This is a genomic window from Rhizobium sp. BK529, assembly GCF_014194105.1.
Classification (GTDB): Bacteria; Pseudomonadota; Alphaproteobacteria; order Rhizobiales; family Rhizobiaceae; genus Rhizobium.
In genome coordinates, this window is the sequence record NZ_JACIAU010000001.1 from 2682585 (window position 1) to 2740255 (window position 57671).

Here is a 57671-nt window from a genome sequence, read left to right on the forward strand (position 1 = left end):
GATCGTTGCGCCGGGCTTCACGAGTTCCGAGAGGGTTCCGTCGAACGGCCACAGTACAACGTCATCCAGGTTCGGGATGATGATCTCGCGCCATCCGGTGATCGCGGCCTTGCCCACCTGGTTGCCCCCCAGCGTCCAGAACAGCATGCAAGCGTCGCCACGGTCTGCCGTTGAGCGCTCGCAGCGGCGAAGGAGATCGGAGCCGCTTTCGATGTTCAAAGCGTCGAACAGGTGCTGACGCTGGGTGCCGCCCGGCCTCATCGGATAGAATGGCCGATGGATGGAGATCTCGTCGCGGTGCTCCGCCACATCGAACCATCGTTCATATTGCCCAGATCCAAAATTACGCAATGCGGAGCGGAAATCAGCAAGGCCGGAGGCTCTGCCATAGGCCTCCGGCAGGCCGATGGGAAAGTCAAAGCCCATGAGGAGGGCTCCGTCTGTTTCGCCGCGGCGCCGCAGCCGTGGGATTAGGTCGGCCGTATCGCCGACGGGTTCGGGCGCGGAGATGATCCAGCCAGTCCCTCGGCATACAGCAACGCACATCCACCGCTTCTTCCGGTCGATACTCCAATCGCAATGTGCGACAACAGCGACAGACATTTTCAGGTCTCCTCCACTGGCGAAGGTCTAGGAGCTGGAGGCCAGGATGTCCATGACGGCATCGCCATCGAGTGCCTGGGCGTCGAACAGCGCGCGGACCAGCCGGTCGAAGGCGGCCCGGTTTTCGAGGATGACTTCCGTCGCCCGCGCCTGCGCGAACTCCAGACGCCTGTGGACCCGCTTTGCCAGGTCATCGTCCCGGCTTAGAATGGCAGTCGGATTCCGATGATGGAGATAGAGCAGCGGGTATCTGGCACCGAAGCCCAGCGCCTGCTCCATGTCGATCGCAATCCGCGTCGCGCGGGCAAGATCGCTGTGCTCGGCGCCGCCGGAGCCGGCGGAAGCTGTCTTCAGAACGATCAGCTCTGCCGCGCGGCCTGCCATCAGCAGCGCCAGGAGCCGCTCGTACCATTCGACTGTATCCGGTCCGCCATTGCCGAAGGTAATCGTATTTTGTCCGCCGTCCCTGGCATCAATGGTCAGCCCCAGGACCGCGCCGAGGCGCAGAGCATGGTGGACCACGGCATGGCCGGATTCATGGATGGCCAGGCGCCAGCGGACATCGTAGGACAGCGTCGGGCGATGGCCGCGGATGCCGGCCTCGAGATCGGCATAAGTCATTGGCCGTTTTTCCCGGCGGGCCTTCAGCCTCGCCTCGCGGACGCCACGTTCGACATCAGCGCCGGTCAACCCCATGGCCCGTGTCGCCAGACGTCGCAGCACCTGTTCGGCCGTCATCCCGTTTCTGCCGCTCTCTCCGCTCATAACGGCGCTCCTTCCCGTCCTGCATCCGCTGCGATGACGTCGAGGTCGGACCCGAGATGATGGGCTAGGATGCCGGAAAGCGCCGGGATGTCGGGTTTGGGGATTTCGATACGGGTCTCGAGCCGCCCGGACCGCCGGATCGCCTCGTCGATCTCATTTGGCCGATTCGTCGCGCCGACGACGATGACGCCCTCGCTCTTGAGTGCGCCGTCGAGCAGTTCCAGCAGCTTGTTGACGCAGGCATTCCAGTAGTCGGCATAGTCCCTGGAGGCACTCACCCGCATGCCGATGCCGTCGATCTCGTCGATGAACAGAATGCAGGGCGCCTGCGCCCGCGCCTCGGCGAACGTGTCTGCCATCCGGCCAAGCACGTCGTGCAGGTATTCACCCTGCAGCCAGGTCGACACGGACGTGACCACCAGAGGGATTTGCAAGCTGTTGCACAAGGCGCGTGCGAAGGTCGTCTTGCCCGTTCCGGGCGGACCGGAGAGCAAGAGCTTCGTGCTCATCTCGGACCAGTCGAGGTCGCCGCTTCGGTAATCGGCGAGATCGGCCTTCAGTCCCAGTGCCCAGTCCTTCGCGGCGCCGTAGCCGGACAGGGTCTCGACGAACAGCGGCGGCTTCCCGTCCTTACCGCCTTCCGGCGGCTGCGGCTGCACGACCTCAGCACCTGTCGGCTTTTGCTTCGACCTGCCCTTGCCGCCGGAGCCAGACCCGGACGAGGAGCTGCCGGAGGACCTGCTGTCCTTGGTATCATTGCGACGCCCGGAAGAGCTTTGAGAGATGATCCTGCGGGTGGAAGAACTGCCGCCGCCCTGCCCGTCACCCTCCGCTTCGTTGCGGTTGCGGGCGGCAAGCCCGGCGAGAGCCTCGATGCTGGTGTGGATCGGGCGCCCCGGCCGGATGGCAATAGCGAGATCGTCCAGTGTCAGCGCCGCGGCATCGATCTCACGCACAAGGATGGCATGAGCGGAAGCCGCTTCACGACCATAGACTGCCTCCAGCAGTTCGGAGATCAGCGTGGCGTCGATGCCACCGCCGGTCAGCCGCACGTCACAGGTCAGATCAATCTGATCGGGAATCTCCTGGTTCGTCTCCGAGACGGCGAGGACCGGCGAGCCATGCGCCAGGGCCCGAAGCAGTTGCCGTCGCATGGTCGGCCGGTTGAGGCGCAGGTCATCACCGACGAGAACATGAAGGAAGACGCGCTTCGCCTCCCCCTCGCCCCACGCCCACATGTCTTCAACGAAAGTGAAGTCGGCGGCCATACCGACATAAGGGCCAAAGGGAACGAGCGATGCCTTCTCGAGGAGCGCAAGCAGCGCTCTTTCGAAGCCTTCGACCTGAACACGCATCGAGAAGACCGGCGCCGGCTGACGCAGGAGGTTGACTAGATCACGAAGCGCGACGCCTGACTCATGCATGGCGGCAGCGAGCAGAAGCACCGCGGCCATCGCCTTCACACTCGGCGCCTCCCCCGCTTCCCCGACGACGCGAATGGCATAGCCCGCCGACGCGCTGCTATCCTGCAGGCCTGAGCCGAAGCGCCGGAGGTGGCCCGGCAGGACCGGCATAGGCGGCGACAGGTCGGGACTTCCCGTCTTCTGCTGGTTCGGCTCGATCAGGAACGAGGCAAGATGGTCGCGGACCCATTGCCGGTCGCGTGCCGCATCTCCCGAGAGGTGCGCGGGATCAAAGGCGGGCGTGTAGCGGCCGACGAGATATCCATCGACATGGACGACCTTCATCGTGAGTAGACCGTTACGCATGGCGAGACGCCGGACCTCCCGGCGTGTCTTGTGCCGCAGTTGCCGGACGAGGAAGGAAGACAGGCGATCCATCAGAGCACCTCCCCGGCGATCATGCCGGAATTGATTTCAGCTGTGGCGGGGTAATCCGACGAACGATGGCGCGTCAGACCGGCGGTCCGCGAACGCGATCCCGCTCTCCTGCCCCTGATCCAGTTGCGGACCGTTCGGCAGGCCGGATCGCCGCGGTCGGCCAGCGTATCGAGCCGTGTCATGACGGGCGCCGGAACGGACGGGCTGCCCTCACTGCCCTGCCGCACACAGGCAAGGGCAAGGCCAATGACGATGGCCGCGTCGCATCGGAAGCCGAGCGATGAAGAGTGGTGATATTCAGACATGCGATGTCTCCTCGCCAGGCCGCAAGGCGGCCGGAGCTCATAACAGGGAGATTGAGGAAGGCAGACTGCCATGCCAGAGCGAAAGCCTTAGCCTGCGCGCGAGCCGAGCAGTCGCCGGTCAGGCGTCGAGCAGCCGTCGCGCAAAACCGACGCGGATGCGCTGCGGTAGCCAGGACGTCTCGTCGTCCTCGTCCGCGCCCGGTCCATTCGCCTCATCGTCGGAGGCGTCGAAACCGTCACTCTCGAAGCTTTCCCCGTCCGGCTCGCAACGAGGGATCACACGCCGTCCGCCACGCAATGCGCCGAAGGGTGCTGACAGAGGAGAGGAAGCACACGCACTGCCAGCAACCGGCGTGAGGATACCGAGCGCCCGTAGCGCCTCGGACTCGAGAAGCTGCTGAACGCGGCGCCCGAAGCGCTGGCGAAGTTCGGCCATGCAGGCGGCCGCACCATCGATCTCGAGCAGGTCGTCGATCTCCGATAGCGCCCAGACGCCCACGGCATGGTCGCTCGGCCGGCTGGCCCCATCGACAATGGCAACGCCGACCGTGTCGACCATCAGCCGCTTCTGCGTCTTATAGAGCCAGTCAGGCAGAACCATGGCCGAGGCCATCATCTTCAGCTTCAGCTCCTCGAGCCGGCTTGTATCCCCATAGGATGCCAGCGACCGCTTGAGGTCGAGGATGAAGGCTGAATGCTTGGCCCGGTTTACGATGATCAGGTCCGGCGTGTAGCTGCCCTTCGCGGGTGCCTCGCAGTCGAGCCGGATCTCTTCCAGGTGCCGCCAGTCATTGCCGGCCACGGCTTCGATTGCCGCCTTCACGAGCGGCAGCTTGATCGACTGCATCAGCACGACCAGATCGGGATTGGCCTTGGAAAGACGTTCAATCGCCTGCTCCAAAAGTTTCCCTTCCCGGAAGGACACCGCACGGACCAGCGAGGCCACGTTGACGTAGTGCCCAAGGATCTCGTCCTCGACCGGCTCGCCTTCGGCGATCGCTGCGACCGCCTTTTCGATCAGCAGATCGAAATCGGCCTCGACCTCCGGATAACGGACGATGCGCGGGTAACGGCGCAATACAGGCGGTTCCGGCCGCATGGCACGCTGAGCCGCGAAGTGACGGCGCGCCATCGCACCGTCGATCGCATGTCCGCTGGAGGATGCCGCCACAGCGGCACGCAGAACTTCCCCGATGGGGGAAGAAGAGTGTAGGTTGGTCATAGCCCGATTCCTTTCCAAGAAGGCTGAGGGTCAGGCCCTTGGTAGCGTTGGCGCGCTGCCTTGGGCCGCTTGCTCCGGTCACGCCGGAGCCGCTCATACCTGGCAGGACCCCGAGCGGATCTCAAGGATCCTTTCCGCAAAAATGAGAACGGATCCTGAACAAGGTTAACGGCGGGCTCATGCTTGAATTCTGTCCCACGCCTGATGGTAAACGGCCGGTAAAGTGGCTTGAGATACTTCCGCAGGACCGACGCCGGCCGAAGGTTGGAATCAAGAAAGGGGCCCGAAAGCCCCTTCCTTGTGTTCAGTCCGCCGACGCCTCGGCCGGTTTCGGCTTAAGCCAAGCCGGCTTCCTCAGCCCCGACCGTACCTCGTTGGGAACCATCGAGATGACATTGGAGGCGTCATCTGCCGCCGCTGGTACCGGACGCGCCAGAAACGTTGGCGGCTGGTAATTCGCTATGGCGACATCCTCGTCATCGACCGGATCTAGGCTCGAAGCCTCGATCCGCACGACGCCACCGAGCGCCTCAATGCCGCTGCGCATCACCGCATCTGCCGAGTTTGGAGCAACTGGGCCTTTAAGCGGCCACTCGGGTTGCTTCGTCCGGGACGTTGCCCAGTCGAGCAACGGCAGCACCTCTTGGCGCAGCCAAACCTCGAGTTCCTTGGCCTCAGGCCATGCCTCTCGCTTGCCAAGATGGTCCAGTGTCAGGAAGACCTTGTACCAGTGACTTGCGGTCGGAATCTCGCTCTCTGAGAGCTTGCGGACGTCGACGTCACCGGGCGCATCCAGAAGCAGAACATTGCCCAAACTGCGTTTTGCCGAGCGAGCCGCAGGTTCGAGCTTCGGGATGAGCGCCGTTTTCTGCAGACGCTTGCCCTTGCTCTTCAAAGCACTTGCCACTTCTGCAGCAAGAGTTGCAGCATTTTCGACGAAGGCGGCAATGCCGGTCTTTGTCTTGAGATCGATCATCGCCCGCAGACCAGACAGTCCACCGATGTCGGCGAGTTCGTCACCGACTACCGCTCCTGAAGCCTTCTCAGAGCTGTCAGCAAGCAAGGCTTTCACCTCGCTGACGCGAATGCCGCCATGTTCCTCGGCATGCGCCAATGCAGCCTCGACCTTCTCCTCTGGCGCGGACGCGAGATGGAAAAGGACTGTCGGACTGACGGCAAGCTCGACCACTCGCTCCCGGTAAGGCGCGAGGTTACGAGCGACAGCCCGGTAGTTACGGGCGGTTTTCGAGGAGATGTCGCATCGCTGCGAGACCCATTTCTCGAAAGTACCCGGCTCAACAAGCTCGGACGCCTGCTCCAGCAAGACGCCCAGCTCGAAGGCCTGGTCCGTGGACCGACGCCCCAAGGCCTGGATGCCAGCGGCTGCCGCTTCCAAAGCCTTCATGCTCTGCACGCCGATGTCGAGCGCGTCGTAGTCAAAGCGGGCGGACGCCCGTTTTGTTGTCTTCTTGGTCATGTCAAAGATCCTTGCAGGTTGCAAAAGCATCAACTGCATTTGCGCAATTGATGCATGTATTATCGCCCACCCTTCAATACATGGCAATGTATATCACAAGTTGCCTCTTGAGATATACTCACATTACTAAAGATGAAATGCGGCAGAATTACATATTATTACTACAAAAAGAACGCTTAATAATTATTTTTCATGTAAATCGCTCAAGTATTGAAAATGCATCCAATGGTTGCGAACGTCGTCACACCCCCTATTTGCGAGAGGCTGCCAACCTGGTATCACGAGGTCAGATCCATCGAGTCTCAAACTATGTCAAAGGCAGTTCTGACCACGAAGGTGGATCCCACCTATGACGATCTTCCGGAGCAGCGGTACCATTTCCCGCGCACCTATCTGCGCCAGGTCGAGGCGGCGCGAGGTGACTGGATCGTCTACTACGAGCCGCGGCGGCCGAGCGGCGACCTGATGAAGACGGGCGGCAGACAGGCCTATTTCGCAACGGCCCGGATCACCGACATTATCGAGGACCCGTCCAAGCCCGATCACTTCTATGCGCTGGTCGAGAACTTCCTACCCTTCGATCACACCGTCCCCTTCAAGGAGGCGAACCACTATTATGAGAGAGGGCTGCGCAAAGACGACGGCACCACCAACAAGGGGGCTTTCGGTCGCGCTGTCCGAAACATTTCAGACGCCGAGTATGACCTGATCCTCGCCGCCGGCTTCGCGCACGTCCTTGGAAATCGTGACCGAGAGCGGCCGGCGCCGGACCCGGTCGAGCAGGCGCACATCGGATTTGGCGACAATCCGCAAATGTCTTTCGAGATCGAGGTCGTCGATCGCCGAATCATCTCCCAGGTACTGCAGCGTCCTTTCCGGGACCGAGCGTTCTCAGTGGCCATCAAATCGGCCTACCAGGACACCTGCGCCGTTACCGGCCTGAAGCTGATTAATGGCGGTGGGCGCTCAGAGGTCCAGGCCGCGCACATCCGCCCGGTAGCCCATGGTGGGCCGGACAGCGTCCGCAACGGCCTCGCCCTCTCCGGAACGGTGCACTGGATGTTTGACCGCGGCCTGATCTCCGTCGATGACGATTACAGCCTGCTGATCGCGGGTGGCGGCGTTCCCGACACCATCACGCGGCTCATCAATCCGGAGCGGCGCCTGCTTGTGCCGTTCCGCGCGGACGAGCGGCCGCACTCGCAGTTTCTGCAATACCACCGCGAGAAGGTCTTTAAGGGCTGAGGCTGCGGAAATTATTTCCGGCCGGCATGCGGGCGATCACTCCTCGCCGAAGAAATCCTCGTCCAGCCGCTTAAACTCGACGGTGCGGTAACTGCGGACGCCGACGCCGTGTTCAATCATCAGATCGGCCAATTCCTGCCCATCGATGAGGATAACCCCCTGGGCCAGATGCCTGACGGTATCGCGCGCCGGCTGGCTGAAGGTGGAGGTGGTGACGAAAACGCCTTTAGTGGCGCCAAGGCCGACAAGGCTCCCGACGAAGCCGTTCACATCTGGACGACCGACGGCGTTGCCGGGGCATAGTGCTTGGCTACGGTTCGAGGCCGAGGCGATCCTCATTGACGATGCAAGGCGCCCCGGCGAGCAGGTTCTCGGCAAAGACCGGCACAAAGTAAATTATCCGGCATCGACTTCGGCAAGTGCTGCGCACGCCAATAGGAGTGGCAGCGGGTTGCCGGGGCGGGATCACGAGGTGCAAAAGCAGCCGACTTTGACAGTTGTGCCCTAAAATCAAAGCTCTTGCCGCAACGACCTCTCTAGGCGAACGTGTATCCATTGGTTACACTCTCGCCATGACCAAAAAAGATGTTGGGCTGCGCATCAGGTTGGATCGGGATCTGCGGGATGAATTCGTCGCGGCGTGCCATGGCCATGATCGTCCAGCGGCACAAGTGCTTCGAGAGTTCATGCGCGAGTACGTCCGCGAAAGCATTGCGTGCTCCGCTATAAGAAAGCTTCAACGTGACGCGAGAGGAAACGAAGAATGACGTCGGCTAGCTCGCCCAGATATAGGGCAGCCAACGGCCCGACTGATGGGAATAGGTTCGCATGAGCAATGTCAACGTCAGGCGGCTGGTCGAGAATATCCGATCCGGCACGAACATCTATACGCCGCTAGTAGAGCTAGTGGTAAACGCCATTCAGGCCATCGACCAAAAGGGCGTCAAGAATGGCCTGATCCAGATCGAAGTCCTGCGAAGCGGACAGGCGGATATCATTGACCGCCTTGAGGATATCGACGGGTTCATCGTCAAGGACAACGGCGTTGGCTTCACCAAGAGCAACCGTGATTCATTCGACACTCTCTATACTGAGCAGAAGATCGCCGATGGCGGTAAAGGTTTTGGCCGGTTCACTTGCCTCAAATATTTCAACCATGTGAAGGTGGCGAGCACCTTCGCCGTCGGCGATGCGTTCCACGATCGAACCTTCAGGATGGGCCTAGACAAAGACATCATCGTTGACGAGAAAACGTCCGCTTCGGAAAAGCGGGAGACGGGTACAGCCGTCGAGATTTCCGGCATCAAGTCGGTCAAGTTCCCGGACAAGCGCCTTGATACCGTTAGCCGCGTTATCGTCGAGCGGCTGTTACCATATTTCGTAGACAAGGATCGGGCGTGTCCGCGTATTGTGATCCGGGAAGCGAAGGAGCCTTCCGGTGGTGTCTCTCTCAACGATTATCTGGGCAAGGAGAACAGCCAGATTGTCGAGATGCGGGTTGAACAGGGCGAGTTTACACTCACAGCCAAAGAAGAGGCCAAGGGCTTCCAGGTCCGCGTCTTCAAATTCTATGCGCCGAGGTCGGCCAAGAGCAAAGTCAGTCTCGTCGCACATCGGCGCGAAGTGACCGACAACCCGCTTCAGGCCTATATACCTGAATTCGCCGAGGAGTTTTATGAGGACGGTCCTGACAGGGATCTGTCCAAGGGGCGCAATTTCGTCGTCAAATCGTATGTTTTCGGCGACTACCTTAATGACAACGTGTCGCTCGAAAGAGGCGAATTCCGTTTCCAAACCGACGACGACCTCCTGAGCGGCATATCCCAAAGCGAGATCGAGCAGAAGGCGGCCGAAATCGCGCAGTCGGCGGTGGGTTCGGAAATTACCGAGCGGAAGAGGCGCAAGCAGGCGCGCATCGCCGACTATGTGTCGGCCGATGCTCCCTGGCACCGGACGCTCGCGAATGAGGTCGATTTCGACGCCCTGCCGATGCGGCCGTCCAACCAGGATATCGAGCTTCATCTTCAAAAGAAGAAATTCGAAAAGGAAATCCAGACGCGATCACAGGTGGCCGCGCTGCTGAAATCGGAAAACCCCGATGAGCTGGCAGAAAAAATCACTCAGCTTATGGACAGCATTTCCGACACCAGCAAGAATGATCTCATCCACTACGTTTCCATGAGAAAGTGCGTTCTCGACCTCTTTTCCAAGTCGCTGGAAATCGATGCCGATGGAAAGCACAAATCGGAAGGCGACGTGCACGACATCATCATGCGGCGTAAGAAAGACTCTGAAGGCCTTGATTACGAATCGCACAATCTCTGGATATTGGACGAACGGCTAAATTTTTCCTCCTACGTCTCATCCGATAAACCGCTGAACAAGCCAAACGGAGATCGGACAGATATTACGATCTATAACCGGCGTGTAGCATTTCGCGGTGAGAACGAGGCGAGCAATCCCATCACTATCTTCGAGTTCAAGAAACCCCAACGAGACAATTTCGCCGATCCTTCATCCAAGGAAGACCCGGTTCAGCAGATCGTCCGCTACGTCAATCAGATCAGAGAAGGCAAGTTCAAGACGCCCACTGGCCGGGATATTAGCGTCAATGGCACGACGCCATTTTATGGATATGTTGTATGCGACCTAACGGCCAAGGTTAGAAAGTGGCTTGAATTAGAGAAAGAGTTTACGCCCATGCCTGACGGACTCGGGTGGTTTCGATGGTTCGGCAATAATAGTCTTTACATGGAGGTCCTAAGCTGGACGAAGCTACTTCGAGACGCGGAAATGCGAAACAAAATATTTTTCAATAAACTCGGAATAGACTGAATAAGTATGAAGATAAAACTCAAGGGTCTTATGGGGGCGGCAGATGCCAAGGGAATTCGGGCCATATGACCCTAGCTACTGCCATAACCGATTATCAGGCGAAGTTCATAGCCTTTGATCTCGTGCGTCGCCGTCCGCCCGACAGCAGCGAACGGCTGGCCGTGGCCGTCGCCGGTGCGCAGGTCGACATGAACCCGCATCAAGTTGACGCGGCCTTGTTCGCGTTTGCCTCACCCCTGTCCAAGGGGGCCCTCCTTGCTGATGAGGTGGGGCTGGGAAAGACTATTGAGGCGGGTCTAGTGATCTCGCAGCGCTGGGCTGAGAACCGTCGGCGTATCCTGATCATTGCGCCTTCTAACCTGCGCAAACAGTGGCATCAGGAGCTGGGGGAAAAGTTCTTCATCCCCTGCACGATCCTGGAGGCAAAGTCTTACAACGCGGATATCAAAGCGGGCGAAGTACGCCCGTTTGACCGTACCGACAGCGTCGTGATCTGCTCATACCAGTTCGCCCGCAACAAAGCTGCTGACGTTCAGGCCACGCGGTGGGATCTCGTGATCGTCGATGAGGCGCACCGCCTACGCAATGTCTACAAGCCGTCCAACGTCATCGCCAACACGCTCAAGCGTGCGCTGGCCGATCGGCATAAGCTGTTGCTGACCGCGACCCCGCTGCAAAACTCACTACTAGAGCTGTTTGGCCTAGTCAGCTTCATCGACGAGCACAGCTTTGGTGACATCAAGAGCTTTCGTGAGCAGTTTTCCAACCTGTCGCAGGAACGCACCTTCGAGGTTCTGCGAGACCGGCTGAAGCCCATTTGCCATCGCACCTTGCGGCGGCAAGTCACGGCCTACGTACCCTACACGGCGCGTCACGCGATCCTAGAGAAATTCAGTCCCGATGAGGCTGAAGACAGGCTCTACGATCTCGTGACCGAGTACCTCCAGCGCGAAAACCTGCAGGCCTTGCCAGCAAGCCAACGTGCGCTGATGACATTGGTGCTGCGCAAGCTGCTGGCATCATCGACGTTTGCCATCGCCGGTGCCTTGACCTCTATTGCTGATCGTCTCCAGACCCGCCTCGACCAGAGTCGACCAACCGACGAGCTTCTGGACGACCTGGACGCCGACTATGAGGCGCTTGATGAGACCGCAGAGGAGTGGGAGGACGGCGATGATGCCGCACCGCTGACAGAAGCGGATCGCAAGGCGCTGACTACGGAAATCGCCGAGCTAAAGGCGTTCGCCGCGCTTGCAGCTTCGATCGAGCAGAACGCCAAGGGGCGCGCGCTCCTCAAGGCATTGGAGGTTGGCTTTGCCAAGGCGCGCGAACTCGGAGCGGCTGAAAAAGCGATCATTTTTACCGAGTCCAAGCGCACACAGTCCTATTTACTGCGCCTTCTGGGCGACAGTCCATATGCCGACGGGATCGTGCTGTTTAACGGCACCAATACCGATCCGGAATCAAAAGCGATCTATGACACTTGGCTGGAACGGCACAAAGGTTCTGACCGTGTCACTGGGTCGCGTACGGCGGACATGCGATCGGCATTGGTCGATTATTTCCGGGGACCGGGCCGTATCATGATCGCGACCGAAGCCGGCGCCGAAGGTATCAACCTACAATTCTGTTCAATGATCGTGAATTACGACCTGCCGTGGAATCCGCAGCGCGTGGAACAGCGGATCGGCCGCTGTCACCGCTATGGTCAGAAGCATGATGTGGTCGTGATCAACTTCCTCAATGAGAAGAACCAGGCCGACCAACGCGTCTATGAACTGCTGGCGGAGAAGTTCCAGCTGTTCGAAGGCGTGTTCGGCGCCAGCGACGAAGTGCTTGGCGCCATCGAGTCCGGCGTCGATTTCGAAAAGCGGATTGCCGGGATCTACCAGCAATGCCGACAGCCCAACGATATCAAGGCCGCATTCGATCAGCTACAGCAGGATCTGAGCCTCGAGATCAACGAGGCCATGACCTCGGCCCGCCGCAAGCTACTGGAGAACTTCGACGACGAAGTCCGGGAAAAGCTCAAGCTGCGCAACGCAGATACGAATGTGCATCTCGGTCATTTCGAGCGCCAGTTGATGCGCCTTGCCCAGCACGAGCTGGACGGTTCGGCCGAGTTCATAGACAGTTCGTCCTTCCGGCTGAGCGGAGTTCCCGCCTGGGCGGGCCGCGTGCCGACTGGCCTTTATGAGTTGCCGCGCCGCAGCGGCGAGGCCCATTTCTTCCGTGTCACGCATCCGCTGGGCGAAGCGATTGTTCACCGCGCGCGTGCCCGCGACCTGCCAGTCGCGGAGTTGACCTTCGATTATGCATCACACGAGGGCCGCATCACTGTGCTTGAACCCTTTGTGGGCCAGTCTGGTTGGCTGCGCGCCACTCAATTGAGCGTGGCATCGCTTGAACAAAGTGAGGACCACATCCTCCTGACGGGCATCACCGATGGCGGCACCATACTGGAATCAGAGGTGTTGACCCGGTTGATGACGGTGCCGGCCACGGTCGGCAGCCAGGCGCATCTTCCGGCATCCACTGCCCTAATACTTGATGAGGGGTTTTCCCGACAGCGTGACGTCATCCGTCGCACAATCTCCGAGCGCAACGCCCGCTACTTTGAGGAGGAAGCGACCAAACTTGATGGATGGGCCGACGATCTAAAGGTAGGGCTGGAACGCGAAATCCGTGAGATCGACCGCCAGATCAAGGAAGCCCGTCGCGCCGCCACTGCCGCACTGACCCTTGATGAAAAGCTGGCCGGTCAGAAGGCCGTCAAAGCGCTGGAATCCGAGCGCAACACCAAGCGCCGTTCACTGTTCGACGCTCAGGACCGGATCGACGTCCAGCGAGAGGATCTGATCGCCAGTATTGAGGGCAAACTGGAGCAGCAGGTTTCCGACATGGAACTATTCACCGTTCGCTGGAGTGTCCGGTAATGGCGGATCGTCCGATCGAAATCCTGGCACTCCCGCCGAAGCTTCATCAACTATTTGACCAAGTCGTTCCTCTCAAAACGGGCGGAAATGCGGAGGCGAACGAGCGTGACTTCCTCAGCCGGGCTCTTGCCGCGTTTGTCCTGCACAAGGTGGCGGGCGCGACAATCGAGGAAGCCGCCGCCGGCATTACCGATGGTGGTGGTGATGGCGGCATCGATGCGATGTATCACTCACCCGCAACGAATACGTTATGGTTGGTCCAGTCGAAATATATCCATGCGGGACTGACAGAACCCGATCTTGGCGACGTAACGAAATTTCAGGTCGGACTCGGCAACCTGCTTGCGGGACGTTTTGACGCCTTTGCAACCAACCAGCGCTGGAACACCTTGCGCCCACAGATTGAAACCGTGCTTGCCGAGCCAGGAACGCTGGTTCGTGCGGTGCTTTGCTATTCTGGCTTGGCGCTCATCTCTGAGGATCGTAAGCGCCTGTTCGAGGTTTTGCAACAGCAGGTTTCTAAGGAGCCGGAGGACGAATATTTCAAGTTCCAGTCGGTCAACCTAACCACGTTGAATGACTGGATTGCCGGTGGTGACGATGGTCGTGGGATCCAATCGGTTGATCTTGAAATCCACAATCCCGGTTGGGTAACGAAGCCCTATGAGACTGTCTATGGATTGGTTCCGCTCGAACGGCTAAAAGCACTTTACGAAGAGCACGGACGGATGTTGGTTCGCGCCAACATCCGTGGCTTCAAAGGTCGTACCGACGTTAATGAAGATATCCAGAAGACGCTGAAGAATGAAGCCATTCACTTTCATTACTTAAACAACGGCCTGACAGCCTACTGTGATCGCCTCGAGCTGAACAATCTCGATCGCACGAACTCGCTAAAAAAGCGCGTTACGGCGAAGGGCTTTGCGGTGATCAATGGAGCCCAAACCCTTGGCTCGATCGCTAAATGCATTACCGTACCGGATGGCGCTGCGCCGCCCAGTGGCTTTGCATTCATCAAGATTGTCTCGCTTGAGCGCTGCGAGGATGATCGCGCCTTTGCCGAGCGCATCTCACGCACCGCCAACTTTCAGAATCATGTTGAAGTACGGGATTTCGCTGCGGCCTACCCCCTGCATGAGCAACTGGCTTACACATTACGCCCTCATGGCATTTTCTATCATTTCAAAATTGATGAAGATACGCCGAAGTCTGACGAAGACAATTTCACTATGGACGACGCGCTGACGGCTTGCGCCTGCCTGAAAAATACCAACGACTGCGATTTCGTAACCCGTGTTGCAGCGAACAGGACCTCGTTGCTCTCACTGGAGATGGTTTATCCCGAGACCGAAGTGATCCGCAGCCGACACGAGCGGGTTTTTCCGCCAGACCTCTCAGCGCGCACTCTCTGGCGAGCGGTTCAGATGCAGGTGATCGTGCTCAAGGTAATGGGCGACAGCGCCAAGGCCGCGACTGGTGCGACCAAGGCATTTTATACATACGGACGCTGGCTCGTGCTGGCGGTCACCCTAGCAAGGCATCGGCCTGACCAAGGCGAAGCTCTGGCCCTCACCGATACGGAAAAAGCGGATATCTCAGCTAGAGTTTCGGAATATGCAGAAAAGCTATTGGCCCTTGCCGTGGACAGAGGCTTTGCCGCATATGACGACATAGCTGGGCAGCAAGTGCTCGCAACACAACGCGATTTTCAGTCGGTTTTCAAAACGCAGAACGACTGCAAAACACTATTCACCGCGCTGAAAGCGGAAATTTGGCAATCTCAGAATGCGCCGCGAGCTATCGGCGAAGAAGCGGCAGGACAAGCATGACCAAGAAGTACGAAAAACTCGAGCTGACATGGATCGGCAAGGACAAGCGTCCCAAGCTGGAGCCGCGGATTTTGCTGGAGGATGCGGCCAAGTCATATCACGCCGCCAGACGCGTTTCCGACGCGGATATTTTTGACAACATACTGATCCACGGCGACAATTTGCTCGCGCTGAAAGCGCTGGAAGCGGATTTTGCAGGCAAGGTGAAGTGCGTCTTTATCGATCCGCCTTACAACACCGGCAGCGCGTTCACCCACTACGAAGACGGGTTGGAGCATTCGATTTGGCTAGGCCTAATGCGCGATCGACTGGAGATCATCCGTCGGCTGCTTTCTGACGACGGTTCTCTTTGGATCACTATTGATGACAATGAGGCGCATTACCTTAAGGTCGTTTGCGATGAAATTTTCGGTAGAAGGAATTTCATCTCCAATGTTATTTGGGAAAAATCTGATAGTCCCAAGATGGATTCCAGATATTTCTCGTCACGACACGATCATATCCTGGTGTACGCAAAATGCATTGATATGGCGAAGATATCGAGGATTGCTGACGGCGAAGCCCCTGCTCATTTCAATAGGGTAGATAATAGCGGGCGCAAATATTACACAAAGCCATTGAGGGCAATGGGAAGCGGGGATGATACTCGAGAGGCGCGTCCGACGCTATATTTCCCTTTGACTGCACCAGATGGTTCCGAAGTATTCCCGATGCGTCCGGATGGTGTTGAGGGACGTTGGCGCTGGTCGCCCACCAAGGTCGCTCAGGAGCTTGACCGGATTGAGTGGGTAAATGGTCGCAGCGGATGGGCACCATACTACCGAATATATGCTGAAGGCACGACCGGCCGTCCACCAGAAACCATCTGGCGACATGACGAAGTTGGAAGCAACCGAACGTCAAAGATTGAGGTTCAAGCTATTTTTCAAGGCATTGAACCGTTCACAACTCCAAAGCCAGAACGGCTTATTCAACGCGTTCTTGATATCGCGACGCAAGCGGACGATCTCGTGCTGGACTCCTTCGCTGGCTCCGGAACAACTGGCGCAGTCGCCCATAAAATGGGCCGTCGCTGGATCATGGTGGAGCTGGGTGATCACTGCACCACCCATATCGTTCCGCGTCTGCAAAAGGTGATTGACGGCACAGATCAGGGCGGGATCAGCAAGGCTGCGGATTGGAAGGGCGGCGGCGGCTTTCGCTACTACGAGCTCGCGCCCTCCCTGGTCGAAAAGGACAAATGGGGCCGTGAGGTCATCTCGAAAGAGTATGATGCGGCGATGCTGGCACAGGCTCTGTGCAAGTTGGAAGGCTATACCTACCAGCCCAGTCCGGAGGTGTGGTGGCAACACGGACAATCGAGCGAGCGCGATTTCCTCTATGTCACCACGCAGACGCTGGGGCCGGATGAAATGGCCGCTCTGTCCGAAGAGGTGGGCGAGGATCGCAGCTTGCTAATCCTCTGCGCGGCTTGGCGCGGCGATGAAACGCGCTTTGCCAACCTGACCTTGCGCAAGATCCCCAACCACATTCGCAACAAGTGCGAATGGGGCCATGACGACTATTCGCTGAACGTGGCCAACCTGCCGATGGCGGAACCGGAGCCTGCGTCACCGCCGCCGGCACAAAGCAGTCTGTTCGACGGGGTGGACTTGGCATGACCAATCCTTCAGCAGCGAACCAACGTCATATCAATGCCATCGCCGGACGCCTCAGCCTGCGCAAGCCGCAGCGCGACAGTCTCGAAATCCTGTGCCGCGTCACCGAGATCATCTCGCTGCGCAAGGGCGCCGATCGCGACGCCGCGCTTGAGGCTATCCGCAGCGAATATCCAGGTGTCAGCGATTTCGAGCGCGACTTCCCCTCGCTTTGCTTCGCGCTGGCGACCGGCGTGGGCAAGACGCGCCTGATGGGCGCGTTCATCGCCTATCTGCACATCGCGCACGGCATCAACAATTTCTTCGTGCTGGCGCCAAATCTGACAATCTACAACAAGCTGATCCAGGATTTCACCGCCAACACATCGAAGTATGTGTTCAAGGGCATTGCCGAGTTTTCGGTGCTGCACCCGGAAGTGATCACCGGCGACAATTACGAAAGCCGGGGCGCGCTGCTGGACGACGTGCTGCGCTGCAAGATCAACATCTTCAACATTTCCAAGATCACGTCCGAGGTACGCGGCGGCAAGCAGATGCGCATCCGCTCGTTCAAGGAAGAGTTGGGCGACAGCTATTTCGACTATCTCGCCAAGCAGCAGGACCTGGTCATGCTAATGGACGAATCGCACCGCTATCGCGCAACGGCTGGCATGCGGGCGATCAACGAGTTGCAGCCGGTGTTGGGGCTGGAGTTGACGGCAACGCCGTTTGTCGAGAGCACCAAGGGGCCGGCGGCGTTTCGCAATGTCGTCTATGACTACCCCTTGGCACGAGCGATGGAAGATGGCTTCGTCAAGGACCCGGCCGTCGTTACCCGCAAGAACTTCATCGCCGCAGGGAAGACACCCGAGGCGATCCAGATGATGAAGCTGGAGGACGGCATTCGCTTGCACGAGAGCGTGAAAGTGGAGCTGGAAACCTATGCCCGCGAAAACGGGCAGCGGATCGTCAAGCCTTTCGTGTTGGTGATCGCGCGAGATACCACGCACGCGGCCGAACTGATGACACTGATCCAGTCGGACCGGTTCTTTAACGGCCGCTATACCGACAAGGTGATCCAGGTCGACTCCAGCGTGAAAGAGGAAGAGACTGTCCAGCTTCTCCTCAACGTTGAGCAGGCCGACAATCCCGTCGAGATCGTCATTCACGTCAACATGCTGAAAGAAGGCTGGGACGTCACCAACCTCTATACTATCGTGCCGCTGCGCGCCGCCAACGCACGCACGTTAATCGAGCAGAGCATCGGACGCGGCCTGCGCCTGCCCTATGGCCGACGCACCGGCGCTGTGGCGGTCGACCGGCTGAACATCATCGCTCATGATCGTTTTCAGGAAATCGTCGATGAGGCGAACAGCCCCAAGTCGCCGATCCGCCTGAAAGCATTGGTGCTCGATGAAGAGATGCTGGCGCGCAAGACCACCACGGTCGTTGCAGCGCCGAACATCTTGGGCAAACTGGGCATCGACACCGGCCAGAGCGAGGAAGCTGCCGCCTTTGCCGGCGAAAAGCCGAAGCCGGTGTTCACCGATCCGGAAGCGCAGCGGGCAGCGCAGCTCGCATATGACGCCATTCGCAAGTTGGCGCGTCAGCCTGATTTAGTGCCGGATGTTAGCTATATCGCGCGTCCGGAGGTTCAGCAGCAATTGCTGAAAGAAGTGGCCAGCCAGTTTCGGCCTGCCCAGTTGGAACTCGACGGGATTGCGCCCAAAGGACCGGATCTCGCCCAGGTGATCGCCGAGACAGCCAAGCAGGTCGTGCTGTCCACGATCAGCATCCCGCGCATTTCAGTTACCCCGAAGGGCGAAGTAAAGGCCGGATTTCGGCCGTTCACGCTCGACCTCGCACTGATGCGCTATGCCCCGCCCGAGGAGACATTGTGGGCACAGTTCCTCAATCGGAATGAAGGCCATTCTATCGGCATGTCGCAGGCCAATTTTCTGGAAAGCAGGCCCGAGGATTACGTCGTGAGCGGCCTGATCGACTTCCCCGATGTGTCCTACGATGACAATTCCGATTTGCTCTACGATCTAGCGGGGCAGGTCGTTCGTCATCTGGAGGGCTATCTGCAACCCAATGACGTGCTGCGGGTTCTCCAAATCGAGCAGCGCAATATCGCCCGCGCCGTTCACGCGCAGATGCTCGATCACTTCTGGATGGACGACACTGTCGAATACCATCTGGAGGTGAAGCAGGGCTTCACCGAGATCCGCTCGTCTGCCCACACGTCGGAACGGCAGGCGCCGCTCGATTATCGCACCCCGCCGGACGACAAGAGCAACATGGCCCGATACTTGTTCGGAGGGTTTTCTAAATGCCTGACGAATGTCGTACGGTTCCAATCCGATACCGAGCGCAAGCTGGCTGTGATTCTTGAGCGTGAGGCCGACAAGTGGTTCCGCCCGGCCAAGGGCCAATTCCAGATGTTCTATCGCACGGGTAGCGATCACTTGGAGTACATGCCGGACTTCGTGGCCGAGACCGCTACGGAAATTCTAATGCTTGAACCTAAAATGGCCTCACAGATGCAGGATGTGGACGTGTTAGCGAAGAAGGATGTCGCTATTCGCTGGTGCCAGACAGCGACCGAATATTCAGCCAAGCACGGCGGCAAACCTTGGCGCTATTCCCTCATTCCGCATGACCAGATCCAAGACAATATGGGGCTCGACTTTCTCATAAGGCGGTTCGGATGCTGATAGCGGCCGACGCTGAACCGCAGTTCATTTTTCAGTGAACCAAGAGGCTCGCAGCGTCGGTCTTAATGATGCAAAAAATTTCAGTTCCCGGCGATCCACGTTTCGGGCTCAGAATAGATCCGATTTGGACCAGCTCAAGGGAGGGCATTAGCGCAGGGATAGTTCTCATCATCGCTCGAAGTGGCGCGCCCGGCAGGCTTCGAACTATCTGATAGGCGTGATCCCACCGGAGCAAGTTCATCCGCTTTTGGGACCATTGATTGGCAGCGATGACCATTTTGAGGGCGCACAGTTGCCGCCGCTCGGCACCGCAAATCGGGGACCAAAAGCGGAAATAATTGCCGCCATGCCCCTCTGTTGACTGATGCCCAAAGCCAGGGCACAAAGATGGCATCCAAGGTCGCTCGCGATGGGAAAACAGAGGGATCTCAAGGCTTTTCCGATAAGGCTTTGTCATCATGCGAGAATCCAAGGTCCCCAGGCGAGCCGTTTTTGGACCTATGCCCTCCGTTCGATAGCTGTCATTCCCCGCCAGAAAAAGTGACATCTTTACAGCTACTTGGCGTGACTTCGGGTCAGAAACCATGTGACGTCCTCCAGCTCCCGAGGATGGCTGGGACTCTTTGGCTGGGGACCCTGTTCGACTGCCTCCGACAAGCGCTGACCAATGACAGTGTCGCGCCGTGAGCGGACCGGCAACTTTGAGAAGAGAGAAGAGAGGGGGAAGGTACACATAAAGAACGCGTTCCAATCACGCTCTTGAGCTCGAATCATGCACGGTGAGGGGACAGGCCCGATATCCGACCCTCAGCAAATTGGCCCCGCCCAAGTGCTTTTTTCAGCGAAGAATCAGATTCTCCTGCATAACGGTTGAAAAGAACTTGTCCCTCAGGCGTGCCGCAAGATCCTTCCCGTTGGCCACGTCGACGCTGGCGGTCTCGACTACCGTCTCCTGACCCGTGATCCGGAACTGCGCCTGGACACCCTCATTGGCGCCAAGCCCATCGTGATGGGGATAGAGCAGAGTCAGCTTGGGTGACTTGTAGAGATGAGCGTACGCCATCATCTGGTAAACATCACCCTGAGAAACACCCATCTTCGGATCATCAATCCGGGCGGATATCCGTTTCCATTTCGTGTCGATCACATGGGCTACCTGTCCAGCCCGCCAGATCAGGATGTCGGGCTTGGTTTGAAACAAGGCGCGGTCGTTCTCAACAGAGGTGAGGCAGAAGAGCCGCCCACCCTGCAGCGTAACGCGGAACTCAGTTCCGGCGAGAGCGCGCGTGACCAGTCGTCCGACATACTCCTCAAAAAGGGCGTTCATCTCGAATAGGAGCGCACTCCCTTGTCCCGAGCCACTGCTCGTCGTCTGGTATCGACTACGCAAGAACAGTTTTGCCATGCCGAACAGTTCCTGCCACGCGCGGTTTGTCCGGTCCATGATGACCTCTCGCCATTTCAGGGCTGGCACCGGAACATCTGAGATATCGGCATAAACGAAGGCCAATTCGCGAAGGCGCTGCTGATTGGCCGCACTCCGCGACATCCTTAACACATGCGCCACGGCTGCCTTCATGATTTGGTTGAGCGCGATGTCTTGCGATAAGTCGTCGAAGCGACAAGCAAGGCGTCCGGGGTTCGAGGCATGACGAGTAAATTGACGCGGCACATCGAGCGTGCCGCGCAGCGCTGAAAGATCGTCCTCATGACCGAGATAGCGACGAGGCATGCCGCGTCGGATCGCTTCGGTCAGCTTGTTACAGAATATCCGGATCAGGATCTCAAGAAGCGTCTCGCGCTGCCAGTCGAGGTCTGTAATCCGCCCCATTTCGATCTTCAGATCCAATGCGACCGCGAGCATATGGACAAGACGCTTGCGGATCGCAGCGTTCTGCCGCTCCGCCCCTTCTGCTTTCATAACGTCAATCTTTGGAAGGATTTCAAGGCTGCAACCCTGCGCAGCAATCACACCCACGACGCCGCGGGCCCGTAGCTCGTGCCGCCGATCCTCCAGCACACCGCCGCCGCCCCGGCCGGCAAAAGGCGAAGTCTTGGTCAACGCAACCAGGCGACTAGCAAGATGTGCTGGAATGGAGCCCTCCCCGTCGCCATGGGGCAGCGTATCCCACTCGCGCACAGTGTAGGACGGCATCAGATTTCAAACTCCGAGAAATCGAACTGGTCTTTAACGCGCCAGCGTAGCTTTTCACCGGAGAAGTCGTCTTCGGCAATGCTCGCCGGAGCGGCAAGTCGCCGTGCTTCCAGAAACCGCGCCTGGCCTTGCCCGGTGTCGCCCAGGACGGCGGCAACCTTGGACCAGTCCTCGTAGAAATACTCCGCCAGGAGTGGGATTACTTTGTGACGCATCACCTCCTCGACATCGCCACGTGTTGCGCAGCCGGTAAAATAGGCGTGGCCAATCTGATGCTCCCGATCGAAGAGAAACTCGATCCGGTCGTTGATCGTGGTCAGGAGCTTCCGCAGATCAATCCCGCCCGTATTTGTGGGAAGGACCAACGGGTTCGGCATCAGCTCACGGAACGTGAACCGGCGGCGCAATGCTGTATCGAGAAGCGCAATGGACCGGTCGGCCGTGTTCATGGTGCCGATGATGTGGAGGTTCGCTGGAACCGCGAAGGGTTTCTTCGAATACGGCAACATGAGGCGTATCTCGTTCGGCATACCCAACCGCTTGTCGGGCTCCAAAAGCGTGATCAACTCGCCGAAAACCTTCGAGATGTTTGCTCGGTTGATCTCATCGATGATCAAGACATGATCCCGTGCCGACTGACTTGCACGAGGTGTCTCATCACCGAAAACAATTGCTTCCAGTGCGTCCCAATCCACCAGTGACTGATTTAGCTTGTAAACTGAATGGCGTCTAAAAGCTCTTGCATAAAAGCGGCTTCGTTCTGTTCCGGCGTCTTCTCGCCAAAGCCACTCTACATGGCGGCGGTGCGGATGGAATGCTGCATCGGGGTCGTAGAAGTATTCACCAGTGACCCTGCCAAACGCCTGCATTCGATCACGTCCATCAGAGACCACGACATAGTCACCAACCTGCATGTCCGCCCTGAAAGAGAAGGTGATTACGATGTTTCCATCGTGGCCGGTCGCGTCGGGATCCTTCTTTGCTCTCCATTCAGAATGTATTTCATTGAAGTCGTCAAAACGTTCGTCCGACCAGTCAATGTCACCGCCCCAGCCCACATGGATGAGGTTGTTGTCTAGGCCAAACCGAATCCGGTGACGGTCCTGCTCAATTTGCCGATTCCCGAGCGCGACCTTGAACACGCGTGCGGAGCGGTCAAGCCTGCGCGGGGATCCCTCAGAGACTTGGTCGAGCCGTGCGCGCTCGCTGATTCGCTTGAACACGCCGTCGTGGGATTTCAAACGAAAACCGGTGCTGACTTCAACATCCTCGGGCCCCTCGCCGGCTTCATCGCCGGTGCTTGGCCGAAGGCCTTCGACAAATTCCTCGTAAGACATGGACTGGTGAAAGGTTACGAACTCGATCCTTCCCTCGCTGACCAAACGCCGATACTCGACCATCAGCGCGTCACGCTTCTCGCCCCCCTGAAGCGCCGCTGCTACCTGTTCCCCAACACAAAGCCGGACGGCCTCCCATGCGGTGCGGTAGGTCTTGCCTGTGCCAGGTGGTCCATAGAGGATCAAGTTGGTTGCTGAACCCGTTGGCGTTGTAGTTTCTTCTGTCACGGTGGCCGCCTTCGCTTGTGATGCGAGCTTATAGGTGAAAATGGTCGAGCTGCTGGGGTTCGGCTCACCATGCGTTGGCGGTGGCACACTGGCCAACTGCTGAAACTTCTCGCCGCCGAGCGCTTGGCAGATGTTTGGAAAGGCGTCTTGCAGTCCTATGGCTGCGGCAAGATCGCCAGCCCGTATAGAGACCTCGAGGGCACCTTTCTCACGAGCTGGTTCGATGAAGTAATTCAGCGCGCATAGACGTATGCGATCCGCATCGCGTATGAGGTGGTCGTAGCGTTCAGGCGGAAGAACAGGCTTGTCATCCCGGTCCACAATAATGAACCCCGAGTTATGTAGCCGCGCTGCCGCATCTGATTGTTCCCAGCCTCCATTCAGTTGGGTCTTCTTTGAGAGAAATCCGACAATGGGCTTTGTTGGATAGAGATGGTTCTCGCGATCACGGGTGGAGCGCACCCAATAATCTCGCGGCTCACCAAAAACGCCGAAGATTTCCGCATGGGCACCGCGGTTCCGAAATTCTTCGAATGAATCGAAAGCAGCTTCTATGGCAGCGCGTGAGAAATGACTTGGCTGCTCGTTAGTGCCGCCCTCGGGCGGAATTCCCAATTCCCGAGCGATCTCTGGATCGAGCTCGTATCGAACGAGTTTCTGAGCCCCAAACGTGAGGTAGTTGACTGAGCCACCCGAGAACGCCTGGCAGCGAGCCGCAAGGCCATCGATCAACATAGCGCGCGCTACTTCCAGCCAATGTTCTGCGTGAATGGCTTCGTCTGCCCGGTTGCTGGCGCCCTTCGGCTTTATTTTGAAGATTGATCTTCCTGTTCCACCATCCCGTACGGGTCGATACGGCAGCCCTTCGCGATCGTAAAAAACGAGCCGTCGATCTGGGGTGAGCATGGTCATGTAAGGGTCTCCAAAGCACACAGCGTATTCACCAGCCGCATCTGCTCGACTGAATTACACTTCGCCTCGCGGAGCCTTGGGGCGCCGAAAACGAGAGCCAGCCCCTTCGCACGCGACACAGCCACGTTGATCCGGTTCAACGAAAACAGGAACTCCATGCCGCGCGATGTCTCCTCTGCCGATGAAGCGGTCATCGATACGAGGCAGACCGGCGCTTCCTGTCCTTGGAACTTGTCCACCGTGCCGACGCGCATGGCATCGGGTAACGCATCCCGCAGTGCGTTGACCTGCGCGTTGTAAGGTGCAACGACGATGATGTCGCTCGCCCTTATCGGGCGCGTGGTGCCCTCCTTTTCGGTCCAAGTACCGTCCAGCAGGTCGACAACGGCCGCATTGATGGCAGCGACCTCTTCGGCCGCGGTCTGGGCGTTTCCCTCATGCGGCACGGGCACCCAGAACGCCCCGGCCTCCGGGAACCGGGTGCCGCGCACGGCCTGACGCGCGGTGTCGGGGTGGCTTTCCAGCCGCCCTTCGTAAACTTGGTCCGAAATGAAGCGGCAGACCGACGGGTGCATACGCCGCGAGACAGGCAGGAAAACGCCTCGATCGAGCGGCACGGTCGCATGCTCGCCCAGCATCCAGTCGAGGCATGACAGGTTTGCGGGTTCCGGATGCGCGCCCTGGACGACTTGCGGCAATTGGCGCGGGTCGCCCACCAGCACGATGTTTCGCGCGGCCCGGCCCATGGCAACCATGTTGGCCAGACCCACCTGTCCGGCCTCGTCCACGAAGAGCCAATCGAATGCCTGCACATTCTCGTCGCGGGAAAAGAACCAGGCGGTCGCGCCGACGACATCCAAGCCGTTCGCCGCTTCATCATTGCTGGTGGTGCGGCGGATCGGGCAATGGTCAGGATAGCCGTCCTCCTCGCCGCCGGTCTTGTGAACCAGATCCAGCGTGATTGACAGATCCTCATCCTCCAGCGCGCTTAGGCAGCCCATCAGCACGTTGCGGATCGCCTCGTGGCTGTTCGAGGTGACACCCACGCGCGCGCCCTTGCGCACAAGAGACAATATCGTCCTGGCAAGGACATAGGTTTTGCCGGTGCCGGGCGGCCCTTGGATAGGTAGGACGGTTTCATCCATGGCGCCCACGGCTGCGATGGTGCCCGCGACAGGATCGGCCACTGGCAAAAGCGAAGCTGTCTTCAGGCGGGGCGGCGCACAGGACAGAAGGTCATCGACCGCCCGATAAGCTCGCGGCCCGCATTGATCGGCGATCACGTCTCGCAATGCGCCAGGTATGGGCTTGAAGTCCAGCGGCCAATCCGGGTGCAGGTTCAGCCGGTGGCCCAGCAGATAGTCCTTCCCTGGCCCAGCCTTGACGGTGATCTGCCGTGCCCTGGGGTCCATGTCCTCGATGGTGACCGAAACGGGCGGGCCATCGAAGACGGACAGCGTGGCCTTCTTTCCACGCCGCAGCTTGGTTTCCTGTTGCGGGAAACTATAACTGCGGACGAAGGACCGCTTAACCGCCCGGACCGGGCCTACGGCCTCCAGCCCCGCCAACGCGTCCAAATCGTCCATCAATTCATCCTCATCCTTGGACGCCGAGTCGAATACCGCCCACTGTGCAGGCTTCGCCTCGCGCTTGTGGAAGAGGCCAAGGTTGAACAGCATCGCCTGCCGGTCCTCGGCCAGGCCTGATGCAGCCAGCATGGCGCGCAGCGCCTGCGCGTCGAGATCTTCTTCTACCTCTTTTGCGCCCGCGTCCTCAGCAGGGTGCGGCCAGGGACCGGCAGGCCGAATCCCTACCAGCCAGTCGCGCAGTTCCTCTGTCGAAATGCAGTCGATCCGATTGTATTCCTCTATCTCATCGAGGATCTGCTGCTCGCCTGTCTCGCGCCAACGCTCATAGGCGACAATAGACCCACCGGCCGTCTTGACCTCGCCCTCGCGCTTGCGGCCATAGAAAGCCTCCATCGATTTGATGGAGTAGTTTCGCTCGGACCCGATCAGCCCTCCGCGCACCACAGCGAACAGGTCGACAAAGCGCCGTTCTCGTAGCAAACGGTCGAGGAACGCCTCTCCGATCCCGTATTTTGTGGTCAAGCGGCGCAGCGCCGTGATTTCATAAGCTGCGTAGTGGTAGATGCGCGCTTGCGGGTATTTCTCTAGCCGCGCGTGGAAGAAGGCGAGAAGCTCCTCCAGCGCCTTCGCCTCGACCGCATGGTCATGCGCCCAAAATGCACGGAATTGCCCGTCGCACCAGATGCCATGCAAGTATTCGAGGCCACCCTCGTAGTGTGGATCGCCCTCGATGTCGTAGAACAGATCACCCGGCTGTGGTTCGGGCAGCAGGTCAAATCCTTTTCCAGGCTCGGGCGCACGAAGCTCGTAGGCCGGTGCGCCGACCTTACGGGCGTGCTGTAACCGCGCCTGCGTTACCAGACGCAGCCGCGTGCCTTCGGCCATGCCGCGCACAGGTTGAGCGAGGTCTGCGAGCGCCGCCATCGTCGTGATTCCAACGGCCTCTAGCTTTTTGACTTGAACACGGCTGATGTTTGCGACGTTAAACAGGCTGTCCTCTGCCTCCCAAACGCCTTCACAATGAATGGCCCAGCGGCAAAGGCCACAATCTGCGGCAGGGGCCGGGCGCGTTTGAAATGGGTTGTCTACAAAGTCTTCCAAGCGCGTGCGCGCTGCGCGAGCATAGTCGGCATATTGCGATAGCGGCAACGTGGCTCGCTTTCCATCGCCGAGTTCCACATGAGCAAAGCGGGGTTGCACCCCCTGGATCTCGGCCAGAAGATCAGAATAAAGGACGAGTTGCAGGACATGCTTAGGATGCGCTCGGCGCTTTAGTTTGGTGTCAGCAACTTCGTAACTGAAGGAGCCCAGTGCCGAAGGGCGATCGACCCGCATAAGAAAGTCCGACCAGCCACCCCAGTTGCCGGTCAAAAATGCTCCTTGAAAAACCACATCAGCACCCGATCTCAAGGCGGCTTGAGTTGCCTTGGCGTTGTCTGCCAAGTCTCCGCGAGGGATCTCGATCACGCTGCGGCCTGACGCCTTCAGAAGTTCTAGGTGAGTTGCTTCATGAAGATCACCTTGCTTCTGCAGGAGCGCCGCGTCCTCGTTATCTTCAGCCGGCTCAGGACCATCGCCTCGCAGGTGCATGATGTCGAGCATGGTCGCATGGGCACATCCCATGAACCGCATTAGATCGGTTGCCGAAAAGAGTAGTCTACCCCCAAAATTCCGCATAGGCTCCCGCAAAAGTATCCAGCGCAACCCGAAGCAGAATCGCCACCTCGATTCAGCTTCGCCAACGTTCGTCATGGATGTCAATGGGTATCGGACGCGGTGAACTGAACAAACGCCTTGCCCGGTCTCTTAACCTTTGTTGTCAGCCCAGTGATTGTCATTCCTCAAAATCCTGAGGCTCTGCGGCGAGATCAGGGACGCTCTCTTCCCCTTGGCTGCCATCCATAATGAATACCCCTTGCCGATGAGTTCAGCGGCCTCATCGAGCGAGCGCACGTAGACGGAGTTCTTAGCGTGATGCTTTTCGTTGCCGTGAGCCGGATTTCCCAGTCGATAACCTCGCGTCGTAACTTCCGGCTCTTCCGTTCTTCCTTCGCGGGGAGATACTCGCTCGATCTTCGATACGCGTCCGTTCATTACTTTCTCCTCTCTATCAGGCTGGCAGCGCCTGGAAAGCTCGACAACCTACCAACAACTGTTAGCATCGGTGGGTGACAAAACCTGACACCCAAGTAGAGGACTAACATGGCGTTCGCGAAGGCACAGGATCTCATCCGTCTTGCTCGCCTGGCAGCGGCCGGCCGACGAGGCATTAGCCTTGAAGAGATTTCTGCGGAGTTCGGCGTCTCTCACCGAACTGCCCAGCGGATGACGGAGGCGCTAGACCAAGCCTTCGGCAATGTCTTGGTTGAGGAGGGTGAAGACCGTAAGCGTCGTTGGCGTCTGGTAGATCCAATGCTCGACCGGATGCAACTACGGCATGAATCGGCGGTGGAGGCTCTTGAGATTGCAGCAAGGGCAGCAGAGGCTGAAGGTCGGCTACGCCATACACGCGCACTTCTCGACCTCCGTGAGGGGATGCTGGCGAAAGTACCCAAGCGGGCACGGGTGGAGGCGGATGCAGAAGCCGTACTTGCTGCCATGGGTCAGGTGACGCGGCCGGGCCCTCGGGTCACTGTTTCTGCGGACATTCTTGATGCCATCATCGAAGCCCTGCGTGGCCCCTTTCGACTGAGTGTGCGCTACCACTCGGATAAAGAAAAACGCATCCTTGAACCGCATGGGGTCCTGCTCGGCCATCGCACGTATCTTGCTGCACGCGACCCAAACAAAGCAGATGAGATACGCAACTTCCGGATCGACCTCATCCGTGAAGCGGAGACCATCAACGAGAGCTTTACAATGAAGGAAGGCTTCACAATCTCAGATTATGCCGCGCAGGCTTTTGGAGTATGGCAGGATCCAGAGCAATACGGGGAAGTGATCTGGCGCTTTGTCCCTGATGCGGCGGAGCGCGCCGCAGGCTTCCAGTTCCATCCGAGGCAGGTGCAGGAACATGAAGAAGACGGCAGCTTAATCGTTCGTTTTCACGCTGCAGGCTGGTTGGAAATGGCATGGCACCTGTATCAATGGGGAGATAGAGTGGAAGTCATTGCGCCAGAGGCGTTGCGAAAGATGGTTGAACACTACCGACGCCCTGACTTCGCAGCTATGCCATAGGTCCCCAGTCTTAGATCCGGAAGATCTCTAGCCAATCCTCTGTCTCCGGAGGCCCTTGATGACCCATGGCGCAGGCGATTGCTTCGGCAGCGTGCGGGGCTCGGGCGGAGTGACGCATGCGGTGTCAAGGCGTTGGAGATTGTCATTCATCAGCACCCTTGAAGATGTACCGCTGGGCCACTGGCATAGTCGCGTCAAAAAAGGCTACAAGGGCTGCTTTCGGCCGGAGGCAGCAACGGATTCTACAACAAACTAAGCGCGCCCCTAAGGGACTTCGCGTTCTTCAGCGCTGATAAAACCTGGGCCGAGAGCAGGCAATACCGGTGCACTAGGCCTGCCATTTACCGTCACCACCGTTACACCGTGGCGACGAAGCTTAGCTTCGTGTTCGCCGAAAGACTTGATTTTAGCCAGATAGGCGCTGTCCTCAATACGTGGGAGGCCATCCGCGCGGACGGGACAGTACCCTGCGACGACTATGCCGGGCGGCAGGACGACGGCCGTTTTCTGCCCGCTAGCGGCGAGTTCGCGCCATGCGTCCATGGCGGGCCCCTGTTTGCCCCATAGTTCCGCAAGACCAAGCAGAAGTTGCGCCGCTTCGACATAAGCGTCGCGCACTTGCGAAAGGCGAAACGGTCGGCTCATCCAGCGTTGATAACGGCGAAGTTGCCAGATCACGCGCGGCCCCTCGTAGTACCGGTTGTCTGGCCGTTCCTTATAGGACGCACGGGCTCGCAACTCGGTGTTTACTGCGCACTTCGCTTCCCAAAAGGCTACCTCGCCGCCTTGGGCAACGACCATGTCCATGCGCGGAGCGGTTCGATCCTCCCCCACTGCATCTTGATCCGCAGGCAAGCCCATCTCAAGGTCGATTGCACCAGGAGTGACCGCAACCAAATCATCGACGAAACGCTTCTCGTCCCCAGCATACGTCTCGGCTGTGGAAATCCAGCTATCGATCAAGTCGGGACCAGCCGTGGCCAACTCGCTAGCGTCGACAACCTTGTAGCATTGACCACTAGCATCGATTTTCGAACTGCCATTCTGGATTGCTGACCTATATTTGCTGTGGAGCCTAAGGCGGGGCGACCCTTCGACCAGCCTCATGTCCCCGACTGATTGACCCTTAACATAGAGGTTCAGGTAGCCATTCCGGAGCGCTAGGCGCAGGCCATAAGCGCCAGCGTCCTCCCCTGGTAGAACCCATCGGTCGAGAAGGTCGGCAATCCCACGATTCCCTCGATGACGAGACAGGAGCCCGACGGCGAACGTACGTTTGAAATGATCCATGGTTTGTCTTGTAAACACTGCGGCTGCTTGCAGGAAGCGTTATGGTTTCACGAACAACCGCGACGTCGGCGCAAGGCGCCAGGAGCTTAATGGCCGCCCCGCCGCAAACTTGAGGTCCGAAAACGGAAATTATTGCCGCTCGACCGTCCTGTTGACTGGGGCCCAAAGCCAGGGCACAAAGGTAGCATCCATGGTCGCTCGCGATGGGAAAACAAAAGGAATTTCAAGGCTTCTCCGCTAAGCCATTGAAATCTTGTGAGAATCCAGGTTCCCCAGCCAATTCTCGCTAAATTCCCTTCATTCCTTGATTTTCCAGTCGTGCCGGATCCCGTTTTGGCATCATTGGCGACCTGATGCCTAGAACTGTAGCCCCACGCCAGTTAAGCGCGGCGACGGCACAACTGGCAGGCGAGGGCAAACTCCTTAAGGCGGTCAGCCACGACGTCGCCTGCTCCGATAGACGCGTTCAATATATTCGTTAACTGCCGACATTCCCCACCCTCCTTTGTTATTTCCATTCTCAAAGGTGCGGGCAGAGAAGGACCGGCGCAAATACGCCGTACATTTAATATTAAGCGTTTACTCTTTAGATTATCAATATTTGGCCGCACCATGAAGATCGGCGCAAGAATTTAGTTGTCCAGACAGATGATCTGTTTCAGACACCACGGCCGTCGGCATGTTAACTGGACTATGTTCGCGATCGCAAGAAGATTTGACGCTGGCCGTTACTAAACAGGCCCATTCCGTCGATCAGGAATCACTCCACCCGCTGCCTGTGGCCGCCACCTTTCTGGGGGCCTTGCTTGCCTTAATCACCCTTTGGTCTGCCAGTCCTCGAAATGATTCAGTTTTAGTTGTAAGCAATCCTTTCGATCCGCCCGGCAGGGCATTGTCGATCATCGGTGAGGCTGGCGGCTCCTTCGTCGGCAACGGCCGCGTGCCGTGGCTTTCCATCGCCTATTCATCGGAACCCGGTTTCGCCTCACGGCTTGTCCGTGCAGGCGCCCTGTTCGCACTCAGCAATCCCTTTTCAGCAACTTGCCTTCAGGAAGCAGTGAAATGACTGCCATCGCTCGTATCCGCCAGCGCATTTCAATCATCATCATTTCCCTCCTCTGGCTCAATTACCTGCTCATTCTCAGCAGGCTGGCGATTGCCGGAAGCGGATTCGACTGGACCGCAGCCTTTGCCCCGCTGGTGGTCGTGCTGGCCGCGACCGCGTGCTGGCTGAAATCCCGATATGGCTCCATGACGCGGTTTCTAACCTCGATCGCCCATGCGATGACCGTCGCCGCCCTCGTCTATGCCTTCGCCGGATCGCCGCTCCAAATCGACATGCACATGTATTTTTTCGCCAATCTGGCGATCTGCGCGGCATGGTTAGACTGGCGTGCCGTGGCTGCTTACACGGCCTTCGTCGCCGTGCATCACCTGCTTCTCTATGTTCTCCTGCCCTGGGCCGTGTTCCCGGGCAGTTCGGACCTGACGCGCGTCGCGCTCCACGCGGTCGTTCTGCTTCTAGAAGCGGGCGTCCTGTTCTTCCTGTCCCGGACACTTATTTCAGCGATGCGTTCGGCCGAGAACGCGACCAACGAAGCATATGCTGCCAAGATCAGGGCCGACGAAATGGCCGAGCAGGCGAAGAGGGCCGATCTACAGATGGCCGCCGAACGCGAGCGGTTGGCGGCAGAAGCCGAAGAGGCGGCGCAAATCCGGCTGGAACAGGCGACAGCAGCCCTTGCAGGCGGCCTTCGGCGGTTGGCAAACGGCGATCTCTGCACCCGGCTCGATACACCCCTCTCCGCAGAATTCGAAGCCCTGCGTTGCGACTTCAACATTTCCATCGAGAAACTGGAAACGGCCCTGATGCAGGTAGCCCAGAATACTCGTGGTATTGAGGCAGGTTCGAACGAAATTCGTTCCGCAGCCGACGTCCTTGCCAAGCGTACCGAACAGCAGACCGCAGCCATTGAGGAAACCGCAGCCGCACTGGAAGAGATCACCGCGACAGTGAAGAACTCGACCAGCCGCGCGCAGGAAGCGGGCCAGCTTGTCAGCCGTGCAAAGACAGGTGCAGAACAATCTGGCGAGGTCGTCCGCCGTGCTGTCTCCGCAATGGAAGCCATTGAGAAATCGTCCGGCGAGATCAACAATATCATCGGCGTGATCGACGAGATCGCTTTCCAGACAAATCTGCTGGCGCTCAATGCAGGTGTTGAAGCCGCGCGAGCCGGAGAGGCCGGAAAGGGCTTTGCGGTCGTCGCTCAGGAAGTGCGCGAACTGGCACAGCGTTCCGCCAACGCCGCCAAGGAGATCAAGACACTCATCGGCACTTCGAGCAAACAGGTTCGCGAGGGTGTACAGCTTGTCGGCGATACCGGCCGCGCTCTGGAAACCATCGTTGCCGAAGTGCAGGAGATCAACCGCCACGTCGCCGCCATCGTGGAAGCGGCGCAGGAGCAGTCCTCCGGTTTGCAGCAGATCAACACCACCGTGAACCAGATGGATCAGGACACCCAGAAGAATGCAGCAATGGTAGGAGAGACCACCGCTGCCACACACAGCCTGTCCGGGGAAGTGTCTTCGCTCAACGAGCTTCTGACCATGTTCAAGCTGTCGGGCAAAGCGCGTCAGGCATCGGCTACGGTGCGCGCGGCAAGCAGCTCGGAAAGGCCTGCGGCCTCTCCGGTCAAGGCGCTAGGCCGCAAGATCGCCAGCGCCTTCGTCGGCAATGCCGCCGTCAAGCAGGATGGATGGGAGGACTTTTGATGAAAATCGTCCGAATATCGGCGTCGACATCACCCGGGAACTGGTGGTCGTGATCGGCGCGATGCCCGAACATTGTAAGCGCTGCACTTTTCCTACAAAGTTTGTAAGCAAGTTTTCAAAACGAGATCATCACCTTAATTGGTGTGCTTACGAAATTACGAAGTTACGGCACATTTCCAACTCTCATAGGAATAACCCGCAGTCTCCCACGCCCCGTCTCTCCTGTGTTTTGCCATAATTTCGGTAAGTTTGTAATCAGACAGCTAAGCAACTGAAATCATTATTCGAATTTTCTTACAAAATGATATGTAAAATCGTAAGCGCCGTAAGCAACCTGCAGGTCGGCCCGTAAGGAAGAACCATTGGAAGGCCAGCGCCTCCGCGACAGCGCGCGCACGTTCTGGAAGACTCGTTCCTGCCCTCATCAGGCATAGTCACTTTATCATCCGCCGTTTCGCCCAAAGCCTCCTGTTCAGATCTTCAGTTACCACCAGCCTGCATTCGCAACACAGCGTAGTAGCAAAACCTCAACCTTCCGCCGGTAGAATCGCTCCCATTCCCTGGAGACGGTTCGAGCCATGAAGACCTTTTCTGCCCTTTTGCTGACAGCATTTCTCATTCCGGCGACAGCCCGGAGCGAGACGGCGTCGGGCGAGACGGAATGGATGGGCGAAGCGCGGCAGTGGTCGGTCGGGTTCGTCGATGAGAAGCCCTCCTATTGCCGGCTGGTCTGGAACAACGAACTCGGCAAGACGGTCGAATTCCGCCAGAGCCTCGACAGCGTAATGTGGCTCGTCTCGAAGGATGGCTGGGATATCCCCAAGGGCACGACGACCCAGGTCACGCTTGTCGGCTATTCCGGCACCAAGGCTGTTGCGGCCAAGGGCTTCGACAGCAAGACGCTTCGCATCGTGCCCGCCGACGGGAAGACGGGTGTGGCGCAGATTAAGACGATCCTGAAGAATTCGTTTGTCGGCACGCCGGATATGGAACTGGATTTTTCCGGCGACGAAGGAAAATGGGTGGTGCCGCTGTCGCGAGTCCAGCAGATGTACACGACCTACGTCAACTGCCTGAACCGGCTCGTCCCTGCCAATCAGGTCAGCCCGGTTTCCGACAAGACGCAGCCGTTCTGAAGCAGATTACGATCTTCAGATCGGGTTTCCACGCTGGCAGTCTTTGTTGACGCAGTAGTTGCCACAAGACCGTTGGACACTTTTGCGCGACCTGCTTTCGAACCGCGCATCTGCGTCGCCACGCCGCAGCATCGCGCCACAAATTCGGCCCGCGCCACAATGATCATCCTTCTCGCCCGCCGGTATGCATGCGGGCAGTTGGATGGTGTTCTTCCCGTTTCAGGAGGTCATTGTGCAAAAACTTGGTATCGCATTCCTCATGAGCGCCGCGGTGATTGCTGCCCCAGGCCTTGCCAGCTTGGCGCAGGCTCAGACTATCGCCCATAAATCCAAGGATACCCATGTGCTCATCGTGCGCCTGCCGGATGGCTCGCTCGAGCGCATCCGCTATGCGGGTAATCAGCCGCCGCAGGTCCGCATCGACGGCGAGCCCGATCCGGCGCCTAACCTCTTCGATCCCTTCTGGCCTTCGTCGCCCTTTGCCGATCTAGACCGCATATCCTTGGCGATGGACCGCGAGGCTGCGGCGATCATGCAGCAGGCCGACAGCATGATGCAGGCATCGCCGGGCGATATGGCGACAGCCGGGCTGGGTGAATTGCCTGCCGGCACGCAGGGCTATTCGATGGTCTCGACCATGTCCGGCAACGGCATCTGCACCCGAAGCGTCCGTTATTTCAGCACCAGCGACGGCAAGCCGCATGTGGAGAGCAGTACATCGGGCAATTGCGCGCCGGGCAAGGCGGCAAGCATACCGGTTCCGACGAAGACGCCTCGGCCAGCCTTCAAGCCGAAAGCCTCTGGGATCATCGAAGTGAACGCAGAGCCACCCATCAGAGATGGTGGTGCGCCACAGGCAGGTCTGCGGCTTGCGAGCGCAGTGAATTGATGTGTTGAGGTAGACGGACGGCAGCCGTCGTGCTCTAGACCGAAATCTTGCTCCGAACCGCATCGGCGATCTCGGTCATGCGGTCGACCGAAGCATGGCCAATGAGCATGAAGGCGTGTGTGGCGCTTGACCAGTAGACGACATTCATGCCCTTGCGACCTTCGATGTCAGGTGCCTTGGGGCCGACATCGGAGGCGACGATGCAGAGTGCCATGGGCCCGGTCTTCGGGTCCAGATAAGCGATCTGGGCGAGTGGCTTGCCGTCATATTGCAGGATTTGGGCGCGTTTGAAGTCGATATCCTGCACGGCGATCTGCTCAGGCGAAAGCTGCAGGCCGAGGCTTCCGTCCAGACGGGCAAGCTGCGCTGCCTGCACATCTGCCGGCGGAACGGGACCGGCGAGCGTCTCCGGCGTATAAAGCGAGATATATTCGGCGACGACGGCGCGCCATTCGCTGTTTTCATCCTTGCCCGAGAACCTTGCACTAAGGCCGATCACGGTGCGGTCGACAGCGATACCAGCAACAACCGAAGCGGCAAGCGCGCCGAGAAAGCCGCGACGGGTCACGAAGGCACTCGCGCTTGCAGGCTGTGCGGCGGGAATAGCTGAGAGCATGGCTTCGAGCTTTGCCTGCGGGGCGGCATCGAGCAGCGGCGCGAATGCTTCCTTATAATGCAGGCTTGCGCGAGCCAGAAATTCAAGTCGGTCGGCGACAGCCTCGTCGGCCTCAACAAGCGCTTCGATGCGGGCAGCCTCTTCAGCGCTCACTTCACCATCGATGAAGGCGGTCAGTTCCTCGTCGGAGGGCATTACGTGCTTCGTGCTCATTCAAATCCCCCTGCCGACACGGTCTCGGATAGCTTCGCGCGGGCGGCTGCCAGCCGGCTCATCACGGTGCCGATCGGAACATCCATGACGGAGGCGACCTCGCGATAGGAAAGCCCTTCCACATAGGCGAGGAACACCGCCGATCGCTGCGCCTCCGGCAGCGCGTTCACCTGTTTCAAAACCTGGTTTGCCATGACATGCGTTTCGGTATCGCGAGCGCCATCGACGGTGAGTGTCTCGTCAGCATCGACGAAGCCCTGTCCCTGGCGGACGCGGCGGGCGCGAATCTCGTTCAGCCAGATGGAATGCAGGATCGAAAACAGCCAGCGATCGAGCCGCGTGCCGGCGACGAACTGATCGACCCGTTCCAGCGCGCGAACACATGTCGCCTGGACGAGATCATCTGCGACATCACGCTGATGCGAAAGGACGAAGCCATAGCGCCACAGACGCGCGAGGTGCTCCGTCAGGCCGCTCCTGATATCCGCTTCGCTCGCGATGGCTGCCTCCGCGCTTATTGGCTGTTTCGGAACCGCCGGTCCTGCCGGCGATTCCGTTCTGCCGTGACTATAGGCAGGAAATGTGGTGTATGCGACCGACATCCGGAAATACCCTTCAATCAACCTTGCCTCTCTCCTGCCGCGGCCAGAGCTCAGATCTTCGACGGATCGAGGATTGCGGCGTTGAGGTCCTGATATTCTTCGCAGCCCGTGCCGCAGATCGCCTTGATGGTGGTCAGTTGCTCCTTGGCGAGGTCGAGCTGACCCTTGATGACGTAGGCTTCGCCGAGATATTCGCGAACCTTGGCGTATTGCGGATCAAGCTTTACCGATTGCAGATAGTAGGAAATGCCTTCATCCGTGCGGCCGAGTTTGCGGGTGACGTAACCGCGGTAGTTCAGCCATTCGGCGTTGTTCTGATCCTTGACGGTGTCGAGCATGGCGAGCGCTTCATCATAGCGACCGGCCTTGGCAAGCGAGTAGGCGTAATCGGTACGGTTCTCATCCGTCACGTTGGAGCTCTGTTGCTTGACGCATTTCTTGGTCTTCTGGTCGTATATTTCGCCCTTCTTGCAGACCGGCGTGGTGCTGCTGTCGTTGCCGATTGCGAAGACAGGACCGGAGAAGGCAGCGGCGGCAATGCAGCTGCCGAGCACGAGGGAAGCGATGCGGACAGTCTTGATCGTCATTGGATAACTCCTCGAAAAATGACGTTGCGAGGAGTGAACACCGCTGCATCAAGCTTTATTCGGTACGCTCCAGCATTTTTCCGATCACGGCTTCGTGAAACGCGATGCTTCGAATAAACTCTCCAGCCAGCGTGTTTTCCGCTTGTTCCGCCGGGAACGACAAGGAGAATATTGTGGCTCAATCCGTCAGACTGTTAAGTCTCGTCACCGCCGTGCCTGAACATGTCATTCCTCAGCGCCAGGCCGCCGAGACCTCCGCTCGCCTGTTTGCCGATCGTTTCAAGGAATTCCGCCACCTCGCGCCCGTATTCGAGAATGCCGGCATCGAGAAACGTCATGCCGCCCGTCCCCTCGCGTGGTTTGAAGAGATGCATGGCTGGCGGGACAGGATGGAGGCTTATGAGGAGGTCGCGGGTTCGCTGTTCGTCGAGGCGGCAACGCGCGCACTTGATCAGGCCGGGCTGACGGCCAATGCGGTCGATTGCGTGGTAACGGTTTCCTCGACGGGCATCACCACGCCGAGCTTCGATGCGCGGCTCGCGGGCCGGCTCGGGTTTCGCGCGGATATCGAGCGCGTGCCCGTCTTCGGACTTGGCTGCGCTGCCGGCGTTTCCGGCTTTGGTATCGCCTCACGGCTGGCGCGCAGCCGACCGACCGCCGTGGTACTCTTCGTCGCCATCGAACTTTGCACACTGGCGTTCCGGCTAGATGAATTGACCAAGCCGAACATCATCGCCACCGCCCTCTTTGGTGACGGGGCTGCAGCCTGCGTGCTGCGCTCCGGCGACGGCGGTATTGCGGAGGTGGAATCGGCGGGTGATCATCTCTTTCCGGATACGCTCGATATCATGGGCTGGAAGATCGATGATACCGGCTTCGGGATCCTGCTGGCGCAATCGCTGCCGCCCTTCGCGGAAAAGGAACTCGGTCCGGCAATCGACAGCATTCTGGCGCGTGCCGGCCTCAAGCGCGGCGATATCAACCGTTTCATCTGCCATCCCGGCGGCACCAAAGTGGTGACGGCTATGGAGAGTGCGCTTTCCATGGCGCCTGATACTCTCGACATCGAGCGGTCGGTACTTGCCGAATACGGCAACATGTCCTCGCCGACAGTGCTTTTCGTTCTGGAGCGCGCGATCCGCCGAGGATTGCCCGATCGGGCGGCTATGATCGCCATGGGACCGGGTTTTACGGCAAGCTGCGTCACATTGCGGAGGATCCCATGATGTGGCCATCGATCGCTTTGCTGACTTTCGTGACTGTGCAGCGGCTCTCCGAGTTGGTCATCGCGCGCCGCAACACGATGGCGCTCTTTGCAAAAGGCGCGCGCGAAATCGCGCCCGAACATTATCCCTACATCGTGGCGCTCCATACGAGCTGGCTCGTCGGGCTCTGGGTGCTGGCAACGGGTCAGCCGATCCAGCTCTTCTGGTTCGGCCTCTTCATGCTGCTGCAGGTGCTGAGGCTATGGGTATTGGTAACGCTCGGGGAGCGATGGACGACGCGTATCATCATCCTGCCCGGCGCGCCGCTCGTCGAAAGCGGCCCCTACCGCTTGTTCAAACATCCCAACTACATGATCGTGACAGGCGAGATCGCCACCCTGCCGCTCGCCTTCGGCATGCCGTTTTATGCGCTCGTCTTTTCGCTTCTCAATGCCGTCATCCTGACCATCCGCATCAGGGCTGAAAATGCCGCACTGAAAAGCGCAATGATTTTGAAATGAAATGTAATTTTTCGTTTGCGCCGCAGCATTGAGATGGGCATTTTAGGCCCGATAATACAGCGGAATGCAGGGGAAATGACGAAAAACGCAATTGTGCTCGGCGCTGGCATCGTCGGGGTTTCGACGGCCATCCATCTTCAACGTCGCGGTCGGCAAGTAACCCTCATCGATCGCAAGGAGCCGGGCAACGAAACCTCCTTCGGCAATGCCGGTCTGATCCAGCGCGAAGGCGTCATGCCCTACGGCTTCCCACAGCAGCTCGGCCTGCTGCTGCGCTACGCGCTGAACAACCGTATCGATGCGCATTATCACCTGAAAGCGCTGCCGAGCCAGCTCGCCTTCCTCGCCCGCTATTGGTGGAATTCCAATCCGAAGCGGCACGAGATGATCACCAGGGCCTATGCGCCGCTGATCGAGAATTCGATCACTGAGCACAAGGACCTTATCGAGGCATCGCACGCTGAAGCGCTGATCCGCAAGGATGGCTGGATGAAGATCTTCCGTACCGAGGCCAAGCGCGACGAAGCCTTTGCGGAAGCCGCTGTCTGGAAGAACCAGTTCGGCGTCGGCTACGAGAGCCTGACCTCATCTGATATTGCCCGTCTGGAGCCGAACATCACGGGTGATTTCGTCGGCGGCCTACGCTGGATCGACCCGTGGTCGGTTCTAGACCCGCATGCGTTGACGCGCGCCTATCGCAGCTATTTCGAAAGCCTCGGCGGCCGTTTCGTAATCGGTGATGCGGCATCGCTTGGACCGGTCGGATCCGGCTGGAAGATCATGACGTCGGAAGGTTCGCTGGAGGCCGATGATGTCGTGCTGGCGCTCGGCCCCTGGGCCGCGGTTGCGACACGCCGCCTCGGCTATTCCTTCCCGCTCGGCGTCAAGCGCGGCTACCACATGCATTATGGTATCAAGGGCAATGCGGTGCTCAACAACTGGACGCTGGATTCCGAGCGCGGCTATTTCCTGGCGCCGATGAACCAGGGGGTACGCCTGACAACGGGCGCGGAATTCGCAGCGCTCGACGCACCTAAGACGCCGGTGCAGCTCGACCGGGCCGAAGCCGTGGCACGGACCATATTTCCGTTGGGAGAGCGGCTGGATCCGGAACCGTGGATGGGCGCCCGCCCCTGCACGCCCGACATGATGCCGATCATTGGCAAAGCGCCGCGCCATCAGGGTCTGTGGTTCGCCTTCGGCCATGCCCACCACGGGCTGACGCTCGGACCGGTAACGGGTCGTGTACTGGCCGAATTGATGACCGGCGAGACACCGTTCATCAATATCTCGGCTTATTCTCCCGGCAGATTCAACCCTTAGAGTCTTTCCTGGCTAGATTGCAGCATTCTGTTGGCTCAAACGGAGTCGGATGGTCGACCGGCTGGCGCGCGTCTTAGCCAGATCTACGGCCAAACCGGCCGGTCGATCAGGCGGCCCGTTTCAGCCAACCCCGGTGGTTTGCTTGCAAACCAGCTAGGGCCGGGCATCTTTCCGCCAGGATCAAAGGCGATCGGCTCGGACGTACCTTGGGGTATGCCCTTCGCCAATCGCCTTTGCCCTGACGAAAACCTGCTCCGGCAGAATGCTGCAAGCTAGCCAGGAAAGGCTCTAACGCCAAGCTCGGCGAGAGCCTTCAGGGCTTCCGCCGCAATATTTTCAATCGTGTCGTCGATGTCGACCGTCACGACACCCTTTTCCCCTGTCGGCACTTCCAGTGTCTGCAGCTGGCTCTCCAGCAGCGAGACCGGCATGAAGTGGCCTTTGCGGTGGCCCATGCGTTCCGTCAGGAGTTCCTTCGAGCCTTCGAGATAGACGAAATAGAGGTTGCCGCCGACAGCCGCTCGCAGTCTTTTGCGGTAAATGCGCTTCAGCGCCGAGCACGAAACGATGATGCCTTCGCCCTTTGCAAGCGACGCCTTCATCGTTTCACCGATGCGATCGAGCCAAGGCATCCGGTCCTCGTCGGTCAGCGGAATGCCCTTCGACATTTTCTCGACGTTGGAAGCGGGATGAAGGGCATCGCCTTCGACAAATCGAAGGTGGAGACCCATAGCTATTTCTTCGCCGATCGAGGATTTACCGGAACCGCTAACGCCCATGACGATGATCGCATGGAGAGTTCCGTTATGCTCTGTCATTGCTCATCTCGCTCATCGTTCCGGCGCCGGAAATCTGCGGCCTCAAGAGACCGCAGACAGGGCAGCATTCTTGCGTGCAAGACGCGCCTTGATGGTATCGACATCCGCCCGCGGCGTCGCTGCAAACAGGGTCTTTGTATAGTTGTGCTGCGGATCGCTGAAAACCTGATCCCGCGTACCGTATTCGACTGCCTCACCGAAATACATCACCATCACCTCGTCTGCCATGTAGCGGACGACCGAAAGGTCGTGGCTGATGAAGACATAGGTCAGGTTCAGTTCGTCCTGCAGGTCTGCCAGAAGGTTCAGCACCTGTGCCTGCACAGACAGGTCGAGTGCGGAAACCGGTTCGTCAAGAACCAAAAGCCGAGGCCTCAGCATCAGCGCCCGGGCAATGGCAATGCGCTGGCGCTGACCGCCGGAGAACATATGCGGGTAGCGGTTGAAGTGAACGTCCTGTAGGCCGACCTTGCGCAGCATCGCCATTGCCAGGTCGCGCCGTTCGGCGTCCGGCGTATTGGTGTTGATGATCAGCGGCTCCATCAGGATGTCGCCAATCTTCTTGCGCGGGTTCAGAGATCCATAGGGGTTCTGGAAAACGATCTGCACTTTACGGCGGATCTCCGGCGTCAGGTCGCCCTGGAAGATATCGACCTTCTTGCCGTCGATGAAGAGCTCACCTGCCGTGGCCGGGTCGATCATCGTTATGATACGGGCAAGAGTGGACTTGCCGCAGCCGCTTTCGCCAACGATCGCCAGCGTCTTGCCCTCTTCCACGCTGAAGCTTACGCCCTTGACGGCATGGACCGTTCTCGCCTTCTTGAACATACCGCCCGGCAGGTAATAGTCGCGGACGATGTTTTTTCCTTCGAGAACTGGCGTCATCAGGCCGCTCCCTCCACAGTCTTGTTTGGATTGAAAAGTTCGCCGATGGTCGGCAGCCGGTCGCCCGTCGCATTTTCCGGAAGGGCGGCGAGCAGTGCCCGCGTGTAATCGCTCTTCGGAGATTCGAAGAGCGAAAGCACGTCGGCCTCTTCCATCTTGCGGCCCTTGTACTGGACGATCACCCGGTCGGCCGTTTCCGCGACCACGCCCATATTGTGCGTGATCATGATCAGGCCCATGCGATGCTCCGTCTGCAGGCGCATCAGGAGATCGAGGATCTGCTTCTGAATGGTGACGTCGAGTGCGGTGGTTGGCTCGTCGGCGATCAGGAGCTTCGGATTGCAGGCGATGGCGATGGCGATCATGACGCGCTGGCACTGGCCGCCCGACATCTGATGCGGGAAGTGGTTGAGCCGCTCGGCAGGATCGGGAATGCCGACCGCCTGGAAAAGCTCGATCGCGCGCTTGCGACGGGCAGCCTTATCGAGACCGAGGTGAATTCTCAGCACTTCCTCGATCTGGAAGCCCACGGTGAAGCAGGGGTTGAGGCTGGCAATCGGCTCCTGAAAGATCATCGACATATCCTTGCCGATGATTTCGCGCCGCTTGGCTGCGGACATGCCAAGCAGGTTCTGGCCGTCAAAGACCATCTTGTCCGCCGTCACCTTCGCCGTCCAGGGCAGAAGACCCATGGCGGCCAGCATTGAGACCGATTTGCCGGAACCGGATTCGCCGACGATCGCCAGAACCTCGCCGGCATCGACCTTCAGCGAGACGCCGTCGACGGCGCGGAAGGGTCCGGTCGACGTCTGGAATTCGACAACGAGATTTTCAATTTCGAGAAGCGCCATCTCAGGACCTCTTCATCTTGGGGTCGAGCGCATCACGCAAGCCATCGCCCATCAGATTGATAGCGAGAACGGTGATGAGGATCGCAAGACCCGGAAATGTTACGACCCACCAGGCGCGCTGGATGAACTCGCGGGATTCGGCAAGCATCGTGCCCCATTCAGGTGTCGGCGGCTGAGCGCCCATGCCGAGGAAGCCGAGGGCGGCTGCATCGAGGATCGCGGCGGAGAAGGCAAGCGTTGCCTGGACGATCAGCGGGCCAAGGCAGTTCGGCAGGATCGTCTTGAACATCAGGCGGAAGGTGCCGGCGCCGGCCACCCGGGAGGCCACCACATATTCCTTTTCACGCTCGCTCATGACGGCGGCGCGTGTCAGGCGCACGAAATGCGGCTGGTTGACGATCGAGATCGCGATCATGGCGTTGAGGAGGCCGGGACCAAGGACCGCAACGAGCACGAGGGCCAGAAGCAGCGATGGGAAGGCCAGGATGATATCCATGAGGCGCATGATGACGATATCGACGCGGCCGCGGAAATAACCGGCAACGAGGCCGATCAGCACGCCCGCGACCACCGACAATGTGACGACCACGACACCGATGAACAGCGAGAAACGTGCGCCGAAGATCAGGCGTGAAAGGATATCGCGGCCGACAGCGTCCGTTCCAAGCGGATAGGAGAAGCTGCCGCCATCCATCCAGAAAGGAACGGAGAGCAGAAGCTGGCGATTCTGCTCGTTCGGCGCATGCGGCGAGACGAGCGGTGCGAAAACCGCCATGATGAGGATGATGAGGAAAACGAAGAGGCCGATGACGGCGCCCTTGTTTCGGGAGAAGTAGTACCAGAATTCCGTAAGGGCGGAGGGCTGGTCGGATTTTGCAGTTACCGTGCTCATGAACCGCTCCTAGTGTCTGATACGCGGGTTGATGAAGCCGTAAGCAAGGTCGACGATCAGGTTCACCAGCATGATGATGCCGGCGATCAGAAGAAGACCGCCCTGGACGACTGCATAGTCGCGCTTGAAGACAGCATCGACCATCCACTTGCCGATGCCCGGCCAGGAGAAGATCGTTTCGGTCAGGATGGCGCCTGCGAGCAGCACGCCGACCTGCAGGCCGATCGTGGTGATGACCGGGATCATGGCGTTTCTCAGCGCATGAATGCCGACGACACGCAGCGGGGCCAGACCCTTGGAGCGGGCTGTGCGCACATAATCTTCGCCCAGCACTTCAAGCATGGCCGAACGCGTCTGGCGGGCGATAACGGCGAGCGGGATGGTGGCAAGCACTACCGTCGGCAAAATGAGATAGCTGACTGCCGAGGCAAAGGCGCCCTTCTGGCCGGAGAGCAGACTGTCGATCAGCATGAAGCCGGTGACGGGCTTGAAGAAATACATAAGCGAGATGCGACCGGAGACCGGTGTCCAGCCGAGATAGCCGGAGAAGAAAATGATGAGCAGCAGGCCCCACCAGAAGATCGGCATCGAATAGCCGATGAGGGCGACACCCATCACGCTCTGATCGAACCAGGTCCCGCGCTTGACCGCGGCGAAGACGCCGGCAGGTACACCCAGAAAGATAGCCACGAGGATGGCGCAGAGCGAAAGCTCGAGTGTTGCCGGGAAGAGCGTGAAGAACTCGCCAAGAACCGGGCGCTTGGTGACGATCGAGGTGCCGAGATCACCATGCAGCACTTTTCCGAGATAATCGAAATACTGCACATACATGGGCCGATCGAAACCGAGATCGTGCATGATCTGGGCGTGACGTTCGGGCGCCATGGTTCGTTCGCCCGACAATAGCATGACGGGGTCGCCAGGGAGCAGGCGGATGAACGAGAAGGCGATGAGCGAAACGCCGAGGAAGGTCGGTATCAGGACTGCGAGGCGCCCGATGAGAAATCGCAACATAGCAGGTTGTCCAATAGTTTCCGGCGGTCAGGTGGAGACCTGACCGCCGGTCGAGCCCGGTTTCAGCCGGGCAGTTTATCATTTTTCTTATTCGGCGATATCAACGCCGTCGAAGCGGTGAATGCCGAGCGGGTCCATATGGAAGCCCGACACTTTCTTGCTGACCGGTACGAAAACCAGCGAGTGGTCGAGTGCTGCCCAGGGAGCTTCCTTCTTGAAGATCACCTGTGCTTCTTCGTAGTACTTGGTGCGCTCAGCAACGTCAGCCGTTTCCTTGGCCTTCGTCATCAGAGCGTCGTAGTCCTTATTGCACCACTGAGCGCGGTTGTTGCCGCCGACGGCATCGCAGCCGAGCAGCGTATCCATGAAGTTGTCCGGGTCGCCGTTGTCGCCGGTCCAGCCGAGGATGACGGCGCCGTCACGCTTCGTGTCGGAGGAGAGCTTCAGGTATTCGGCCCATTCATGGGTAACGATCTCTACGTTGACGCCAATCTTGGCAAAGTCTGCCTGGATGAGTTCGGCGGCGCGACGCGCGTTCAGCATGTACGGGCGCGAAACCGGCATTGCCCAGACCTTCATGGAAAGGCCCTTCACGCCAGCAGCTTCGAGAGCCTTCTTGGCGCCTTCCGGATCGTACTTGTCGTCTTCGACCTTATCGTTATACGACCACATGGTCGGGGGGATCGGGTTCTTGGCAACCTGGGCAGCGCCCTGGAAGACGGCGTCGATGATCGCCTGCTTGTTGATCGCCATGTTCAGCGCACGGCGGACTTCCGGCTTGTCGAACGGAGCCTGCTGGGTGTTGTAGGCGAGGAAGCCGACGTTCAGGCCCGGCTGTTCCATGACCGTGAGGTTGGCGTCCTTCTTGAGGTCGGCAACGTCGGCAGCGTTCGGATACGGGATCAGGTGGCATTCGCCAGCCTTGAGCTTCTGGGCGCGGACAGCGGCATCAGGGGTGATCGCGAAAACGAGATCGTCGATCTTTTCCTTGCCCTTGAAGTAGGATTCATTGGCCTTGTAGCGGATAACGGCATCCGGCTGATAGGCAACGAAAGTAAAGGCGCCCGTGCCGACCGGCTGCTGGTTGAGCTGGGCCATCTTGCCGTCAGCAGCGAGCTTGTCAGCATATTCCTTGGAAACGATGGATGCGAAGTCCATGGCGAGGTCGGCCAGGAACGGTGCTTCCGGATGGTTGAGCGTGAACTTGACCGTCAGGTCGTCGACCTTCTCGACCGACTTGATGAGATCAGGGAAGCCCATGCCAGCGGCGTATTCGTAGGAACCGCCCTCGACATACTTGTTCCACGGGTTGTCGGACTTGATCTGGCGCTCGAAAGAGAAGACGACGTCGTCAGCGGTGAGGTCACGCGACGGGGTGAAGAAATCGGTCGTCTGGAACTTTACGCCGGGATGCAGCTTGAACGTATATTCCGTGCCATCGGGAGAAACCGTCCAGCTGTCGGCGACGCCCGGCTCGATCTCGGTACCGCCGTGCTTGAATTCGACGAGGCGGCTGTAAACCGTACGCGAAGACGCGTCGAAGGTCGTGCCCGCCGTGTAGAGGCTCGGATCGAAGCCTTCCGGCGATCCTTCAGAGCAATAGACAAGCGTCTTGGAATACGCGGCGGTGGCCATGACCGAAGCCAGGGCTGTCGCTGCGAGCAGGACAGAGAACTTTTTCATGATGTCGTTTCCCAGGTTTGTTCTTTTTTGATCTTTAGATCGGGCGCTCAATATCCCGATCAGCGGGCCGATGGAACGATATTTATTTGCTGAACGCAACGGCATCCGCAGAAAATTTTTCCAGAAAAGTGATTTTAGAAATTTTCGGTCAAAAATAGGCCAAATTTTGCAAGATTGAGGCACATTTAATCCGATTCTCGTCGCTTTTGGTATAATTTCGCGTCGCGAAACGGGTTTGAAACCGGTTTCAAGGCACTGTGATATATCAACTGTCCGTGAGCCATCAGCGAAAAACCACGACCATCGAAAAATGGCCGTGGTTCACGATGCTATTAAAGTATTGCGATGTCAGGCTGCCGGCGCCGGGACTGCGGACTTGCGATAATCATGCTCTCCTGTCAGGCCGAGCAGGAAATTGATCTGCGGCCGCGCCTTGACCAGATCGTCGATCGAATATTCGGTCAGCACATCGAAGAAAGCGTTCAGCGCCTTGCGCAGTGCCGAGTTCAGCCCGCAGCTATCAACCAGCGGGCACTCGATCGCGCCATCTTCAAAGCATTCTGCCATGGCAAAACTGTCTTCGGTGACCCGTACCACGTCGAACAGGCTGATATCGGTCGCCGGCTTGCCAAGACGCACGCCACCGTTGCGGCCGCGCACGGTCTCGACCAGCCCCGCCTTGTTGAGCGGCTGCAGAATCTTGAAAAGGAAAAGCTCGGAAACACCGTATGCCCTGGCAATCTCCGGGATCCGGCTCAGCTGTCCTTCATTGGCAGCACAATACATCAACATGCGAACCGCATAGTTGGTCTGCTTCGTCAACCGCATGCCGATCTCCTGAATCGTCTTTACGAAGGGTATATAATGGCTTTCGCAGTTTTGAACAATTCCAAAATATGAAATTTACATTCACGTTTCCCGCGACTGCTCGCCGCAGGATTTCAAATGAAAACGGGCCCTTCTCGGGCCCGCCTCCAAAATGACGAAAGATTATTCGGATTACTTCATCGTCGGCATGACGAATTCGGCATCGCCCTTGATGCCCGAAGGCCAGCGCGCGGTGATGGTCTTGGTTCGGGTCCAGAATTTGATGGAATCCGTGCCGTGCTGGTTGAGGTCGCCGAAGCTCGAAGCCTTCCAGCCGCCGAAGGAGTGGTAGGCGAGCGGCACCGGAATCGGAACGTTGATGCCGATCATGCCGATATTGACGCGGGAGGCGAAGTCGCGGGCGGCGTCCCCGTCGCGGGTGAAAATCGCGACGCCGTTGCCGTATTCGTGCTTCATCGGCAGAGACAGCGCTTCCTCATAATTATGAGCGCGGACGACCGAGAGAACCGGTCCGAAGATCTCGGTCTTGTAGATTTCCATCTCCGGCGTGACATTGTCGAACAGGCAGCCGCCGACAAAATAGCCGTTCTCATAACCCTGAAGCTTGAAATCGCGGCCGTCGACGACGAGCTTGGCGCCCTCTTCGATCCCCTTGTTGATCAGGCCCTGGATGCGGTTATAGGCATCCTTGGTGACGACCGGGCCCATATCGGCCTTGTCGTCCGTGTAGGGACCGATGCGCAGGGACTCGATCTTCGGCACCAGCTTTTCGACGAGGCGGTTTGCCGTTTCCTCGCCAACCGGCACGGCAACGGAGACAGCCATGCAGCGCTCACCGGCCGAACCGTAGCCGGCGCCCATCAGGGCGTTGACGGCCTGGTCCATATCGGCGTCCGGCATGATGATCATATGGTTCTTGGCGCCGCCGAAGCACTGGGCGCGCTTTCCGTTCATCGCAGCCGTTCCGTAGACGTAACGGGCAATCGGCGTAGAGCCGACGAACGAGACGGCGCCAATGTCGGGATCGGTGAGGATCGCATCGACAGCGGTCTTATCACCGTTGACAACGTTCAGGATGCCGGCCGGCAGTCCGGCTTCGATCATCAGTTCGGCAAGGCGGATCGGCAAGGACGGATCGCGCTCGGAAGGCTTCAAGATGAAGGCGTTGCCGCAGGCGATTGCCGGGGCGAACATCCACATCGGGATCATGCCGGGGAAGTTGAAGGGCGTAATGCCGGCGCCGATGCCGACCGGCTGACGCAGCGAATACATGTCGATTGCCGGACCGGCACCTTCGGTGAATTCACCCTTGGCGAGATGCGGAATGCCGCAGACGAATTCGCAGACTTCCAGGCCGCGGATAACATCGCCCTTGGAGTCCTCCACTGTCTTGCCATGCTCGCTGGAGAGCAGCGTGGCGAGCTCGTCCATGTGCTGGTTCAGGAGATCGACGAACTTGAAGAAAACACGGGCGCGGCGCTGCGGATTGGTCGCAGCCCATTTCGGTTGCGCTGCCTTTGCGTTTGCCACAGCAGCGCGGAGTTCTTCGACACTCGCGAGCGCGACCTTTGCCTGCACTTCGCCGGTCGCGGGGTTGAAGACGTCGCTGGTGCGGCCGCTTGTGCCGGCAACCTTCTTGCCGCCAATGAAATGACCAATCTCACGCATGGGTTTCCTCCTGATCTCTATGCATGGCGCAACAATCGCACTTCAATTTGCACAAATCAATGCGCTACGATAAGCAACCGTTGTGCGTATATTATAGCCCTGGTGTCGTTGCATCAGGTGGATTACTTCAAAACTTGGCACGACATCAGGACAAGTCAAACCCAATGAGAGGTCAAAGCGATGAGCGGGAGACGGATGGTCAGAATGGCTGAACTGGAGATCGATCCGGACAAGCTCGAAGAGTATCGTGCATTGCTCACAGAAGAGATCGAGGCATCCGTCGCGCAGGAAGACGGAGTGCTTTCGCTGATCGCTGTTTCCATCAGGGACAATCCAAGTAAGATCCGCATTCTTGAAGTCTATGCCGATCAAGAAGCCTACGAGGCGCATCTGCGGACAGCCCATTTCCTCAAATACAAGAACGGCACATCAGACATGGTGAGGTCGCTGACCCTCATCGATGTCGATCCGATTGTGATGCTTTCCAAATGAACTGGGACGACGTTCGCATTTTCCTCGCCGTTGCCCGCACCGGGCAGATCCTCGCCGCCTCGAAGCGGCTGGGGCTCAACCACGCCACGCTCTCTCGTCGATTGACATCGCTGGAAGAGGCTTTGAAGACTCGGCTGTTCATTCGCCGCACGAATGGCTGTGAGTTGACGGCCGAAGGCGAGGTGTTCCTGACGTCCGCCGAGCGGATGGAAACGGAAATGCTCGCCGCGCAGGCCAATCTCGGCCACACCGATACGGCCATTGCCGGAACAGTGCGCGTTGGCGCGCCCGACGGGTTCGGGGTTTCCTTCCTCGCACCGCGCATGGGAAGGTTGATCGAACGCCATCCGGAACTAAAGATCCAGCTCGTACCGGTGCCGCGCTCCTTCTCTCTGTCGCAGCGCGAGGCTGATATCGCGATCACGCTGGAGCGGCCGGAACAGGGCCGGCTCGTTTCCTCCAAGCTCACCGATTATACGCTCGGGCTCTATGTATCGCGCGACTATCTCGCCCGGCACGGAAAGCCCGACGATGTCGATGCTCTCAAGGCCCATCCCCGCATCGGCTATGTCGAGGATCTGATCTTCACTGCCTCGCTGAATTTCTCCGGCGAGGTGATGCGCAGCTGGGACGCGGGTTTCGAAATCTCGACGGCGATCGGCCAGACGGAGGCCGTGCGCTCAGGTGCCGGCATCGGCATACTGCATGACTATATTGCCCGGCAATATCCGGAGCTGGTGCGAATCCTGCCGCAGGTCTCAATCCGGCGCGCTTACTGGACGACCTATCACGAAAGTGCGCGCGATCTGGTGCGCGTACGCAGCGTCATCGATTTCCTGCAGGAGCTCGTCAACGAGGAGCGACAGATTTTCCTATGACACTTAGAGTCTTTCCTGGTTAGATTGCAGCATTCTGTTGGCTCAAACGGAGTCGGATGGTCGACCGGCCGGCGCGCGTCGTAGCCCAGATCTACGGCCAAGCCGGCCGGTCGATCAGGCGGCCCGTTTCAGCCAACCCCGGTGGTTTGCTTGCAAACCAGCTAGGGCCGGGCATCTTTGCGCCAGGATCAAAGGCGATCGGCTCGGACGTACCTTGGGGTATGCCCGTCGCCTATCGCCTTTGCCCTGACACAAACCTGCTCCGGCAGAATGCTACAATCTAACCAGGAAAGGCTCTAATAGATGCTTTGCCGGTTCCTCGTTCTCGTCAGGATTGGGAAGGGGTGTTTCATCCGGCAGGCGATCGGGCTCCGGCTCCTTTATCGGCGGCTGCGGCTTCCAGCCCGGCGAAGGCATTGGCGGCTGATCGGGAATAGGTTCGTTGGGGACGGACATGGCCGGCTCCTTTACGATTGCAATGTCAGATTATTTGTCTTGCTTGACGGCTTCGGCTGCGCGTACCGGCATGCTGTCGATGATGGCGAAAAGTTCACCGGCGCTGATCGGCTCGCTGACCTTCAGCTTTACCGTTCCATCCTTGCCGACCAGAAAGGCAGCAAATTCTCCCATATCGGGCGTTTCCAGCTCTTCTCGAAGCGCCTGACCATTCAACGCGTGTCCGCTTCCAAACAGCGATTTGATGCTTGATCCGACAAGCTTGACAATGACGATGTCTCGCTCCTCAAGAGCGGTGCGATCAGCAAGCAGGAGGTTTTCCTGCCGCGCGGCGCGGGAATTGTCTCGATCAGCGATAACAACGAAAACACGGTTCTTCCATTGGAACTGTTCGAGGCTGGCGACAGCCGCATAGGCGGCATTCGTTTCATCGATCTTCGTCGCGCCGTAAAGAAGGGTTTTCGACATACGCATAACTCCCGTTGACCGTTTGAACGGCGCGGGAGCCGCAAGAGTTCCAACCCTGTCCCCTAAAAAGAGGACGACGGCCGATCAGAAAAATGACGATCGGCCCTGTCGCCTTGTCAGATATGCAGAAAAGCCGAAACCGGAACCTGCAGAGCAGCAGCGATACGCTTCAGCTTTGCCGGATCGGCGCTTTCGCCATTTTCAATTTCAAGAATTTCGCCATTGGCCAGACCGCAGGTAACTGCGAGATCTTCAATGCTGTAGCCAACCGCAGTACGTGCGTCCTTAACCGCAGCTGCCACGTCAATCGGGGAAACCGCGGTCGATTCCTCTATATTCTGAACAGAAATGGACATCAAATTCTCCTTAATGCCTCGGTGGACTGTCCCTACCCCCAGGCGGCAAACCGCCAGCATTTTGCGACGCAACGAGAACATCGGGCGATTGCTGCATCGCACCGCACATAAATAGGTAAACCAATGTTAACGGCAATAGCAAAATGCGAGCAGGCATCATTTTGACGTGAAAAAACGCCGATGCCGCGTATTGCCGTCAAAGGAAACCAACTTATGGGGGAGATGGTACGGTTGAGTGGGGTCGAACCACTGACCTCAGGTGCCACAAACCTGCGCTCTAACCAACTGAGCTACAACCGCACAATGCCGCGTTTGGCGCGACGGGGGTCACATACGAGGACTTGAACTTTAATTCAAGTCCCGATTTGCACTCAATATACAAAAAGGCTGAACGCGTGGTCCAGCCTTTTATTGGCTATCGAGAGCAATCGATCAGGCAGCCTTGAAGGATGCCATGGCCTTTTCGGCAGCGTCCTTGGAAGGCTTTGCAACCTTCTCGGCAACCTGCTTGGCGGTTTCCTGCAGCGACTTCGCCTGCTCGACGGTCAGTTCAGCCTGCTTGCGCAGGAAAGAGGTCTGCAGTTCGACGAATTCGGCGACGGACTTGACGCCGAGAAGCGCTTCCATGTGAGAAAGCGAGCTCTCAGCGTTGATGCGGAGCACGTCGATTGCCTTGAGGCCGAGTTCAACGCTGCCAGCCTGTGCGGTCTGGACGGTTGCTTCAAGCGTCTTGCCGGCTTCTTCGCCTGCAGACTTCAGCTTGGCATAGGCTTCCTTGGACTGCTGAGCACCCTTTTCAGCGAAGTCGCGGAAGGACTCTGCCAGTTTGCTCGGGTCGAAAGAAGCAATTGAAAAAACGTCATCGGTCTTTATGGTAGCCATCGGATAGCGTCCTTTGAGGTGGGCAAATCCCGTGCCCGGCGTTAAATTGGATATGTCTTATATAGGGCATTTTATTGTGCATTGCAATATCATTGTGCGTCGCACAATACGTTAACCTTTCCGGCCGAAAGCTCCCCGCTCTTCTGGACCGGTCGCAGACCTGCAGTTATTAATAAGCAGTTAATTCCAAGTGGCCGAAAGCGACAGGTTCGATCATGCCCGCAGTCCAGTATCCGTTCATCGACATTGCCGTGCATGCGCGGGTGCGTGAACGATTCTCGCGTGGCGAAGCCATGGTTCTCTTCTCGAGTGACCTTTCTCGCCTGCTCTGGGCAAATGGCGCGGGCGCTGAGCTTTTCGGCCATACGGCGGTCTACGACCTGCTCGATCAGGGCGTCGGCCATGCCGACATCACCTTCCGCCAGCTTGAGGCGGCTGCCCGCCAGCTTAGCAATGTCGGCGACCAGAAAACCTTCATCATCCGCATCGCCAGGGGGTTCCAGCGCGTGCAGGCGCCTGCCTCGTCGGAACTCATCCGTCTCGCTTCGGGCGAGAAGGCCATCCTGTTTTCCGTTCCGGTCTCCACGCGCCCGCTGACGGCGGGTGCAAATGCGGCACAGATGCTGCATGGCCTCGACGACCCGGATACGCATATGGCTGTGATCGGAGCAGAGGGCGAGGTCATTGCCGCTTCGCCAGGTTTCGCCTCGCTCGGCATCACACAGCAGGCGGCAAGGACTCTCATCACACTTGCCGGCGCGCATCCAGATCGCCTGGTGAAGCGACCGGTTGCGACTGGCCGCGGCAACTTGCCAGCCGCCGTCGGCAAACTCAACGACGAGCCGGCACTCCATCTTCTCTTCGCCGTCGAAACGGCGACCGGTCATGTTGACACGATCGAGCCCTCCGCCGGTAAAGAAGAGGCTGCGCCGCAGGAAATGGTGCGGGCAGAAGCCGCAGCAGATGGAATTCATGATATTGCCGCACCTGCGGCAGGTTTTACGGAAGCGGAGGCGATCGACGCAGTTTCCGGCATCGAAGAGGTCGAGGAGACGCTGGAGGAAATCACCGGCGGCACTGAGGATCCGGTTGGAATCCGATCTGAGCCGTCAGCAGATCAGGACATTCCCGAACCTGAAGCAGCTGTCGTCGAAGACGCCAGCGGCGAAATCCAGCAGCCGACCAATGCGTCTGCTCCCGAGGAAAAAACAGTAGAGGCAAGCGCAGAGGCCCCGGCCGCCGAGCGGGTTGAGCCGGTCACTTCCCTTGCCGAAAATTTCGCGGCAGCACCCGTCGCGCCCGGAGCACCGGCAGCCGCCGCGAAGGAAAGCGGCTTCGTCTTCAAGCCGAACAGCCGCGCCACCCGTTTTGTCTGGAAGATCGATGCGGAAGGTCGGTTCAGCGAAGTTTCTCACGAATTTGCCGAGGCTGTCGGCCCGCACGCAAGCAATATCATCGGCAGCGCTTTCTCCGACGTGGCGGCCCTCTTCAATCTTGATCCAGAGGCCAAACTTAGCGAGGCCTTAGCGCGGCGCGATACCTGGTCCGGCAAGACGATCTACTGGCCGATCGAGGGCACGAGCCTTGTCGTCCCCGTCGATCTGGCCGCCCTGCCGACCTATACGCGCAATCGCGACTTCGATGGTTTCCGTGGCTTCGGCGTCGTGCGCCTGTCGGACGTTCAGGAAGATCCTCTGGCGCTCGGACTGACGCTCGGGCCTGAGGGTATCGGCCATGACACTTCCTATCTCGGTCCGGCCAATGAACCGGCGCCGGAAGAGGCCGCACAGCAAGCGCCTCAACTGCCGGAACAACGGCCCGAAGTCATTGCCGAAGCTGCGCCGCGAAACGAAGAAGTAGTTTACCCGGAACCTGATATCGAGGAAGACGACGTACCGGAAGTGGAAGCGGCGACAGCCCCGGAACCTATCGTCGAGGATCAATCCGCATTCGAACCTGAGATTGCCGGGCAGCCAGAAGAGCCGCAGCCCAGCGACACACTGGACGAGCCGCCGGCGCTGCGCATTTCCGAAACGCCCAACCGCCGCTTTACCGACAAGATCGTGCAGCTTCACGGTGCCAGTAACGGCCTCACCGCCGCCGAGCAGGCGAATTTCCGTGAGATCGCCAAACGCCTCGAGGCTTTCGGTGCGGGCCGCGAAGAGCCGGTTGTCCCGCCGAAATCTGACGCAGGGGAGATACCGGCCGCGGAAGAAGCTGGCACCGAAAAGCCTGTCATCGAAGCGTCGCAGGAAACGATCTTCGAGGCCGCTGCAGAGCCGGAAGTTGCCACGGATACCGAAGAGATCCCAGTAGCGGAAGCCGAAGATGAAGTAACCGAAGGTCTGCAAGAGACGGTCAGCCAGATTGAGGTTCTAAGCAGCTTCATCCCACCACGCGTGAAGATGACGGACGGACTTTCGGCGCCCGCCGTCGATCTGCTGCCAGTTGCCGTGCTGATCCATACCGGCGACCGGCTGATCCATGGCAATCCGGAATTTCTGCGGCTGACGGGCTACGATTCGGTCGAAGCCCTCTCCGAAGTGGGCGGCATCGACGCGTTACTGCAACGCCACGACCTCGAAAACGGCGCAGGCATGATGATGCTCGTCAAAGCCGATGACAGGCTGGTGCCGGTCACGGCTCGTCTGCAGTCGGTTCGCTGGGAAGATTCCAACGCCCTGATGCTCGCGCTGATGCCGGTCGAAACCCGGGAAGAAGGCAAGGGCGAGGTTATCCGGTTCGATCAGCGCTCCGACCGAATGGTGGAGAAGGTCGCCAAGCTGCAGGTCGAGGTGGAGGAGCTGCGCTCGATCCTGGAAACGGCAACCGACGGCGTTGTCGTCATCGGCACGGAAGGCGATATCCGCTCCATGAACCGCTCGGCAAGCGCCCTCTTCAACTACGACGAACAGGAAACGCGCGGCAAACCCTTCGTCATGCTGTTTGCGCATGAAAGTCAGAAGGCGGTGCTCGACTATCTGCACGGCCTTTCCGGCCACGGCGTGGCAAGCGTGCTGAACGACGGACGCGAAGTGATCGGCCGTGAGGCGGCCGGAGGCTTCGTGCCGCTGTTCATGACCATGGGTCGCCTGACCTCATCCAACGGCTATTGCGCCGTCATCCGCGACATCACCCAATGGAAGCGCACCGAAGAGGAATTGCGCAATGCCAAGGGTGCAGCCGAAACCGCCAATGCCCACAAGACGGATTTTCTTGCGCGCGTCAGCCATGAAATCCGCACGCCGCTCAATGCCATCATCGGTTTTTCCGACATGATGGCGAGCGAACGCTTCGGACCTATCGGCCATCCACGCTACATCGAATATGCCAACGACATCGGCCGTTCGGGCCGACACGTTCTTGATATCGTCAACGACCTGCTCGACATTTCCAAGATCGAGGCGGGCGAGATGGATCTCGACTTCGCCTCCGTCGGTCTCAATGAAGCGATCTCGGAAGCCGTTGCATTGGTACAGCCGCAGGCGAACAGCCAGCGGGTCATCATCCGTACGGCCCTGTCGCAGTCTGTGCCCGACGTGGTTGCCGACTTGCGCTCGATCAAGCAGATCGCACTGAACATCCTGTCGAACGCGATCCGCTTTACGCCATCAGGCGGACAGATTGTCGTTTCCACCTCCTATGAGGCGAACGGCAGCGTGGCGATGCGGGTGCGCGACACCGGCATCGGCATGACACGCAGCGAGCTCGATCAGGCGATGAAGCCGTTCCGGCAAGTCTCCTCCACGCAGTCACGCCATCGCGGCGATGGCACGGGTCTCGGCCTGCCGCTGACGAAGGCAATGGTGGATGCCAACAGGGCTATCTTCTCGATCAGTTCCGCGCCGAACGAGGGAACGCTGGTGGAAATCACCTTCCCGTCGCAGCGCGTTCTGGCCGGCTAGTACCTGTTTTAGCGCAGTTCCGGACGCAAAACCGCTGAACACTTTTGCTGGAATTGCGCTTCAAAGAAAAGGCAGCCAAAGGCTGCCTTCGAGAGTTAGCGCTGGTAGAAACAAGAGCTTAGCCTGATAACATCATGTTTCGGGAACCGCGGTTCCAGGCCATCTCTTCATGTACGGCCCCCAAGTTGGCTTCACCTTTGACAAACCTTTCTTAACGGAAGGTTTCCAGAACGCGGAATTGATCAACGGCGAAAAATTGTAGTTTAGCTTTCGCTGTCAGACCTTTAGCTCATCCAGCCCGGCAAAAAGCTGGAGCGACTCGGGGTTGGCAAGCGCTTCCTGATTTTTCACCGGCCGGCCATGAACGACCTCGCGCACCGCCAGTTCGACGATCTTGCCGGACTTCGTACGCGGTATATCGGCAACCGCGATGATCTTGGCCGGTACGTGGCGCGGCGATGCGCCGACGCGAATGCGGGCCTTGATCGCCTTCACCAGATCCTCTGACAGTGCGATACCAGGCGACAGCCGGACGAAGAGGATGATGCGCACATCGTCATCCCAATCCTGGCCGATGCAGAGTGCCTCGGCCACTTCTTCCATCTGCTCGACCTGATTGTAGATCTCCGCCGTGCCGATGCGCACGCCGCCAGGATTGAGCGTCGCATCCGAGCGGCCATGGATGATCAGGCCGCCATGTTCGGTCCATTCGGCGAAATCGCCATGACACCAGACATTGTCGAAGCGCTCGAAATAAGCGGCCCTGTACTTGGTGCCATCAGGGTCGTTCCAGAACATGACCGGCATCGAAGGAAAGGCCTTGGTGCACACCAGTTCGCCCTTTTCCTGGCGAACCGGCTTGCCTTCGTCATTCCAGACATCGACGGCAAGACCGAGACCTGGTCCTTGGATTTCGCCGCGCCAGACCGGCTGCAGTGGATTTCCGAGCACGAAGCAGGAGACGATATCCGTGCCGCCCGAAATCGACGCAAGTTGGACGTCGGCCTTGATGCCTTCATAGACAAAGGTGAAACCTTCAGGCGACAGCGGCGAACCGGTGGAGGTGATCAATCGCAGGCTCGACAGATCGTGACTGGTGCGCGGCGTCAGTCCGCTCTTGCGTACGGCGTCGATATATTTGGCCGAAGTTCCGAAGATCGCGAATTTCTCTTCAGCGGCATAATTGAAGAGCACGTTGCCGTCGGGTGCGAAGGGAGATCCATCGAAGAGGCAAAGCGTGGCACCGGAGGCAAGGCCACTCGCCAGCCAGTTCCACATCATCCAGCCGCAGGTGGTGAAGTAGAAAAGTTTGTCCCCCGGCTGCAGACTGCAGTGCAGGCGATGCTCCTTCAGATGCTGAAGAAGCGTGCCGCCGGCCGAATGTACGATGCATTTCGGCACGCCGGTCGTGCCTGAGGAAAACAGGATGTAGACCGGATGGGAGAACGGCAGTTGCACAAACTCGATCGGCTTCGCCTCGAAGGGAGCAATGAATTCGGCAAGCGTCTTGCCCCCGGCGGTTTCGCGCGCCACGTCTTCGGCATTGCCGGCATAATGAACGACCAGCGTCGGCACGCCGAGGCTCCGGGCAACGCCGACCACCTTCGACTTCACGTCCTGCAGCTTGCCAT

General features: G+C 58.7%; 45 protein-coding genes, 1 tRNA gene and 1 pseudogene (2 of these 47 cut by a window edge). 18 read left to right on the plus strand and 29 right to left on the minus strand.

The window, feature by feature from the left end; genetic code table 11:
• The 6 genes from FHX08_RS13585 to FHX08_RS13610 form a co-directional block, all read right to left on the minus strand.
• Positions 1-603 carry the 5' portion of a DUF429 domain-containing protein gene (locus FHX08_RS13585; protein WP_184327238.1) on the minus strand. The gene continues 360 nt to the left of window position 1, outside the view, so the window shows 603 of its 963 coding nt (coding positions 1-603); the start codon lies at positions 601-603; its stop codon lies beyond the left edge, outside the window.
• Positions 604-630: 27 nt separating this feature from the next.
• Complete coding sequence (locus tag FHX08_RS13590; RefSeq protein WP_184327239.1) at positions 631-1368, minus strand: ATP-dependent Zn protease; 738 nt, start codon at positions 1366-1368, stop codon at positions 631-633.
• A complete protein-coding gene (locus tag FHX08_RS13595) occupies positions 1365-3209 on the minus strand; it encodes an ATP-binding protein (RefSeq protein WP_184327240.1) in 1845 nt (614 codons plus the stop codon). The genes FHX08_RS13590 and FHX08_RS13595 overlap by 4 nt, the downstream gene beginning before the upstream one ends.
• On the minus strand, positions 3209-3514 hold the full coding sequence (locus tag FHX08_RS13600) for a hypothetical protein (RefSeq protein ID WP_184327241.1): 306 nt from the start codon (positions 3512-3514) through the stop codon (positions 3209-3211). Before FHX08_RS13600 ends, FHX08_RS13595 begins: the two co-directional genes overlap by 1 nt.
• A 118-nt stretch (positions 3515-3632) precedes the next feature.
• Complete coding sequence (locus FHX08_RS13605; protein WP_184327242.1) at positions 3633-4736, minus strand: hypothetical protein; 1104 nt, start codon at positions 4734-4736, stop codon at positions 3633-3635.
• Positions 4737-5040: 304 nt separating this feature from the next.
• Positions 5041-6213 (minus strand): hypothetical protein, encoded by a 1173-nt coding sequence (locus FHX08_RS13610; RefSeq protein ID WP_184327243.1) that lies wholly within the window; start codon positions 6211-6213, stop codon positions 5041-5043.
• 336 nt (positions 6214-6549) lie between these two features.
• Between FHX08_RS13610 and FHX08_RS13615 the strand changes: the two genes are divergently transcribed.
• Complete coding sequence (locus FHX08_RS13615; RefSeq protein ID WP_312862135.1) at positions 6550-7458, plus strand: HNH endonuclease; 909 nt, start codon at positions 6550-6552, stop codon at positions 7456-7458.
• Positions 7459-7494: 36 nt separating this feature from the next.
• On the opposite strand, the gene FHX08_RS13620 is transcribed toward FHX08_RS13615, so the two are convergent.
• Entirely contained in the window at positions 7495-7797 is a 303-nt protein-coding gene (locus FHX08_RS13620) for a restriction endonuclease (RefSeq protein WP_184327244.1), read from the minus strand.
• Between the two features lie 489 nt (positions 7798-8286).
• Here FHX08_RS13620 and FHX08_RS13625 point away from each other — a divergent pair, with 489 nt between their 5' ends.
• The 5 genes from FHX08_RS13625 (at position 8287) to FHX08_RS13645 (ending at position 19412) form a co-directional block, all read left to right on the plus strand.
• Entirely contained in the window at positions 8287-10293 is a 2007-nt protein-coding gene (locus FHX08_RS13625; RefSeq protein WP_184327245.1) for an ATP-binding protein, read from the plus strand.
• Between the two features lie 65 nt (positions 10294-10358).
• Complete coding sequence (locus tag FHX08_RS13630) at positions 10359-13229, plus strand: SNF2-related protein (protein WP_184327246.1); 2871 nt, start codon at positions 10359-10361, stop codon at positions 13227-13229.
• Entirely contained in the window at positions 13229-15058 is a 1830-nt protein-coding gene (locus FHX08_RS13635; protein WP_184327247.1) for an AIPR family protein, read from the plus strand. Before FHX08_RS13630 ends, FHX08_RS13635 begins: the two co-directional genes overlap by 1 nt.
• On the plus strand, positions 15055-16719 hold the full coding sequence (locus FHX08_RS13640) for a site-specific DNA-methyltransferase (protein WP_184327248.1): 1665 nt from the start codon (positions 15055-15057) through the stop codon (positions 16717-16719). Before FHX08_RS13635 ends, FHX08_RS13640 begins: the two co-directional genes overlap by 4 nt.
• Positions 16716-19412: a DEAD/DEAH box helicase gene (locus FHX08_RS13645; RefSeq protein ID WP_184327249.1), complete on the plus strand. Its 2697-nt coding sequence runs from the start codon at positions 16716-16718 to the stop codon at positions 19410-19412. Before FHX08_RS13640 ends, FHX08_RS13645 begins: the two co-directional genes overlap by 4 nt.
• Before the next feature lie 838 nt (positions 19413-20250).
• Here FHX08_RS13645 and FHX08_RS13650 read toward each other — a convergent pair.
• The 4 genes from FHX08_RS13650 to FHX08_RS13665 all read right to left on the minus strand — a co-directional run bounded on the left by FHX08_RS13650 (position 20251) and on the right by FHX08_RS13665 (position 27727).
• Positions 20251-21567, minus strand: coding sequence for an McrC family protein (locus FHX08_RS13650; RefSeq protein WP_184327250.1), 1317 nt, complete (start codon positions 21565-21567; stop codon positions 20251-20253).
• Positions 21567-24044, minus strand: coding sequence for an AAA family ATPase (locus tag FHX08_RS13655; RefSeq protein ID WP_184327251.1), 2478 nt, complete (start codon positions 24042-24044; stop codon positions 21567-21569). The genes FHX08_RS13650 and FHX08_RS13655 overlap by 1 nt, the downstream gene beginning before the upstream one ends.
• Complete coding sequence (locus FHX08_RS13660; protein WP_184327252.1) at positions 24041-27310, minus strand: TM0106 family RecB-like putative nuclease; 3270 nt, start codon at positions 27308-27310, stop codon at positions 24041-24043. Before FHX08_RS13660 ends, FHX08_RS13655 begins: the two co-directional genes overlap by 4 nt.
• A gap of 129 nt (positions 27311-27439) precedes the next feature.
• Complete coding sequence (locus FHX08_RS13665) at positions 27440-27727, minus strand: hypothetical protein (protein ID WP_184327253.1); 288 nt, start codon at positions 27725-27727, stop codon at positions 27440-27442.
• 108 nt (positions 27728-27835) lie between these two features.
• On the opposite strand from FHX08_RS13665, the gene FHX08_RS13670 reads away from it, so the two are divergent.
• Positions 27836-28810, plus strand: a complete 975-nt coding sequence (locus tag FHX08_RS13670; RefSeq protein ID WP_184327254.1) for a YafY family protein — start codon at positions 27836-27838, stop codon at positions 28808-28810.
• A 264-nt stretch (positions 28811-29074) separates the two neighbouring features.
• On the opposite strand, the gene FHX08_RS13675 is transcribed toward FHX08_RS13670, so the two are convergent.
• Positions 29075-29773 (minus strand): hypothetical protein, encoded by a 699-nt coding sequence (locus FHX08_RS13675; protein WP_184327255.1) that lies wholly within the window; start codon positions 29771-29773, stop codon positions 29075-29077.
• 1042 nt (positions 29774-30815) lie between these two features.
• Here FHX08_RS13675 and FHX08_RS13680 point away from each other — a divergent pair.
• The 4 genes from FHX08_RS13680 (at position 30816) to FHX08_RS13695 (ending at position 34897) form a co-directional block, all read left to right on the plus strand.
• On the plus strand, positions 30816-31166 hold the full coding sequence (locus tag FHX08_RS13680; protein WP_132652569.1) for a hypothetical protein: 351 nt from the start codon (positions 30816-30818) through the stop codon (positions 31164-31166).
• Positions 31163-32872 (plus strand): methyl-accepting chemotaxis protein, encoded by a 1710-nt coding sequence (locus FHX08_RS31445; RefSeq protein ID WP_184327256.1) that lies wholly within the window; start codon positions 31163-31165, stop codon positions 32870-32872. Before FHX08_RS13680 ends, FHX08_RS31445 begins: the two co-directional genes overlap by 4 nt.
• 578 nt (positions 32873-33450) lie before the next feature.
• Positions 33451-34008, plus strand: a complete 558-nt coding sequence (locus FHX08_RS13690) for a hypothetical protein (protein WP_132652571.1) — start codon at positions 33451-33453, stop codon at positions 34006-34008.
• A 232-nt stretch (positions 34009-34240) separates the two neighbouring features.
• Complete coding sequence (locus tag FHX08_RS13695; protein WP_132652572.1) at positions 34241-34897, plus strand: hypothetical protein; 657 nt, start codon at positions 34241-34243, stop codon at positions 34895-34897.
• A gap of 34 nt (positions 34898-34931) precedes the next feature.
• Here FHX08_RS13695 and FHX08_RS13700 read toward each other — a convergent pair whose 3' ends face one another.
• The 3 genes from FHX08_RS13700 to FHX08_RS13710 are packed head-to-tail and all read right to left on the minus strand — an operon-like array spanning position 34932 to position 36915.
• Positions 34932-35726 (minus strand): anti-sigma factor family protein, encoded by a 795-nt coding sequence (locus tag FHX08_RS13700; RefSeq protein WP_132652573.1) that lies wholly within the window; start codon positions 35724-35726, stop codon positions 34932-34934.
• Entirely contained in the window at positions 35723-36328 is a 606-nt protein-coding gene (locus FHX08_RS13705) for an RNA polymerase sigma factor (protein WP_184327257.1), read from the minus strand. The genes FHX08_RS13700 and FHX08_RS13705 overlap by 4 nt, the downstream gene beginning before the upstream one ends.
• A gap of 50 nt (positions 36329-36378) precedes the next feature.
• Positions 36379-36915: a M48 family metallopeptidase gene (locus FHX08_RS13710; protein WP_132652575.1), complete on the minus strand. Its 537-nt coding sequence runs from the start codon at positions 36913-36915 to the stop codon at positions 36379-36381.
• A gap of 173 nt (positions 36916-37088) precedes the next feature.
• Here FHX08_RS13710 and FHX08_RS13715 point away from each other — a divergent pair, with 173 nt between their 5' ends.
• The 4 genes and pseudogenes from FHX08_RS13715 (at position 37089) to FHX08_RS32040 (ending at position 40240) form a co-directional block, all read left to right on the plus strand.
• Positions 37089-38141, plus strand: coding sequence for a type III polyketide synthase (locus tag FHX08_RS13715; protein ID WP_132652576.1), 1053 nt, complete (start codon positions 37089-37091; stop codon positions 38139-38141).
• Positions 38138-38641 (plus strand): isoprenylcysteine carboxyl methyltransferase family protein, encoded by a 504-nt coding sequence (locus FHX08_RS13720; RefSeq protein WP_132652577.1) that lies wholly within the window; start codon positions 38138-38140, stop codon positions 38639-38641. The genes FHX08_RS13715 and FHX08_RS13720 overlap by 4 nt, the downstream gene beginning before the upstream one ends.
• Positions 38642-38716: 75 nt before the next feature.
• Positions 38717-39964: an FAD-binding oxidoreductase gene (locus tag FHX08_RS13725; RefSeq protein WP_132652578.1), complete on the plus strand. Its 1248-nt coding sequence runs from the start codon at positions 38717-38719 to the stop codon at positions 39962-39964.
• A 49-nt stretch (positions 39965-40013) separates the two neighbouring features.
• Positions 40014-40240: pseudogene (locus FHX08_RS32040) on the plus strand (hypothetical protein).
• Here FHX08_RS32040 and FHX08_RS13730 read toward each other — a convergent pair.
• The 8 genes from FHX08_RS13730 to FHX08_RS13765 form a co-directional block, all read right to left on the minus strand.
• Positions 40237-40782, minus strand: a complete 546-nt coding sequence (locus FHX08_RS13730) for a gluconokinase (RefSeq protein ID WP_132652579.1) — start codon at positions 40780-40782, stop codon at positions 40237-40239. The pseudogene FHX08_RS32040 and the gene FHX08_RS13730 overlap by 4 nt on opposite strands.
• A 42-nt stretch (positions 40783-40824) precedes the next feature.
• Entirely contained in the window at positions 40825-41667 is an 843-nt protein-coding gene (locus FHX08_RS13735) for a dipeptide ABC transporter ATP-binding protein (RefSeq protein WP_132652580.1), read from the minus strand.
• Positions 41667-42518 (minus strand): ABC transporter ATP-binding protein, encoded by an 852-nt coding sequence (locus tag FHX08_RS13740; protein WP_132652581.1) that lies wholly within the window; start codon positions 42516-42518, stop codon positions 41667-41669. The genes FHX08_RS13735 and FHX08_RS13740 overlap by 1 nt, the downstream gene beginning before the upstream one ends.
• A gap of 1 nt (position 42519) precedes the next feature.
• Positions 42520-43410, minus strand: a complete 891-nt coding sequence (locus tag FHX08_RS13745) for an ABC transporter permease subunit (protein WP_132652582.1) — start codon at positions 43408-43410, stop codon at positions 42520-42522.
• Positions 43411-43419: 9 nt separating this feature from the next.
• Positions 43420-44424, minus strand: a complete 1005-nt coding sequence (locus tag FHX08_RS13750; protein WP_132652583.1) for an ABC transporter permease subunit — start codon at positions 44422-44424, stop codon at positions 43420-43422.
• A gap of 87 nt (positions 44425-44511) precedes the next feature.
• Positions 44512-46107 carry an ABC transporter substrate-binding protein gene (locus FHX08_RS13755; protein ID WP_132652584.1) on the minus strand — a complete coding sequence of 532 codons (1596 nt, stop codon included), beginning with the start codon at positions 46105-46107 and terminating at the stop codon, positions 44512-44514.
• 348 nt (positions 46108-46455) lie between these two features.
• Entirely contained in the window at positions 46456-46935 is a 480-nt protein-coding gene (gene rirA / locus FHX08_RS13760) for an iron-responsive transcriptional regulator RirA (protein WP_132652585.1), read from the minus strand.
• 171 nt (positions 46936-47106) lie between these two features.
• The gene (locus tag FHX08_RS13765; protein WP_132652586.1) at positions 47107-48603 is read right to left on the minus strand and encodes a CoA-acylating methylmalonate-semialdehyde dehydrogenase; all 1497 of its coding nucleotides are present in this window, start codon (positions 48601-48603) and stop codon (positions 47107-47109) included.
• Between the two features lie 180 nt (positions 48604-48783).
• Between FHX08_RS13765 and FHX08_RS13770 the strand changes: the two genes are divergently transcribed.
• Together FHX08_RS13770 and FHX08_RS13775 are read left to right on the plus strand one after the other, a co-directional pair.
• A complete protein-coding gene (locus FHX08_RS13770; protein ID WP_132652587.1) occupies positions 48784-49095 on the plus strand; it encodes a putative quinol monooxygenase in 312 nt (103 codons plus the stop codon).
• Positions 49092-49973, plus strand: a complete 882-nt coding sequence (locus tag FHX08_RS13775) for a LysR family transcriptional regulator (protein WP_132652588.1) — start codon at positions 49092-49094, stop codon at positions 49971-49973. The genes FHX08_RS13770 and FHX08_RS13775 overlap by 4 nt, the downstream gene beginning before the upstream one ends.
• Before the next feature lie 273 nt (positions 49974-50246).
• Here FHX08_RS13775 and FHX08_RS13780 read toward each other — a convergent pair whose 3' ends face one another.
• The 5 genes from FHX08_RS13780 to FHX08_RS13800 all read right to left on the minus strand — a co-directional run bounded on the left by FHX08_RS13780 (position 50247) and on the right by FHX08_RS13800 (position 52135).
• The gene (locus tag FHX08_RS13780) at positions 50247-50429 is read right to left on the minus strand and encodes a hypothetical protein (protein ID WP_132652590.1); all 183 of its coding nucleotides are present in this window, start codon (positions 50427-50429) and stop codon (positions 50247-50249) included.
• Positions 50430-50459: 30 nt separating this feature from the next.
• On the minus strand, positions 50460-50897 hold the full coding sequence (locus FHX08_RS13785) for a DUF4174 domain-containing protein (protein WP_132652591.1): 438 nt from the start codon (positions 50895-50897) through the stop codon (positions 50460-50462).
• A 116-nt stretch (positions 50898-51013) separates the two neighbouring features.
• Entirely contained in the window at positions 51014-51253 is a 240-nt protein-coding gene (locus tag FHX08_RS13790; RefSeq protein WP_132652592.1) for a helix-turn-helix domain-containing protein, read from the minus strand.
• Between the two features lie 223 nt (positions 51254-51476).
• Positions 51477-51553 (minus strand) — tRNA-His (locus tag FHX08_RS13795).
• A gap of 132 nt (positions 51554-51685) precedes the next feature.
• On the minus strand, positions 51686-52135 hold the full coding sequence (locus tag FHX08_RS13800; protein WP_132652593.1) for a phasin: 450 nt from the start codon (positions 52133-52135) through the stop codon (positions 51686-51688).
• Positions 52136-52350: 215 nt separating this feature from the next.
• Here FHX08_RS13800 and FHX08_RS13805 point away from each other — a divergent pair, with 215 nt between their 5' ends.
• Entirely contained in the window at positions 52351-56040 is a 3690-nt protein-coding gene (locus FHX08_RS13805) for a PAS domain-containing sensor histidine kinase (protein ID WP_132652594.1), read from the plus strand.
• Between the two features lie 276 nt (positions 56041-56316).
• Here the strand turns inward: FHX08_RS13805 and FHX08_RS13810 are convergent, their stop codons facing one another.
• Positions 56317-57671, minus strand: partial view of an acetoacetate--CoA ligase gene (locus tag FHX08_RS13810; protein ID WP_132652595.1) — the 3' portion only. The gene runs 598 nt beyond the window's last position; only the last 1355 of its 1953 coding nucleotides appear in the window; the start codon falls outside the window, past its right edge — the gene reads right to left on this strand; its stop codon occupies positions 56317-56319.

Excerpts from the sequence above, each read along its gene's own strand:
- FHX08_RS13775 (WP_132652588.1), top strand. The coding sequence starts at position 49,092 with ATGAACTGGGACGACGTTCGCATTTTCCTCGCCGTTGCCCGCACCGGG.
- FHX08_RS13605 (WP_184327242.1), bottom strand. The coding sequence starts at position 4,736 with ATGACCAACCTACACTCTTCTTCCCCCATCGGGGAAGTTCTGCGTGCC.
- FHX08_RS13650 (WP_184327250.1), bottom strand. The coding sequence starts at position 21,567 with ATGCCGTCCTACACTGTGCGCGAGTGGGATACGCTGCCCCATGGCGAC.
- FHX08_RS31445 (WP_184327256.1), top strand. The coding sequence starts at position 31,163 with ATGACTGCCATCGCTCGTATCCGCCAGCGCATTTCAATCATCATCATT.
- FHX08_RS13700 (WP_132652573.1), bottom strand. The coding sequence starts at position 35,726 with ATGAGCACGAAGCACGTAATGCCCTCCGACGAGGAACTGACCGCCTTC.
- FHX08_RS13655 (WP_184327251.1), bottom strand. The coding sequence starts at position 24,044 with ATGACCATGCTCACCCCAGATCGACGGCTCGTTTTTTACGATCGCGAA.
- FHX08_RS13610 (WP_184327243.1), bottom strand. The coding sequence starts at position 6,213 with ATGACCAAGAAGACAACAAAACGGGCGTCCGCCCGCTTTGACTACGAC.
- FHX08_RS13800 (WP_132652593.1), bottom strand. The coding sequence starts at position 52,135 with ATGGCTACCATAAAGACCGATGACGTTTTTTCAATTGCTTCTTTCGAC.
- FHX08_RS13735 (WP_132652580.1), bottom strand. The coding sequence starts at position 41,667 with ATGACGCCAGTTCTCGAAGGAAAAAACATCGTCCGCGACTATTACCTG.
- FHX08_RS13645 (WP_184327249.1), top strand. The coding sequence starts at position 16,716 with ATGACCAATCCTTCAGCAGCGAACCAACGTCATATCAATGCCATCGCC.
- FHX08_RS13770 (WP_132652587.1), top strand. The coding sequence starts at position 48,784 with ATGAGCGGGAGACGGATGGTCAGAATGGCTGAACTGGAGATCGATCCG.
- FHX08_RS13725 (WP_132652578.1), top strand. The coding sequence starts at position 38,717 with ATGACGAAAAACGCAATTGTGCTCGGCGCTGGCATCGTCGGGGTTTCG.
- FHX08_RS13805 (WP_132652594.1), top strand. The coding sequence starts at position 52,351 with ATGCCCGCAGTCCAGTATCCGTTCATCGACATTGCCGTGCATGCGCGG.
- FHX08_RS13785 (WP_132652591.1), bottom strand. The coding sequence starts at position 50,897 with ATGTCGAAAACCCTTCTTTACGGCGCGACGAAGATCGATGAAACGAAT.
- FHX08_RS13720 (WP_132652577.1), top strand. The coding sequence starts at position 38,138 with ATGATGTGGCCATCGATCGCTTTGCTGACTTTCGTGACTGTGCAGCGG.
- FHX08_RS13780 (WP_132652590.1), bottom strand. The coding sequence starts at position 50,429 with ATGTCCGTCCCCAACGAACCTATTCCCGATCAGCCGCCAATGCCTTCG.
- FHX08_RS13595 (WP_184327240.1), bottom strand. The coding sequence starts at position 3,209 with ATGGATCGCCTGTCTTCCTTCCTCGTCCGGCAACTGCGGCACAAGACA.
- FHX08_RS13750 (WP_132652583.1), bottom strand. The coding sequence starts at position 44,424 with ATGTTGCGATTTCTCATCGGGCGCCTCGCAGTCCTGATACCGACCTTC.
- FHX08_RS13640 (WP_184327248.1), top strand. The coding sequence starts at position 15,055 with ATGACCAAGAAGTACGAAAAACTCGAGCTGACATGGATCGGCAAGGAC.
- FHX08_RS13620 (WP_184327244.1), bottom strand. The coding sequence starts at position 7,797 with ATGAGGATCGCCTCGGCCTCGAACCGTAGCCAAGCACTATGCCCCGGC.
- FHX08_RS13660 (WP_184327252.1), bottom strand. The coding sequence starts at position 27,310 with ATGCGGAATTTTGGGGGTAGACTACTCTTTTCGGCAACCGATCTAATG.
- FHX08_RS13745 (WP_132652582.1), bottom strand. The coding sequence starts at position 43,410 with ATGAGCACGGTAACTGCAAAATCCGACCAGCCCTCCGCCCTTACGGAA.
- rirA (WP_132652585.1), bottom strand. The coding sequence starts at position 46,935 with ATGCGGTTGACGAAGCAGACCAACTATGCGGTTCGCATGTTGATGTAT.
- FHX08_RS13665 (WP_184327253.1), bottom strand. The coding sequence starts at position 27,727 with ATGAACGGACGCGTATCGAAGATCGAGCGAGTATCTCCCCGCGAAGGA.
- FHX08_RS13790 (WP_132652592.1), bottom strand. The coding sequence starts at position 51,253 with ATGTCCATTTCTGTTCAGAATATAGAGGAATCGACCGCGGTTTCCCCG.
- FHX08_RS13600 (WP_184327241.1), bottom strand. The coding sequence starts at position 3,514 with ATGTCTGAATATCACCACTCTTCATCGCTCGGCTTCCGATGCGACGCG.
- FHX08_RS13765 (WP_132652586.1), bottom strand. The coding sequence starts at position 48,603 with ATGCGTGAGATTGGTCATTTCATTGGCGGCAAGAAGGTTGCCGGCACA.
- FHX08_RS13710 (WP_132652575.1), bottom strand. The coding sequence starts at position 36,915 with ATGACGATCAAGACTGTCCGCATCGCTTCCCTCGTGCTCGGCAGCTGC.
- FHX08_RS13590 (WP_184327239.1), bottom strand. The coding sequence starts at position 1,368 with ATGAGCGGAGAGAGCGGCAGAAACGGGATGACGGCCGAACAGGTGCTG.
- FHX08_RS13630 (WP_184327246.1), top strand. The coding sequence starts at position 10,359 with ATGACCCTAGCTACTGCCATAACCGATTATCAGGCGAAGTTCATAGCC.
- FHX08_RS13740 (WP_132652581.1), bottom strand. The coding sequence starts at position 42,518 with ATGGCGCTTCTCGAAATTGAAAATCTCGTTGTCGAATTCCAGACGTCG.
- FHX08_RS13755 (WP_132652584.1), bottom strand. The coding sequence starts at position 46,107 with ATGAAAAAGTTCTCTGTCCTGCTCGCAGCGACAGCCCTGGCTTCGGTC.
- FHX08_RS13625 (WP_184327245.1), top strand. The coding sequence starts at position 8,287 with ATGAGCAATGTCAACGTCAGGCGGCTGGTCGAGAATATCCGATCCGGC.
- FHX08_RS13730 (WP_132652579.1), bottom strand. The coding sequence starts at position 40,782 with ATGACAGAGCATAACGGAACTCTCCATGCGATCATCGTCATGGGCGTT.
- FHX08_RS13635 (WP_184327247.1), top strand. The coding sequence starts at position 13,229 with ATGGCGGATCGTCCGATCGAAATCCTGGCACTCCCGCCGAAGCTTCAT.
- FHX08_RS13705 (WP_184327257.1), bottom strand. The coding sequence starts at position 36,328 with ATGTCGGTCGCATACACCACATTTCCTGCCTATAGTCACGGCAGAACG.
- FHX08_RS13670 (WP_184327254.1), top strand. The coding sequence starts at position 27,836 with ATGGCGTTCGCGAAGGCACAGGATCTCATCCGTCTTGCTCGCCTGGCA.
- FHX08_RS13690 (WP_132652571.1), top strand. The coding sequence starts at position 33,451 with ATGAAGACCTTTTCTGCCCTTTTGCTGACAGCATTTCTCATTCCGGCG.